A 57,671-nucleotide genomic window follows, 5' to 3' on the forward strand; every position below is an offset into this window, starting at 1 on the left:
TATTATTAGTTTCATAGTCATCATTGTTCTCCAGCATTTGCCTAATTTCTTGTATTCGCTCTTTTGAGATACCGGTTCCATTGTCAGATACCTGAACCTTTAGATAATGGTCTTCTAAGCGGATTTCTACACGGACCATGCCGCCTTCTATTCGATTCTCCAGTCCGTGGATAACACAATTCTCTACCAGAGGTTGAATAATCAAAGGAGGAATTTGAAAAGGATTCGCCTTTGGGTCCACATGAAGCTCATACGTGAGTCTGTCATCATAGCGGAATTTTTGGATGACTAGATAACAGCTTACGGTTTCAAGCTCACTTTGCAGACTGATCATCCCATTGCCAACCTCAAGGTTTTTACGCATCATTTTTCCTAGTAGTCGAACGACTTGAGAAATATCCGCTTGTCCCCTAACAAGGGCTTTCATTCGGATTGATTCCAGGGCGTTGAAGAGAAAGTGGGGATTGATCTGGCTGGCCATCATCTTGAATTTGATTTCATTTTGCTTAAGCTGAATCGCATTTTTTTGTCGATTGGATTCTTGAACCTCACTCATTAGTTCATTAATGTTCCGTACCATATGATTGAATTGTCTGGCGAGCTGACCGATTTCATCCTTACCGTCAATAACAAGCGTGGCCCCTAAATTACCTGAAGCGACCTTAGAAATATGCTTGCTAAGATGGAGTATCCTTCCAGTGAGTAGTCGCGAGACATAATAAATTAAGAGAATAGCCATAAACAATGCCGAAAGAACTACAATTGAAGCAACGAAAATAATTCGGTTGGGCTCATCGACAATGCTTGCAACTGAAAATATAGAGATGATACGCAGGCTGTTCAAGCTTCCACCTGGCTGCCAGTGATCGATCACCATTTTGAAAGGTTTACCGTCAATGGTTACATCGTGGGGACCTTGCCCTGTAGCAGATAAGGTTGTGAGGTCAATGTTCGTCAGTGATTTATCTTGTGTATCTACACGATTGGAGGCGACAATATTGTCGTTCTCATCCATAATAAGCGTTTCAAAGGATTCCTGATTAAGGATAGCATTGAGCTTATTCGTATTCACATTCACAACTAGTACCCCTGTGGTTCTCTCTTTTAAAAAATTGACCTTTCGGATTAGACTTAGATAATAACGTCCATTACGGTTGTCCCGAATATAATTCCAGCACACCAGCCCCTTTTGTGTGAGCGCAGTTTGGTACCATTGCTCCTGCGTAACATTCTCACTCGTCTGTAGAAACTCCCAGTTGTCTAGAATCGTTGGATTATCAATATACAAGCGGATGCTGGAAACTTCGTTGTACAGTCGGACAAAATCACGGAAATCAGGATAATTCCAGTAAGCTTCCACAACATCATAGACAGACTCATAACGATGATTGGCAACCTCTTCAAGTCGGCTGTCATTTGATAGGCGGTAAGCGATGTCGATCGGAACGTTAAGCATTTCGCCAGTCCGTTTCTTCACCCGATCCACGTTGGCGGTAATCTGCTCCAGCGCATTAGCCATTGCCATATTCCGTAGTTCATTAGTGAGGAACAGCCCTACAATTAAGACTGGAATCAGAACAACACAGCCAAATGACAGAAACAACTTCGTTCTGAGTTTAAGATTATTCATTAGGGTGATGATGCGAGCATACACGAATAAGGGCCACCTCCAGTAATGGAATGTTAACGCTTACATAAAAGTATATCGTTAAACGAACTTCCATTATATGTGATCATTTAGGGATTTATTGTCTTCTATTATGGAGTTTTGGGAAGGGGGGATTTTAAATAAAAATCTACTATTGAGTAAGCCTTACGCTTCGCTCATTCATAGAAGGAATTGTTCGAGATTTTGATAAGTGGAAATGGAATGAAGCGGGAAGGGGAAGAAGTTTTGTCTTTTAAGCCAAGACTCCATTTCGTAGACAATGATAAAAAGATCTAGCCAATAAGCAGCTTCCGGTACTCTACCGAAAGCTGCTTATTTATTTTCGTTTATTTCCAACTACAAAAGATCTAAACTTTTCACGATATAAGCTTTAGTTTATGCATATGAAAAAATTAAGACAATGATAGAATCTAATTGTTTCCGCTTACATTATTAAATATGGAATAAAAAAGAGGTTATTCAAACAGGTTGCACAGCATCTTAGTAAGACTAGTTGCAGTATAACCAAGAGGAGGAAAGCAAATGAAACACTTCGGAGGAAGCAGTCCCGCCGTTTATACGCTAAACAATGTCATTCATGGAACCGGAAATCAAGAGATCCAGCTCGTGGTAACAGCCGATAACGGAACATGGGATGCATACCTTGATTATCTGGAAATCCAGTGAAAATCCTCAATACGAAGAAATAGAGTCTGACCGCTTAATTTAGAGGGGAAATCAAAAAGCAACCCGCCAGCCATGACTGGTGGGTTGCTTGACTTGTTACAACCTATCTCTCAACTACAGTCTCACCTTCAATTAACATAGGCTGATAATAAGTGTTGTTGGGCAGGTCTTTTTTTCCTTGTAATTTCTTAATGACCCAATCCGCTGCATCTCGTCCCATGGTTTCTTGTGGGTGTGTTAAGGTGGTTAGTTTGATATTCGCATTTTTGGCGATATAGGAATTGTCTTGTCCAATAATCGATAATTCCTCCGGAATAGTGATATCCAGCTGCCTGCAGGCATGGACCACTTCCAATCCGACCTCGTCGTTATAACAAACAATAGCAGTGAGCGTATCTCTATTTTTATTCAGAAAATCCTTCAAATCATTTGAAAGCGTCTGTTTTGTCTCCGTGTTGAATGAAAAAATCTGCTCAGGATAAAATCGTAATTTGGATTCTCCGAGCGCTTTAATATACCCTTTCATCCGATACTTTCCTTGTAAATCATCCATTTTTGCAATAAGCCCTATTTGGGTATGCCCTTTGGTGATCAATTCTTTTGTTGCCAAATAGCTGGACTGCACGTCATCAAGACAAAGGTAAGGCAGTTCTATTTCTTCATAAAAGGCATTAATCATAATGATCGGAATATCCTGTTCCTTAAACGACAGGTAGTAAGCAATATTAGGGTTATATAGATTGCTTTTCGTCGGTTCAATAATTAAACCATCTACACCGTAGGACAACATCATTTCCAGGGCCTTTTTTTCTTGAGCAACATCGTTATTGGTACTAGCCAATAGTAGAGAGTAATTATCCTCATTTAGTCGACTCTCGATGCCACGGATAATCGAAGGAAAGATATAGTCGGAAATGTAGGTCGTGATTACACCGATCGTCTTCTTATGGGAACTCCCGCCGGCCTTCGAACGATATTGGTTGCTGACATAAGTACCAGACCCTTTTTCGCTGCGCAGGAAACCTTCGTTGGAAAGTTCTAAAATAGCTTTTCGAACAGTCTGCCGGCTAACTTCGTACATGGACTGTAAGGCAGATTCAGTAGGAATTTGTTCACCAACATTGTAATCTCCCGAAAGGATTTTGCTTTTTATATCATCTAAAATCACTTGATACTTTGGTTTCATGTAATTCCTCTTTCCATACTTGTTCGCTAAGTTATTCGTATATTCGGTAAATTTGTATGTACAAATTATAGCATGACAACGAAAAAAATAGAAAGGGGCTCTTTTTTTATAGGGTCAAACCATTATTATATCCATATTTGTATGTATATATAACTATTCAATTGACAAATGTACGTACAAAAAATTATACTATAGCTGTCAATTAAGAAAGCAAATTATTATCATGACCTTTTAAAAAAGCGCTCTCAGAGAGGTGACAAACGTGATATCGAATCGACTAAGCATCGAACAAGCGATTAATAAGGGAGAAACCTCGCTTGGTATTGAATTTGGGTCTACACGTATCAAAGTTGTACTTATTAATCATAGCTTTCAAACGATCGCTTCTGGAAGTTACGAATGGGAAAATCAGTTGAAGGACGGTTTTTGGACGTACAACTTGGAAGATATTATCAAAGGTCTGCAAGACGCCTATCGCGAGATGAAGGAAGAAGTTGCACAAAATTACGGAATCACCCTTCAAGCGGTTGGTTCCATCGGATTTTCTGCAATGATGCATGGATACATGGCTTTCGACGGGCACAATGAGCTGCTTGTTCCATTCCGGACTTGGCGTAATGCAACAACGGGTGCGGCTGCTAAAGCATTGACCGATCTGTTTGGGTTTAATATTCCAGAACGCTGGAGCATTGCTCATCTTTATCAGGCAATTTTAAATGAAGAAGAACATGTGCCACAAATTCGTTATGTTACGACGTTAGCAGGATATATTCATTGGCTATTGACTGGAAATAAAGCACTTGGTGTTGGGGATGCATCTGGTATGTTCCCAATTGATGAAACGACACGAAATTATAACGTATCCATGATACAGCAGTTTGATGAGCTTGTTACAAGCAAAGGTTATCCGTGGAAGACCAGTGATCTACTTCCTAAGGTGTATATTGCAGGAGAGCAAGCAGGTGTTTTATGCGAAGCGGGAGCTAAAATTTTGGATCCATCGCTGCATTTACAATCGGGTATACCTCTTAGTCCTCCAGAAGGGGATGCAGGAACCGGGATGGTTGCTACGAATAGCGTGAGAAAACGCACCGGGAATGTCTCCGTAGGAACCTCTGTTTTTGCCATGATTGTATTAGAAAAAGAACTTTCAAAAGTTTATCCAGAAATCGATATGGTTACTACTCCGAACGGAAGTCCGGTGGGCATGGTTCATGCGAATAACTGTTCAAGTGACCTCAACGCTTGGCTCGGCTTATTCCGCGAGTTCTATGAAGCCATGGGACACAAAGTGGATGCTAATAAATTGTACAGTGTATTGCTAAATACAGCACTGGAAGCAGATCCTGATGCCGGTGGATTACTCAGCTATGGTTATCTCTCAGGAGAGAATATTACCGGGCTTGATGAAGGACGTCCACTATTCGTCCGCTCGCCGGAGAGCAAATTCAATCTGTCTAACTTCATGCGTACGCATCTGTTCAGCGCCTTTGGTGCTTTGAAAATTGGAATGGACATTTTGACGAAGGAAGAGAATGTAGCCATTGATAGTATTTTAGGTCACGGCGGCTTATTTAAGACTCCGGTAGTGGGCCAAAAAATGATGGCAGCTTCAATGAATGTTCCTGTTTCCGTAATGTCAACTGCCGGTGAAGGCGGCGCATGGGGAATGGCTATTCTTGCCGCTTACATGATGAATAAAAATCAGGAAGAAAGTTTAGAAGACTTCCTCGATCAAAAAGTGTTCAAAGATGTTAAGGGTGAAGAAATTCATCCAGAGGCAACCGACATTAAAGGCTTTGAAACCTTTATCGAACGTTATAAAAAGGGTCTGGCGATTGAGCAGTCCGCTGTTGACAATTTATTGTGAAAATGGAGGTAGCAAGATGTTAGAACAACTTAAAGAAGATGTTTTTCAAGCCAATCTGGAATTGCCGAAACAAGGACTTATTAAGTATACATGGGGAAATGTGAGTGCGATTGATCGTGAAAGTGGGTTATTCGTAATCAAACCAAGTGGAGTAGGCTACGAGACAATGAAGGCTAGCGACATGGTTGTTGTTGATCTCGATGGCAATGTGGTTGAAGGGGATATGAGGCCATCATCTGATACACCTACTCACGCAGTGCTTTATAAGCATTACTCCGAAATCGGGGGAATCGTGCACACGCATTCCACTTGGGCGACTATCTGGGCTCAAGCAGGGCTAGATGTTCCTGTCATGGGAACGACCCATGCAGATACCTTCTATGGTTCCATTCCTTGTGCGCGTTTCTTGACGCAAGAGGAAATCGATCGTGGTTACGAAGCGGAAACGGGGAATGTCATCATCGAAACCTTTGAACAACGTGGGATCGATATTATGGCGGTTCCCGGTGTTTTGCTAAAAGGCCACGGACCCTTTACTTGGGGAAAAGATGCGAAATCGGCGGTTATGAACAGCGTAGTTTTGGATGAAGTATCCAAAATGAATTTATACGCAAGAGAGCTGAACCATTTTGCAGAGGAGTTGCCACAACGTATTTTAGATAAACATTACTTGCGCAAACATGGAAAAGACGCTTATTACGGACAAAAATAATCAAACTACAAAATCACGAAAAGAGGATGAATATGTCAACAGCAGTAGCAAAAGAATTTTGGTTTGTCGTAGGTTCACAACATCTTTATGGGGAAGAAGCTTTAGCTGATGTTAAAGCACACGCACAAATCATGACAGATGCTTTGAATAAAAGCGGAGTTTTACCTTACCCACTAGTGTTGCAGGATTTGGCTGTCAGCGCAGATAAAATCACTAACATCATGAAAGAAGTCAACTACCGTGACGAAGTTGCTGGGGTCATCACTTGGATGCATACGTTCTCACCTGCAAAAATGTGGATTCGCGGAACTAAGATGCTGCAAAAGCCATTGCTTCATCTAGCTACGCAATATAATGAAAGTATTCCTTGGGCAACAATTGATATGGACTTCATGAATCTAAACCAAGCAGCTCATGGTGACCGTGAATATGGTTTTATTAACGCCCGTTTGAACAAACAAAACAAAGTGGTTGTAGGCTATTGGGAACGCCCTGAAGTTCAAAAGCAAATTGCGGAATGGATGGACGTAGCCGTTGCATATAACGAAAGCTTCAATATCAAAGTTGCCCGCTTTGGTGATAACATGCGTAACGTTGGCGTAACCGAAGGAGATAAGGTTGAAGCCCAAATTCAATTTGGATGGACTGTGGACTACTTTGGTATTGGCGATCTAGTGCAAATCATTAATGAAGTTAAAGAAGAAGAAATCGACGCTTTGTTCGCTGAATATTCAGAGCTGTATGAATTTGATTATGGTACTAACAGCAAAGAAGCTTGGGAAGCTAGCGTAAGAGTTCAAGCAAGCTATGAAATCGCTATTAAACGTTTCCTTGATCAAGGTGGTTATAATGCCTTCACGTCAAACTTCGAAGATTTACATGGCATGAAACAACTTCCAGGACTTGCTGTTCAACGTCTGATGGCACAAGGCTATGGTTTTGCTGGTGAAGGCGATTGGAAGACTGCAGCACTTGATCGTTTGCTTAAAGTGATGAGTCATAATCAATCCACAGGCTTTATGGAAGATTACACTTATGAATTGACGGTTGGACAAGAATCGATCCTCCAATCCCACATGCTTGAAGTAGATCCTACTTTGGCAAGCAATAAACCAAAAATCATCGTATCTCCGCTAGGTATTGGTGGAAAAGACGATCCAGCACGTTTAGTATTTGATGGCAAAGCAGGAGACGGTGTAGTAGTTTCCATGGCTGACTTCGGTACTCATTACAAGCTTCTGATCAACGAAGTTACTGCATTTGAACCGACGGTTCCTGCGCCAAACCTTCCAGTAGCTCGTGTACTTTGGAATGTTAAACCAAACTTCCAAGACGGGGTTAAAGCTTGGATCGAAAATGGTGGCGGTCATCACACCGTTGTATCATTAACTCTTACAACAGACCAAATTATTGCTTACGCAAAACTTGTTAACTTGGAATATGTAGTTATAAAGTAATAGCAAAGAAAATTTTATTTACTAATTTATACATCTAAAGGTAAGTTGTAGCTACGGAGAATATTTGGACTTCCGGCCGCTGTTGTCTCCAGATTTCTTGAATTGTACCGCTGTTAGCGGTTGAAATCCGGAGACAAAGGCGGTCGCTTTCGCTCCTACAGTTCCAAATTTCCCCTTCGCTACATACCTCTGATATTTTTTAAGTTCAAGTTATACAAGTCTCTTCTGTGGTTTATGAACGCTTCATTACGATTAATAGGACTCCATTCCTCGAAAAGGTCGAGGAATGGAGTCCTATTTTTTTGTTCGATTTCCTTCAATAAATGCGATAATTCCCACTCAGGGCCAGTAAACTAAAGAAGTACAGACAGTTATCATAATAACGACGTTGTCCAGTACGCAAAGGTGTATCCCAAAACAAACGGATAAAATGCTCTGCCTCCGGCCCATCAGAAGCAAGGGAAGCCATGGCATTGGTCGCCAACAGACCTATCGGATGCAGCGCCGGTTCGTTGAAGGGCTGTCCCTCAATGGTATACCGCCGGTAATCGGAAACTTCGATATTTCTAAAAAAAGCCTGAATCCGGTTACATTGATCGACCTGCCAGCTGTCCTTTTGGAACCATGCCCAGTCCAGACCGATATTAGCCGCAACCCTGTAAGCATCACTGAAAAAATGGCTGAAATCACCATGAGGCTGGGGTTCTGCCGGGGTTCCATTAAAATTAGCATATTCGGGAGCAAGACCAGTTATAGGATGGCATGTAGTGTGTAGATATGTGCGGCTGGCTTCCGCCGCTTCTCGCCAAAACATATGATCACCTTCATCAGCCCACAAAGCGAACAAATCATAGAAATGGGGGAGATGGTAAGAGGGATCACTGAAGGTGGATTCCGGTACGAATTTAATCAGTTTCGTTTCCGCGTCCCACATTGAGTCACCAGCGCCTGTTTCAGTTTTATGTACACAAGCACGCAATATTGTTCGAGCCTGCTCAGAATAATTATAAGGCTCCGATCCGTTCCCCCAGCGTTTTGAGGCGAAAAACAGGGCCATGGCGAAAAACTCTTCCCCGTCCGGTGCGGGTCCCTGAGAAATCCTTGTACCGTCAGGCTTGCAGTGCCAAGCAAAGTAATTGGCATAACGACCTTCTTTATGCTGCATAAACGTCTTTGAGAAGTTCCATAAACGATCAAACTCTTCTTTTTTATTCATTTGAACGGCCATCATCATTCCGTAGGACATTCCTTCTGACCGTACGTCTAGATTACCTGTATCCAGAATATAGCTTTTATCCTCGTCCTGCGGATAGTAGATTCGTACGTTCGGATCTCCATAAAATAAATCATTCCAAGTTTCATTGAGTTTAGCGTTGATCTCATCTTCAGAAAAGCCAAGCTCCTTAAATAAATTGCGATATTCCCCCGTATAAAAAGCACCTTGTTGTGTCATTGACATCAGAATCCCCCTCCAGTAAACTACAGCATGCAGCCTATTTCGATAAAAAACTAAGGATGGATGGTTTGAATAGTGCCGTCATCGTTGTATTTCAGCTCCGTATATTTTACTGAACGCTTATTGTCAGCTCCACCCGACAAAGAACTGTCATGATAAAATAAATACCATTTCTCTTTAAACTGAACAATTGAATGGTGTGTTGTCCAGCCTAGCACAGGTGAAAGTATTTTTCCTTGATATACAAAAGGTCCAAGCGGATCTTTACTGATAGCGTATACAATATTGTGGGTAGTACCCGTGGAATAAGAAAGATAATAATACCCGTTGTATTTATGTACCCATGGACCTTCAAAATATCTTCTCTCTTCATCTCCAGCAAGAATCGGATTTCCGCTCGTATCAATGATGGATATTTCTCTAGGTCCACCGTCAAAGCTCAGCATATCCTCGCTCAACTCCGCTACGATAGGTCCAAGAGCTGGTGACGTTTCAGACGGTCCCTCGGCATCCGGAACAAATGAGCCGGTTTGCCATTTTTCAAGTTGACCGCCCCAAAGACCCCCAAAGTATATATACGATTTACCATCATCATCAACGAAAACGGCGGGATCAATGCTATAACTGCCGGGAATGTAGCTTGGTTCAGGTGTAAATGGTCCGGAAGGTGAAGAAGAGGTGGCGACCCCGATTCGGAAAATATCGTCATGGTCTCTAGCTGGGAAAAACAAATAGTAGGTATTGTTTTTGTATGCTGCATCCGGAGCCCACATTTGCTGCTTAGCCCATGGAACATCCTTCACATGAAGCACTTCACCGTGGTCAACACAAGGGGAGCCATCTCCATCAATAGAAAGAACATGGTAATCCTCCATATTATATTGGTCACCGTTGTCATTAGAGATCATTTCGTGATCCAGGTCATGTGAGGGATAAATATATATTTTGCCTTCAAATACATGAGCGGAAGGATCCGCAGTATAAATATGAGTTACGAGAGGTTCATTGGGTTGCACAGGCTTTGTCAAGTCATTTCCTCCTATAAAGTTAATCGCTTACAAAGCTAATGGTATAAGAACTTTAGGACTCTGTATATATAGTAACTATAGTTTATACCCCACAAAGTTTAGATGTTTCTTTCTCGACCGATTTATTTAATTAATTAAGATAATAAAAGGAATTAGGACATAAAAAAGAACCTTTATTCAAAGGTTCTTTTTATTTTACTACTGTCTTTTTCCATGGAATTGTCGATGAAGTTCCCGTACTTGTTCTGCTAGCTCCGGTACAGGGCCATCTAAGACCGCATTATGGATAACTTCCTGAATGGTCAAAGTACGGACGGGTGATGCTGCAATGCCCATTTCGCTTAACCACAGTGATAATTGCTGCGAAGAGCTCGCATAAACAATTCGTCCTAATTGAACCCAACCGTGAGCTGCTGCACACATAGGACAATGCTCTCCCGAAGTATATACAGTTGCCTTATTACGTTCTGCCGGTGTCATATTCTGAGCCGCCCAGCGGGCCAAAGCAAATTCCGGGTGCTGAGTATGATCACCACCGCCTACATGGTTGCGGTCTTCGGCCAAGACTTCTCCGTTTGCTGCAACCAGGATGGAGCCGAAAGGCTCGTCTCCAGCGTCAAGAGCAATTCTGGCAAGTTCAATACAGCGCTGAAGATGTTTGATATCCGTATCGTTGATCATAATGATAGAGCCTCCTTTGTTTAAATTATCGAAAAATAGAGTCAACAAGTAGAACTGACCCTGTTTGTTCGCTGCATTCTTCTATGTTAGCATGTAAAGTATTCGATTAAAAATATGTCATGCAATTTCAAAATAGGGAGGACATCTAGAAATGAAACACCCATTTATATTAAATGCCGTATGGAACGGCGGTCGTAATAGTGATGGAACGATTGAAGCCGGACAGCTCAAGGCACAAATCTCCATTCCGAAGGAAATGGGCGGGCCCGGAGTTGGAACGAATCCAGATGAGATGCTTCTGGGCGCAGCAGCAACCTGCTATCTCATTACACTTGCAGCCATGCTGGAGCGATCTGAGCTTATAACTTCAAATCTGACCTTAACATCAGAGGCGACGGTGGATGTAACGAATAACATTTTTACATATGAAGCGATTAAACATTCACCTATAATCACTCTTTCTAAAGACGCGTCACAGGACGATATCGATAAAGCTATTCGTATTGCCCATAAAGCAGAAGGCTCTTGCATGATCTCCAGAGCTGTAGCAGGAAACGTACAAATCACTACAGAGCCAACAGTACTGACAGCAAGTATGTAAGGGTAGGTTCTAAAGGAGTAGTTATCCCTTAGATAATCAGAGAGGAGACGTTAACTTTGAACGTTGAGTTGTATAAAGATTTGATCAAGGATGAACGTGGAAATTATTACGTAGCGGTACAAAAAGAGGGCAATGAACTCACTTTGGTAAATGCAATGGTTGAGCGCTCTTACCAGGACCTAGTGGAATTTAATGAGGAGTTCAAAAAGAAATATGCGGAATACGAGCGCCAATTCATCGGCAAAGTGATTATGGATAAGCTGCGGCATGATATTGTATTCGCATCCAAAGATGACGGCCATGGACGAATGTATGACCTGGCAGCGGTAGCCGGTAATTATAAGGTTAGTTTTATCGATATGATTGAATTTTACCGAAACCCTCGAGTAGGACGTAGCCATGACAGCGACAGCCATTAAGCTTAGCGTATTGGATCTTGTCCCTGTATTTGATAAGGCAGATGCAAGTTTCGCATTGGGACAAGCGGTGGAGCTGGCTCAGACAGCTGAAAGACTGGGATATACTCGTTATTGGGTTGCGGAACATCATGATATGCCGGGCTTAGCTTGTACCTCCACAGAGGTGTTTTTGTCGCATATTGGAGCGAAAACACAGCATATCCGCATCGGGTCGGGAGCGTTATTGCTGCCACACTATAAACCACTGAAGGTGGTAGAATCTTTTCATTTGCTGGCAAGTTTATATCCGGGACGCATCGACCTTGGGCTAGGCCGGGCTCCTGGAGGTGCAGCTGAAGTAAGCTTAGCGCTGAGCGGAAATTTTCTAGAAAATGTTTGGAAAATGCCGGAGCTGCTTAAGGGAGTCACCGAATTATTGCAAGGGACCTATTCATATGAAGGACGTCAGATAACCGCCCGTCCGACACCACCCGAGTCACCAGAGCTGTGGATGCTGGGCACTAACAAGAAGAGTGCGGCATATGCTGCCGAGTTTGGCGCAGGCTATGTGTTTGGTCAATTCATGAGCGATGTAGCTGGGGAGGAGATTTTGCAAGCTTACCGAGAAGATTTTATTCCTTCTTCAATTGCACCTGTTCCGCGGGCTATCGTAGCTGTTGGTGTCATCTGCGCAGATACTGAGGAAGAAGCAGAGAAGCTCGCCTCTACGGGTATGACATTATTTCAACAAGAAGGCTCAGCTGAAGAGAAATCCAAGCTCTTGGAACGTAAGCTGCTGATAGGCACACCCCAAAGCATTAAAGAAAAGCTGGAACAGTTATCTCATTTATATGGAGTTGATGAATTCATTATCGTTACTATGATTCCAGACTATGAGAAACGGCTGCATTCGTTTGAGTTGCTTGCCCGTGCTTGCTTGAATTCTAACTAGCCCTTTCTCCATGCGTTCATGCTAAAGGAGGTCCATATAGATGCAGTCTCATCCCTCTGACTCCATTAAAATCCCTCCCGGATTTTGGTCTGGATTAGTTCAATTAGGGATAACCGCTCAAGATATAGCTAGTAAAACAAGTCTCTCCCTGAGCCTTATCACGGAGTCAGAAGTCACCACAGCCCAATATTTTGCCATCTGGCAGGCCTATTCCGACCTCGTTGGAGATACCGCTGAGGGAATCATCAAGCTGGCAACCGTCTTTGAAACCACACAATATCCGCCGACTGTCTTAGCCACTTATCATGCGAAAGATTATCGCGACGCTTTAAACCGAATGGTCCGTTACAAACGAATGTGCCCTCCAGAAAGCTTGCATATCACGGAGGAGGGAGAGCTGTGCACAATCGAATTGGATTGGCAACATCCCGAGTATTCCGGTCCACCGCTGCTACTTGGCCTTACACTGGCGTTTTTACTGGAACTGGGACGACGAGGTACAGGCATACCTGTGACAGCACAGTTTGTAGAATTTTCACAACCTATAGGGAATTTAGAGGTTCTTGAAGCTTATTTCGGCTGTCGAATCCAGATCGGCACTGAGACTAACCGCTTAACACTACGACGAAGTGATTTGGACCTGCCCTTTATCTCGTATAACGAAGAGTTGCTAGAGATTCTGACTCCTGTTCTGGATCGGACACTTGCTGAACAGCAGGGCAGTCGCTCAATTACTGAAAGGGTCAAATGGATTATGAAACGCAGCCTTAGCGGAGGGCCACCCGAAATTCAAACTGTTGCTAAAGAGCTAAGAATGAGTGCTCGTACCTTACAGCGGAGGCTTACTGAAGAAAATACGAGCTTCAAGCATTTGCTGACACAAGCTAGACATGAGCAGGCGCGAGCGTATTTAGTAGATCCTTCTCTCGATATTAAAGAGGTGGCTTTCTTGATCGGATATGAAGATCAGAACTCGTTCTACCGTGCCTTCCGACTTTGGGAAGGAGATACTCCTTCGAATTGGCGTGTTAAACAAGAAGTTTGGCGCAAGACACTAGTTACTGAATAATCCAGGTAAGATAGTATAAATACTAGCCGGTGCACAGAAAAGTTCTTGAGAAACTACTAATTAACTCGCCATGATAAAAGGAGAAATGAAGTATGGATATGGGATTAAACAATAAGACAGCTTTAATTACAGGATCTACAAAAGGTATTGGTAAAGCTATCGCCTTTGAACTTGCCAACGAAGGTGTTAATGTACTAATAAATGGACGGAACTATGAGAAGGTAGAACAAACTGTAAATGAAATTAAAGCAAAATTTCCAGAAACTTCACCACGGAATGCTGCAGCTGATATTGTAGATATGGAGCAAAGAGAAGCTTTATTTGAAAAATACCCCCATATCGATATTTTAGTTAATAATATGGGGATTTATGAACTGATGAGCTATGACGACGTTGACGATGAAATATTTGAAAAATACATCCGTACGAATGTTCTTGCTGCAAATGGTTTAACAAAATTTTATTTACCTAAAATGTTAGAAAACAATTTTGGTCGCGTGATCTTTATCGCTAGTGAAGAAGCAATAATGCCGTCAGCTCAAATGCCACAATATGCAATGACCAAATCAATGCTATTATCATTGGCAAAAAGCTTATCTAAATTAACAATTGGAACAGAAGTAACCGTCAATACTATCATGCCAGGACCAACACTCTCGGAAAATGTGCAGCAAATCATCGATGGAATGTACCCAGATGAAGCGTTGACTTTTTCAGAAAAAGAGAAAAAATTTATGACTACAAACCTACCGCAATCTGAAATACAGCGATTTATTAGACCTTATGAAATAGGCAGACTAGCAGCATTTGTGTGCAGTCCTTATGCCTCTGCATTTAAAGGTTCTCCGATCCGTATGGATGGGGGCATGGTACCAACCATTTTCTAAATGTAGTATTGATACACAAAAAGCCACTCCTTATGGAATGGCTTTTTTAATTGATATATTATTCGTTGTCCTTCGGTATAACAAAGGATACCAAAGTGCCTTCTCCTTGTTTACTTTGAATCAAAAGACCTTGACCATACAATTGCATCAGTCTTCGATGAGTATTAGCTAGTCCAATGCCGCCTTTTTCTTTCATGGTCGGTTCCAGCAACAAAGCAAGTGCTTTTGGGTCCATACCTAATCCATTATCCTCCACTTCGATCTTTACAGCCTTGTTCAGACGAGTGATACGGATATAAACGGTACCACCTTGTTGACGCTTGAGCAGACCATGCTTGATAGCATTTTCTACCAAGGGTTGAATGGATAGAGGGGGTAACAGGATATTAATGTCTGGTTCTACCTGCCAAACAACGGATATTCGTTCTGCAAATCGTGTCTGTTCAATATACAAATAAGATTCTACCAGCTCTAGCTCATGGGAGAGGTTCACTAGTTCTCCAATATTTAAAAAGTCAAAGCTAATACGCAAAAAGGATGTAAATGCAGTAATGAGCTCTTGCATCTTTTTAGTATCCAGATCACTGAGCGCCGAAATAGAGTTCAACGTGTTGAACAAAAAATGGGGTTGGATCTGTGCCTGTAGATAAGCTGCCTCAATACGCACCCGTTCATTAAAGGATATCTTCATCGCAGTTAAGGCCCGAATTCGATATTTGAGTTCTACTGCATCCACAGGCTTGGTAACATAATCATTGGCGCCTGAGTAGAATCCAGTGTAAATATCCTCAGGTTGACTGCGAGCAGTCAGTAATAGCACTGGGAGCTCATATAACGAATAACGTGCGCGAATCTTTTGCGTTAATTCATATCCCGACATCTGCGGCATCATTACATCACTAATAAGCAAGTCCCAGCTTTTTTTATCTAACCAATCCATTGCCTCTTGAGCTGAGTTCACTGTGGTAATCAGATAAGGCTCGTTTTCGAGAATGCCCTTAAGCACATTTAGATTAACAGGATCATCATCTACCACCAAAAGATTTAACTTCGCGTCTGTAAAGAGCGGTGGGATTTTTTCAGAGTGATGATTGTGTTGTTCGGAAATCCCCCATTCAGCCATCTGCTTATAAATCTCATCTGGCGTATACGTTGCATTAGGTGCAGCCTCTCTATGTGTCTGGTGGCTATATGAATCAGCAAGGGGTAGAGCAAAGCTGAAGATCGATCCTTTACCAGGTTTAGATTGTATGCTCAAATTACCCCCATGCAGTTCAACCAACTGCCGACTGATGCTTAAACCCAGCCCAATCCCGCGTCCGTCATTTATACCGTGAGGACCTTGCTCATAAGGTAGGAATACCCGTTCCATGGTGTCTTTGGTCATGCCTACCCCAGTATCAGTCACATAGATAAAGACATGACCGTCTTTTTCCTCAGCAGAAACAGAAACAAGTCCTTGCTCGGTGTATTTTAGCGCGTTGTGCACCAGATTTAATAATACTTGTACTAGTCGTTTCTCATCCGCAAGAATAGGTGGCATAGATTCTGGTATATTCATGGATAACTGTACCGGTTTGCCTTCAATCATATATTGCAGCATGTTAATGACTCCGGGAACTACCGATTGAACTGAAACAGGCTCCTTTTGCAAAATAACGCGATGCTCCTGAAGACGTACCACATCCAGTAAATCCCCAAGCATATGGGACATACGGCGGCTGATAGTAATCAGTAACTCCATATCCTGCCGACTACTCTCGTAGAGTCTATCCTTTTCCTTCGTTATTATATTTTGCGCGATATTCATAATTCCATGAACTGGTGTTCGCAGCTCGTGAGAAGTATTGGCGAGAAACTGATCCTTGAGTTTGTCCGCTTTTTTCAGCTGCTCATTTAGCTTCATGTTCTCTTTGGCATTCTGAAAATACTTTTTAAACCAATAAGCTGAGAAGCCCACAATGGAGGCGATAATATCCACAGGATAGTAGACAATTGAATAGTGGCCGTTACTATCCCACAAATTCCATAACAAATTAGAGATGATGGCCGCTCCTGATATCAGTAGAAAAACAACATCTTTATCATCTTGCCTTTTGAACAATAAGCGGCCCAAGCTATAGATCAACCAGATGAAGGGAATATACTGAAACACTTGAATGATTCCCCAATGAATCGATGTACTGACCAGATAAGCAGGTACGATGAATATGAATAAGGTATAGAGGAAAAGACACCATGTGTAAGCGCGTAACCATTTGTTGACTTCGGCAACGGAGGTGAATTTCCTGAATACAAGCAGAATAAAAAGGTTTTGCCATAAGAAAGCGATTAAACGGATTTTTAATGACCAAGTGTAATTTATCGGCAGTAAAGCAAGAACTAAGTTATCATTTCGGGCTAACAGGATTACGGCTACAGATAATGTCATTAACCCTACAAGAAACAGGGCACGTTCTTTAGGATTAAATAAATACAGAATACAAGCATAGAGTCCATGCAGTAGCAGGATGATTGCGGTAAGCATTTGAAATCCAACGGTATAAAAATTTGTCCGGTCAACCACTTTTTGAGAGCCAAAGAAAATAGGTCCACTAATACCGCCTTTAAAGGGATGATCAAAGTTTACTACGTGAATAATGACTTCAATTTCAGTCGTATTCTTTGAAAAATAAGCTGCTGTATATGAGGTGGTTTTTGGTACATATGTATTGGCATCGAGAGTGATTGTTCCGTTATTATGAATAGGAGTACCATTAATTTCCACGCTGGAGGCGGAATAAATTTGTTTGATCCACAATGAGACAGGCTGCTGAAGCGGTTCTACCAAAATGCGCAGACGGTAACTGCCAAAACCATAGGAAGATTTCTGATCAGTTCCCATGGCGTGGTTCCAATTTCCGGGAACTTGAAGCGAATGGGTTAGCTTTGGTATAGTCGAAGTTTTGGACGACACGAATTGCGAAGGATAGAAGCTCCATTCACCATCTAGCCTGATTAAGTTAGCCTTCTCCAGATCCTGACCACGTAAATCCAGTACGCCGTTGTTAATCATAGGTACATTGTTGGAAACCTTAAATATGCTGAACCAAATGCAGCGTAAGCCAAAGAGAACGCTGATAAAAAGTAGAATGATAGCTAATTTATTTAGGATCGTATTATTTTTCATGAGAACATTATAGCAAATGCAGTATTCGAAAACTGGATTTTATTGAAATGAAAATATATGTTCCGGTATGATTGAAATAGAATGATCACAATAGGTCTTCTACTATCTAGATTCGTTTGGGAATACAACAGAGAGGTGAGTAAGATGACGGAACAAAGGAATGCACCAAAGGTAATCATTGAACTTTGGGATGAAGGAGATCTAGATTTGCTTCGCCAATTAAATTCGCCAGAGATGACCGTGCACTTTGGAGGTCCAGAAACTGAGGAGAAAATCCTATCTCGCCATAAGCGCTACTATGAAATCGCTCAAAAAGGAACAGGACGAATGTTTAAGATTCTCCTGCTTCCGAATCTTGAAGTCGTTGGCAGTGTGGGCTATTGGGATCAGACTTGGCACGGAGAATCTATTTATGAGGTAGGCTGGAGTGTTTTACCAGCATTCCAAAGCAAAGGGATAGCGACAGAAGCAACAGCGAAAGCCATAGATTCCATCCATTCTGAAATGAAACATAGATTCATTCATGCTTTTCCTAAAATCAACAATCCTGCTTCTAATGCCATTTGTCGTAAGCTCGGCTTCTCGTTTATCGGTGAATGTGATTTTGAATACCCCGTTGGCAATACCATACGATGTAATGACTGGAGGTTAACGGTCGGGGAGAATGAATAATAAATGGCTTATCCTTAACTAAGAGGATAATATTTAGGAGAATCATGAAATAGGAGGAAGATGGTGATGTTTTTTTGAAAGATAAGAAGGTCATTGTTACAGGTGCAGCATCTGGAATCGGAAAAGAGGTTGTAAAGCAGTGTTTAAATAAGGGAGCTGAAGTTATAGCGTGTGATATAGCTGAAGAGTCCCTCTTCAATTTGAAGCAATCTATGTCTGAGCCCCACAACAAGAGGCTATTTACATACAGGGTGGATGTTAGCAGTTATGAGCAAGTCTCCCGTTTTTTTGAATATCTTGAGCATGAGCATACAGATGTAAACACATTGGTTAATAATGCAGGCATTTATCTGGCAAAGAATATCATGGATTACGACACTGAGGAGATAGATCGAGTACTTAATATTAATATCAAAGGATGTGTCTACTTCTCACAGCTTTTTGGTAAAAAGTTATACAAAAATAAGCATTACGGGGCCATTGTTAACATATCTTCAGTTTGGGGCATGAAGGGAGCTCTGACGCCATTTATGGTTTATCGAAAGCAGCTATCCTAGGTCTTACCAAAAGCTGTGCAATGAACTTCTCACCCTATATTAGAGTGAACGCAGTTGCTCCGACGATGGTTAGTACACCGATGATGGAAAGTATACCAGAGTGGAGGAAGAAAGAGTATCTAAGCCACCAGCTCATTCAAACCCCTGTACTGCCAGAAGACGTTGCTGATACTGTTATCTTTTTGCTGTCTGATCAATCTAAACATTACACAGGTGCGACGTTTGATATTAACAATGGTGGATATCTGAGGTAAACCACACGTAAGAGTTATTATAGGCACCCATATTTATTTTGTCGCATTATTTTATAAAAAAAGACCGCAGAGTTGAAACCAACAAATCTGCGCTTTTTTTTGTGCGGATTACCTACATTGGAAGCTGCAAAATAAATAAAAAATCTTCTTGTTTAACTAACGGGCAGTTTTGCATAAATACATATTGGAGTCAATGATCGAACATAATTCACATGTTTATATTGACATAATATTCCTGTTATTTTATATTGTATCTAATTATATTGCATTCAAATGCGACGAAGAGGACAAGTAGATTCGGAAATGTCGATCAGGGAACTGCCGGTTGGTGCGAGGCAGCCGACAACCGAATTGAACAATCGCCTCAGAGCTGGCCCCCGAAATAACAGTAGACGGGCCCGGGATTCTGCCGTTACAAGGAAGCATCGTTGTTGGACGATGACAGAGAGGGTGTATTCATGAATACGCCAATCAGGGTGGTAACGCGGAATCAACTCCGTCCCTTAGGGGACGGAGTTTTTTGCGTTCTAATAAATAACTTTAAGGAGGAATAACTATGTTCCAAAAAATCAATGCATCCGATCGAATTCTGAGCCAGGATATGTTTATTGCTGATGAGGTTCAATACAACCTGGTTCATCGCATTTGCGAGACAAAAAATTCTACCTGCATAAAAGATTCTGATGAGTCAATGATTTATGCCCAGTCCGTTGGACACAATGCGTGGCTTTGGATTTCTAAAGAGACTGCTGTGGATAAGAAAAACTCCCTCTTCCACAAGCTTATAGAATACCTTGAAGGGACTACATTGCCAGGAGTAACTGGGGAACCAAAGGTAACAGAACGTTTTGCGCAGCTGTATTCTAAGGCAAATAAACTGCAATATGAGCCCAACATGACTATGGAATCTTATTTTTGTATAGAACCAAAGAAACCAATGAATGTAAGGGGAACAATGCATCAAGCCACTAGAAAAGATTTGGAGATCGTGGCAGCATTTTTGGCTGGATTCTCAGAAGGGGCTTACGGGATCACGGTGGATGCGGAAAGTAAAATTTCGGAAGCTAACGCAATCATTGATACGGGTGATTTGTATCTCTGGTTTGTTGATCAAAACCCTGTATCCATGGCAAACATCGCACATCGTTCCTCAAGATACTCCAGAATCAATGCGGTATACACGCCATCTTCTTGCCGAAAGAAAGGGTATGCGAGTGCACTGGTAGCAGAGTTATGTTCGCTTCTTTTATCAGAGGGCTTAATACCTATGCTATATGCTGATTTTAAGAATCCCAATTCAAATAAGGTCTACCGAACGATTGGTTTTGTGGAAAGCGGGAAGCTTGTTGACATCAAATTCAATAGTATTTCACATATTTCATAAGCTCAGCAATCCCCAAAAACTGCTTCATTAATTGACTATTCAATTTTTGCAAGGCAAGCTCGAAGGACATTTCAACTTTTTTGTAGTTTTGTGCCTCTATTTCATTCAGCAGCTGTTTCATATTCTCGATAAAATACACGGTCTTCCTTAAACTGCTGATCAATATAATCTTTCTTAATTCCGTTAAAGTATAGACTCTATAGCCGTTATCTTTGTTTCTGTTCGAAGTAATTAGTCCTTCTTGTTCCCAATGGCGAATGGCTGAAGGCTTAACGCCTGCCATTTGTGCAACTTCACCAATAGTCATTGCATTTGTTACCTCTAAACCTTTGTATTTTGATAAATCTGCATTCCGGACCATGCGTAATACTTCCTCTAACCTAAGTTTTTCCGCTTGCGTATTATGCTGCTCCTGATTGATTGTCCAAAGTGCATATTCAATTTGCCGAGCTTTAATCTTTCTCATCACATCGTACACAACTGGAATCTCATATCCTTGCAAAAGTGCCCGAATTGTACTAAAAGCTTGGTCATGGATGGCAGTGTAGCATCTGCGATTGCTAGCGGTTCTGGATACGTCGGGAACTAAGCCTTGATCTTCGTATCTTCTTAACGTTGTAGTACTTACATTTAATTTCTTAGCTATCATTGTTGGTGTATAAATATCTTTCATAATGTCCATCGCTCCAAACATTAAAGTTAAACCTTCAAGTGCTACAACAACATTAAATCTAATTTAACAAGATATATCAAGGTATAGGATGGTATAAACCGAAAGATTGCATGAATGTTATATGATAAATGTATAAGACAGTAGGGAGAGGATTATTTGAAAAAAATCATACAATTAACTAACCACTCAGCCATAGAAGTAGGATTAACCGGAGTCTCAGGTCGTCCAACGATCATGTTGCCCATTGCTAAAAAATCTGTGTACAATCAGGAGGCGGAGAATCTAAGGCTATGGGGAGTAGACCCTGAATTAGGTAAGCATTTTGTGGAAGGTCTCGCGGATACGTTTCAAGTGCTTTACTTTGATTATGAAGGTCATCTTTTTCAACATCCAGTTGAGAACCTAACTGTAGATCATATTGTGAAGGATTTCCTCCTCATTGCTGATGAGATGAATATTACTAGCTTTAGTTACTACGGTTATTCCTGGCTAGCGTTAATTGGACTACAATTGGCTATAAGAACAAATCGTCTAGAAAGCTTGATAATGGGAGGTTTTCCGCCTTATGATGGGCCCTATCAAGAGATGATGATTGTCACCCACAAAACACATACCCAAGCCTTGAATAATCAAAGTGAGGCAGCTAAAAGTCCTGTTGAAACAGAGAATCCAGATGAGATAGACTGGGACAACATAAAGGTATCAATAGATACCCGTGTAACAGCTCAATTTGTTGCCTTATACGAGAGCCTCACTACTTTTGATGATCGCAGTATTCACCATTTGCTTAGTCTCCCAAAACTAGCTTTTGCAGGAGAAAATGATACCATCGTATATGGTGAGGATTTTGGGAATGTTACCGTTGATATTGCTGGGATATTAAAAAAGAATAGAACAAAGTTGACTGATTTAGGCTGGGATGTTGAAATCCTGACGGGAACCCAAATGGATCATACAAAAGCTATGCAACCAGCCGTTGTTTTACCATTGATTAAGTCCTGGTTTATACAACAATTATGAATAAAGACAAAACTGTATTCAAGAAGAGTGCAAAACGATTCATCTATAATTTCTGTGCTCAATATATTAGCCGGTGTTGCCTACTAAGGGGGACATCGGCTTTTTATATGCACATTGTCTGTTGAAGATGACTCAGTAATCAAAAGGATAAGATCACACGTCATATTATTAGCTTTCAATGTCGAAGCTTATGAAGATATAAAATGATTTCCCGCACTAGTACATAAAAAAACTTTTTTGCAACCAAAACCCTTCTTTTCTTACTTTATAAGTGAGGCCTTAATCAAACTGAACGGAAGTGATGGAGTGGACGATAGTGAAATCATACAGCTGTACTTTGCCCGCAATGAAACAGCAATAGAAGAAACATCCAAAAAATATAGAAATTATTGTACCAAGATTGCTCATAACATTCTGTCTAATTTTGAAGATTCGGAAGAATGCGTGAACGATACCTTTCTAGGAGCGTGGGAAACGATACCGCCGAAGACTCCTGCTAAGCTCTCATCTTTTCTGGGGAGGATCACACGAAATATCGCGTTAAATAAACACGATTATTACATGGCCAAAAAACGGAATAAAAAATTCGATACGATTCTTGATGAATTAAATGATTGTTTATCCTCGCCAGACAATGTCGAAAGTCAATATGAGGAAGAACAAATCGCTGAATCCATAAGCAATTTTCTGCTTAAGATTAACGAAGATCATCGGAACATTTTTCTGAGACGTTACTGGTATTCCGATTCTTTGGCTGATATCGCAACACGATTCTCAATAAGTGAAAGTAAAACGAAATCGGTTCTTTTTAGAACAAGAAAAAAACTCCAATTATACCTTATGAAAGAGGGCTATATCCTATGAATAATAAAGATCTATTTAAGACTATTGGTTATGTAGACGGCAATCTGGTGGAAAAGGCCAACACTGCGAGGAGCACTAATAAGAGAACCTATGCGAAGTGGGGAACCATGGCTGCTTGCGCTGCACTTGTGTTAGGAGTGGCCATTTACTCTTCACCTTTGAAGCAATCTTTAACGAATTCACCACAAATCTCGCAGCAAACGCCAGTCTCAGCTCCTACCGGAGTTCGGAAAATTTTAAATTACAACGGATTTCGTTATGCGTTCGTAAGTGATGGTGCTCAGTTTAAGTTCACAGGAATGAAACCTGAAAAATCACTTGGAACCATAGATTTTGATCTTAACCAAGAGATGGGGAAGAACGACGGAGGAGAAGTTGTAGAAAAGGATTTTTCGTCTACGTTCGCTGTTGGAGGACAGTTATATGAAATTCCGACGTACCCATCCCAATTCCGCATTGCTGTTAAAGTTGAGGAGCATTATTATTTGGCAGAAATCGTGGCGAAGACTAACAATTCTACGATGACTGCTAAGGAATATCTGGACATGTCTAATCTAAAAGAGCATGCAATAGATATCCATGTTCTTAATCATGTGGGAAATGACGTGTTAAAGAAAATGACAGATCATGCTTCTGTGGAGTCTATCATTGAGGGGCTGTACAGCGCAAAAACAGCTGAATTAAGTAATAAGGAATACGAGGCTATTGCAGAGGCGCAATCCCAAGGGAAATCGTATCAGTTAAAGTTCAACCTCAAGGATGGAACCTATATGGGCATGTATATTATTCCCGAATTAAAAATCGTATCTATGGGAGATGCTTATTATCATTTGCCTGACAACTTCTTTGAACAATCCGGAGATCTTTTTTCAGGGCTAAAACAAGAAGTGTTGCCGCTTTACTGAGTAAAGGAATTCGGAGCTAGATAATTACCGGAACACAATTAACCTGGAATAAGAACGAGTAATAGGAGGGCGTTTAGTCCTCCTTTTTCGAATGCTATCGTAAATTAGAAATTGAAATCAAAATACATCAGATAGAACGTCTTCGAAAATCAAATATTCACTCCATATTTCGTTAAAAAATTAGATAATAAAATTTAAGATCATTGACACGACACCATTTGGTGTCCTATAATCAATATGACACTAAATGGTGTCCGATTGGGTACTGATGAAGTATAATCGGTTACACTACAGGTAATATTACGGAAAAGGTGGGGGTGGTTTTGAACGATAATAGTCAAGTGAGGGATGTATATGACGCTGTTGCAGATCAAACAAGGCGAAAATTACTTCAAATCCTGGCTGATGTTGATGAATTACCCCTACATGAAATCACGGTTCATTTTGATATGGGCCGTACTGCAGTTTCTAAGCACTTGTCTATTCTTAAAGAGGCTGATCTTGTAGTTGCTCGAAAGGTTGGTAGAGAAACGAGGTATCGTTTAAATGCCAATCCATTGAAAGAAATTCGGGATTGGGTATCTTTTTACGAAGGCTTTTGGAAAGAAAGAATCGATAAACTAAAACTTTTATTGGAGGAAGAATAATGAAACCAGATGTATCCTTAGATTATCAATTTACAAGCTCCATCGAGAAGGTATGGAACGCTTTGACGGATTCAGATACACTCGCGAAATGGATTTGGAGCAATGACTTTAAACCAGTCGTAGGGCATAAATTTCAATTTCGTGCAGAGCCAAATGAATGGTGGGATGGTATTGTGAATTGCGAGGTTCTCGTAGTAGACGAGCCACATACATTATCCTATACTTGGCATAGTGCTGGAGAAGGCACTACGGTTACTTGGACTTTGAGCAAAGAGGAAGATGGTAAGGTTCATCTGCATCTTGGTCAATCTGGATTTAGTGAAGAGACCAAAGCTCGCCAAGGCGCTATCGAGGGTGCTAAGTATGCTTGGGCGAATATGGGCAGTCAGCTTGAAAAAGTATTAGCAGAACTTTAAATTCAAGAATAGGGCGCTTTTCTGAAAATGGAAAGTGCCCTTTTTAATGGAATAAATGATGGCAATACTAAATGAAGAGAATGGAGATGAGATGATACCACTATGAAAATAAACCGATTAATTGCGAACAATATTAATAAGCTAGATGCAGTATTACCTGTAGATCAATCCCTGGGGATTGCTGGTTTATCCGGATCTGGTAAAACAACTTTTTGTCAAACCATCGGCGAAGAATCCAAGAAACGTCTCGTTTCTTTATTGCCAAAGGCAGAATATCAGTATTTATTCCCTAATATTATGGAAACTAATTTCAGTGCGATCCTGATGGAAGAAATGCCACTTGTTCTTTTTCTAGGGAGATCATCCATTTCATCCAATCCTCGGTCAACCATTGGCACACATACGGGTGTGTTCACAGAGATTCGTGTTGCGATTGCTGAACAATATAACCTATCGCCAGAGGTTTTTTCATTTAATAATGAATTAGGCTGGTGTCCAGATTGTAAAGGTCGCGGCACTACTAAAAATGTCGAATGCAAAAAGTGTAAGGGCAAGCGCTATAATCACGAAACTGAACAATACAAAATGGAGTTATTGGATCAAGACATGAGTATTTCCGATATCAACGACTTAAGTGTTGAAACCATTTTATCACTAGCAGAAGTTCTGAAAATTAGTGAGGGTAAACAAAACATTCTAAAAAACATAATCCATATGAATATTGGTTATTTAACCTTAAATCGCATTATGGGTACCTTGTCAGGTGGAGAGTTAACACGTCTTTACTTAGCAGAATTTATGGCAACTAGTGAGAATACAGTCATTATCATTGACGAAATCTCTGTGGGTCTGGATCACCAAACCCTTTTGAAAATATTAGAACAAATTAGACAACTAGGATTTAAAAATCAAATTTGGCTCATTGATCATTCAGATACGGTATTAGACATAACGGACGAGCAATTGTTCTTTGGACCAGGTAGTGGTAAATACGGCGGGAAAATCGTTGAAGAATCGCCACGACCTAGGCCGATCAATGGTGAAATAAATCAAGCAGCTCCCACAGAATATTATCATTTTCAAGATCTTTACTGTCGTAATATTCAAATGGCTGAACTTCAGATTCCCCGTAATAGACTTGTAACGTTTACTGGTGAATCTGGCTGTGGTAAATCCACACTGGTCAATGAGTGTATGTCCAAAGATTTTGTGAAGCGATATCCCAAGGATAAGCTGGTCATCGTAGGGCAAGATCGAAATCAATCGATTACTAGTAGATCTACGGTTGCGACTTTTCTTGATATTAAAAGAAAGCTCACAAAATATAGTGAAGAGATTGATGATATTTTCCAGCGCTCGATTGAAGATATTATTGAAGAACTGCCAAATGAAGACATCGCTCATAAACGCTTAAGTTTATTGATCAAGCTTGGGCTGGGTTATTTAACGTTGGAAAGAAAAACACAGTCTTTATCCACAGGTGAATTTCAATGTGTTCATTTAGTCTCCGAGCTATTTGCAGGTTCAAGAAACCCCAATACACTTTTCATTTTTGACGAGCCTTCCAAAGGGTTATCACAAAATATTCTAAATCAATTCATTGATAGCATTAGAGTCATTCTTCAGGATGTATCTGTCTCCATTATGATGATTGAACATAACTCCTATATGCTGGAAAACTCTGATTTTATCGTTGATTTTGGCAAAAGGCAGCTTGAACCGGTGGAGCAACTCGATGTTGTTAGCCATGAAGATTATTATCGTCAACAAAACAGTGAAGATCATGTCACCCCATTACAGATTTCTTCAACACTGCGTCAACAAAAAGGCATTAACTATTTAAAAGAAGATCATATTCCTTATTTTAAAAATGCGGAAAACGTCTATAAAGGTGGCATCTTAAAAAGCTTATCCTCTATGGCACGTTTGATTTATGGTGAATACGAATCGGATACCATTGCACCTGTCATTGCCATTGATCTGGAGCGGCACTTGTACAGCCAATATACTTTTCTCTATGAAATTGGAGGCTTGATCAACCATATTGTAACGGCGCATCCAACTAATAAAGATACCAGTAGCTTCGATTTCTATTATCAAGACAATCATTGTCCATGCTGTAAGGGACGTCGAGTCATTGAGAAATTTGATTTTGAAGTTGTTCTTCAGGACAAAAATGTACCGTTTTGGGATGGCTTATTGCATCCAGATGCGATGGATATTCTGAAGTTCTATCAATTCCCCAAAATAAAATTTATCTTTGAAGAGATTAAGAATGAACTCGGTCAAGATATCAGTAAGAGTTATAATGAGCTGACGGATGCAGAAAAGCATACTTTTTGGTATGGGTATTGGGAGAAGTCATTTTATGATAAAGCAAGCAAAGCAACGAGGACTTGGGAAGGCTTTAATTACATTATTGGGAACTACATGGTGATATCGAAAGCAATCATTAAAGAGCATATTAAACAGTCCAAAATAATGATTACCTGTCCAATCTGTGAAGGAACCGTACTAAATCATCATAAAAAGCTAAAATTTGGTGACACAGATATTCGTGAGATCATTGGACAACCTCTTGATCAAGTGATTAGTACCGTTGGCTCATTACAGGTGCTTGAAAAAATGAAAGCCATTGTCGGCGGCAATAGGGTTCTAACAGAGGATGTCTCTCTATTGCCAAGGGAAACTCAAGCTGCTCTGAAAATGCTTGAACTAGAGCTGGCAAGCTTTGCGCACTATGAAATGGTATTGCAAAATGCTCTGCCATTCTGGGACAAGATTAGTAGTAGCGTTGAATCCATAAGCATTAATAATCAAATCACGATTTGTGATTTTGAGAATATCACTGAAACCAGAGACAACATCATTGATAAGTATTTCACGAATGGAAAATACAAAAAGCTGACCTATGTCTACGAAGCGTTTGGATACAAAAAGCTGATCACTTTAATTAATAAGATAAAAGCTAGTCAGCCATGTCCATTCTGTAAAGGAAAGAAAGTCATATCAGAAGATGGACTCCATGATGGAGTTTATAAGTTAACGATTCCATGTGTAAGCTGCTATGCTAGTGGTATTAATGATGAAGGTCGTAAGGAAATCGTCGAGGGCATCGACGTACAAACTTGGCTAACAGGCAATGTAAGTGATGTTATGTCTGAAAGCTCAAATATTGAGGCTGTAGCAGATATTCCAATCTTCAATCGTATTCGGGAGTTGAATAAACAAGAAATGATGGCCGTTTATCAATACCTTGAGAATAATTAGCTAACCTAATGAAACCGCGCATAGCGCGGTTTTTTTGTTGTGACATAACTCACAATTCAGACACATCTTTTTAATAGGGATAGCTACATTGAGCTATAGGCATGTATCTTCCTTTTCTTTACAATTAGGCATATTGATCGTTCTTTGAATGGGATTGATTGATAAGAGAATGAATCGCTGACAAGGGGGTGAACAATGGTTATATCCAAACGTTTCTGCCACTCAGGCATTTTTAGAGTAATGATGTTATTCAGCTTTATATTAATAATCACGACCTACAGTGGGAGTGGGAGCGCTAGTGCAAATACAAATTCGGAAGCGGTTCCACTCCAGCCGATTATTAATGCAGCCCAAATCGGAGATTCAATTACTTTAGCTCCAGGTACTTATCTCGGCCCGGTTTATATTAACAAAAGACTGACGATAAGCGGGGAAGGTAGGGCGACACTATTAAATTCATCTCCCGATGCTGAGGATGCAGTTATGATTCAGGCGGATGGGGTAAAGCTTCAAGGACTTAATATACAGCAGGATAACGGGGGAGAAGCAGCAGCGATTCGGGTGGAAGCCGATCAGGTGACTTTGAAAGATTTAGTCATACATACATTTGGCTTTGGCATTATGCTACGTGAGGCTGATAGTGGAGTTGTAGTAAACAATAAGATCCGTTGGTTTATACCTAAAGGTGCTGCTCCGGGAAAAAGAGGTAATGGCATCGATCTCTATAACTCTCATGGTTCAGATATCAGAGAGAATGAAATCTCTTATCTCCGAGATGGCATTTATTTAGAGAAGAGTCGCAATACAAAGGTTGATCACAATCGGCTCTATCATTTGCGATACGGTGTTCACTGTATGTATATCAATGGATCATCTGTAACGAACAATATTGGAGAATACAACATCACTGGCGCGATGGTGATGGGAGTGAGCGACGTTATGGTATCAGGAAACTCTTTTCGTAAACAAAATCAGAATGTTCATTCTCAAGGAATCCTGCTCTTTGACGTTCGTACCTCTCAGATTGTAAATAACGTCGTGGAAGGAAATCGGGTAGGAATCTATATGCAACAATCCTCCGATAACACTCTCCAGAATAATATGGTGCTCCGAAATTATATTGGGATTCAATTTGAGGGCTCTGAAGGTAACCGCTTTCAGAAGAATTCTTTTATTGCAAATGTGATTGAAGCACAGGCAACGGATTCCAAGAATAATAAGATGACGAGAAATTTTTGGGATTCATTCGAAGGTCTGGATGTATCGGGTGATGGCGTAAGTGATCTGCCATATGCTATTAATCCATTTTATCAGCAATTAGTTACAGAAAATGCTGCTTATCAGCTCTTTTTTCAATCACCAGGCATGACGTTTTTAAGCGATCTGTATACAAATGATAAAGAACAATGGTCCACTGATCCAGAGCCACTTATGCAATTGGATTCAGTTCATGCAAATGTTGGACAAGTGAGTGAGGGGCAAGGGTCAGTAATGGTGGTGGGTTGGCTGCTTTTGTTTTTCTCTGTGATCACAATACTATATATGGGGGTATTAAGGTTATGAAAAAATGGAGTTTAGTACTGATGATGATGATGGGTTTGTTAATTCTGGCGGCTTGTGGCCCCAAAAAGTTTGAACCGTTAGCGATTAATGAAAAAGTTGATATTTGCGCGATTTGCAATATGCAGATTAAGGACGATGCTTTTGCTACACAACTAACAACAAAAGACGGGAAGAATTATAAGTTTGATGATATTGGTTGTATGAATGAATGGAAGAACAAGAATGGAACCAAAAACATCGGAATGGACTATGTCCGTGACTATAATGACAAAGAATGGGTAGAATTCAGTAAGGCCAGCTTTGTCTATGATGAGACACTACGCACACCTATGGCTTATGGAGTTATCAGCTTCAAAGACACTGCTTCAGCCGAAGCTTTTGTGAAGGAACAAGGTGTTGGCAGCGTTCTGTCAGCAAATGATCTGTCCAAGCATGAATGGAAACAAAATACGGATATGATGCAAATGGATATGTGATAATGGTTGATATCCTGCAAGTCGCACGCAGAGAGATTAAAATGGGTTTTCGGAATCCATGGGCTTATTCTTTTTTGGCATTATTTTGTGCGTTTAGTCTAGGCTTACTGCTGATTAATGCACAAAATGAGATTCAAGGGTATACCGCAGTTACAGGTTCTATGCTAAGTCTGATTTTGTATCTGCTGCCGCTTATGACCTTATTTCTAGGCTCTTTTTCACTGACTTCAGAGAAGGAAGAGGGTAGCTGGCAGCTTTTATCTACTTATCCAATAGGAACGTTCTCATTTATTCTTGGCAAGTATGTGGGTCTAGCTGTCGTACTACTTACGGTTGTGGCTTTCGGCTATGGTTTAATGGGAATGATGAGTGGATTCATGGGCATGGCCTATGATTCTACTACTTACTTTCTTTTTTTGTTTTTTTCCGCAGGACTTGTTTTATTATTCTTGACCATTGCTTTGTTTATCGGTTCATTATCACGTAACCGCTGGCAGGCGCTGACTGTTTCTGTTGCTGTGTGGTTTTTCACAGTAATAGGTTGGCCGACCTTTTTAATCGCCTTCTTAGGTTTAATGCCTTATCTCTGGATTAAGCCCTTGCTGGTCGCATTCACAATACTCAACCCAGCAGAGCTTGTTCGGTTATTCGTTGTAATTAAGCTGGGCGGAGGTTCAGTGCTGGGACCTGAATATTACCAATGGGTAGAATGGATAAATGGTTCGAAGGGTAGCTTGTTGATTATGGGAGTCTGTCTAGTCTGGATGTTGAGCTCGATCCTGTTTGTATATTGGATATGGGAAAGGGGGCGCTCTCGTGGATAACCCCTTAGTGAATGTAAAAGGAATCTCAAAGGTTATTAAAAAGCAAACAATAGTTGAAGAGATTAGCTTTCAAATCCCCAGTGGGAGCATACTTGCACTATGTGGCGGTAACGGGGCTGGCAAAAGTACCGTTTTGCGAATGGTTGCGGGTATTCTACAGCCTTCGATGGGCGAAATCTCAGTGGGTGGCTTATACTGGCACAAATCACGCAAACAATTCTCGAAACAAATTGGATATATGCCGGATGATTATCAATTCAATCAGGGGCTGTCGGCAGAGGAAGCTCTAACTTTTTGGGCAGCTCTCCGTAGGGTACCCAATCGCAAAGCGAGAGTCAACGAAGTCCTTGCCTTAGTTGGTCTAGAAGATAAACGAAATCGTCTGGTCAACACCTTTTCAAAGGGAATGCGTCAGCGTATCTTATTTGCACAGGCCTTGCTCGCCAAACCTTCGTTGCTAATTATGGACGAACCCACAAACGGTCTTGACCCTTTCTGGATGAATGAATTCGTAGACCTACTCCAAAGAATCAAGGAAGAAGGGCATAGCGTTATTTTCTCCACACACCAGTTAGAAATCGCTGATAAGATCGCAGATCAGATTGTCTTTCTAAGTCATGGAAGAAATGTTGGTTCAGGTCCTACCAAAGAATTTCATGCGAAATTTGGTTCTCTGTATACAGCCTTTAATCATAGTCTGGGTCTGAAATGAGCATGCGTCGAATCATTGCCTTACTAGTGATTATCGCAGCTGTCACGACTGTTGTATGGGTATTTAGCCATAATGAAACAAGAGATTCATCGGAGAGGATTGCAGTGGGCTCTATCGCTCCCGAATTTGAAGCTACAACTATAGAAGGCAAAAAGGTTCGTCTAAGCGATTTCCAGGGACAGATTGTGGTGCTTAACTTTTGGGCTTCCTGGTGCACGTCATGTGTGCGAGAAATGCCCCTTCTGAATGACATTCACAAATCCACTAGTTCTCAAATTGAAACCTTGTTTATTAATGTTGGTGAGTCTAAAGGGACTGTATCAGAATATCTTAAGGATCATAGTTTTTCTTTTCCAGTTGTCATCGATGTTACCGGAAAAATCTCTACTGCATACGGAGTTAGTGCGCTTCCTGCCACGTTTATTATAAACGGAGAGGGAAAGATCAAAGAGGCTATATTAGGCGAAATCACAGATTTCCCCTTAATGCAGCAGTGGCTGGAGGATGCCAGAAATCCTAACTAATCAACTCATATACATATTCCGGTATACAGCTGGAGTGAGATTCTCGAACCGTTTGAATGTTTTAATAAAATAGCCGGTATCACAAAATCCTAAATCATCACTCACTTGATGAATAGGTGCGTCGGTGGACTCCAGCAGCTGCTTGGCCCATTCAATCTTAAGCCTGGCAACAAAGAGGGAGAAATTTTCACCTGTTTCTTTTGTAAATATGCGACTGAAATAACTAGAACTGATATGACAAAGCTTGGCCATTTCTTTTAGGCTGAAATTTTCATTCTTATGCGCATAGATGTAATCAAACGCAGGCTGAAGCACTGAATTTATAGAGAGGAACTTTTGAGCCCCATTCTTCAATTTGGTCTCAATTAGCGCCCCTGACAATTCTTGCTGAATGGATTGGATGTTGCGATACGCTTGATCTGTCTCGTCGAAAGTCTCTGCTGAAGCAGGTGTGTCAATATTTGAGGACAGCACTCTTTTGTACAGATCGATTGTTGTACGTTTCTGAATGGCTTCTTCTACGATATAAGTGCTTAATTGTAATAATAGCTCAACACATTTCGTTACTTCATCGAAGGATAACACAGGAAGTGCCTCATAATCCTCTTTGAGTGCTTTAAACTTCATATTCGCCTCAACATTAGGTGGCCTGGATACAATCTGCTCCAAATGTGATACGTCAGGTTCACGAAGCTTAAGCTGTCCGGCCATAATTGCACCCAGATATTGGTTATCAATAATAATTGGAATGGCAATATCAATAATGTTGAAATGGCATAAATAAATATAAGGCTTGTTCTGGCGAACAGCTTCAATACCCGCACGAGCATCACATTTTTGACAGTACTCTGAGAGGATAGAATCCTGGCGCACGCCTTGACAAAAAGGTTGACAGAAGCTGTGCTTTGTCACGGGAACGCCTTTATAATCAACGGTAAGGATGGCCATTTTAGTAACAAGCGATAAAGAGTCCTGCAACTTCTCCCATTTCTTCAAATCAATAATTTCTTCTAAATTAAATCGAGATTTGGGCATCACAATATTCTCCTAGGAAAGTTATAGAAACATAATGATTATTATAGCGAATTTTTCTACAAAAGGACAAGATAATACAATTTCTTAAAGAGAAGACAAAAAAACTCGATGAGAAAACGCTTTATTTAGACCTTATTGTTTCATGCATACTGAAATTGAGCAATCTATAATAATAACTATATACAACCTAGGAGGAATGAAAATGAGAAGAGCGTTTATCAGTCCGACGAAATATGTGCAAGGTGAGAATGAACTTTTGAATTTAGGTTATTTTGTAAAAACCTTCGGTGATTCCGCACTGCTCATTGCACATCCAGATGATGTTACACGTGTGAAAGATAAATTGGAGTCAACTAAACAGAAATTTAATATAACGCTAGTTGAAAGCGGCTTCCATGGGGAATGTTCAAGAGAAGAAGTAGCAAGATTGCAGGCTCTGGCTAAGGAGCATCAATGTGCATGTACGATCGGTTTGGGTGGAGGTAAGGCGATCGATACGGCAAAATGCGTAGCAGAAGGAGAAGCGCTGATTATCGTTCCAACCATAGCTGCCACTGATGCACCAACAAGCCACTCCGCGGTCCTCTATACCCCAGAAGGCGAATTCGATGATTATGCTTATTTCAAGCAAAGCCCGAGTGTAGTCATGATCGATACAACAGTCATTGCCAAAGCGCCAACAAGATTTCTTGTTGCAGGAATGGGAGATGCACTCTCCACTTATTTCGAAGCAAGAGCTACAGCAAATTCTTATTCCAATGTGAATGCAGGTTTACCTTGCGGGGTTCGTGAAGGTGTTTGTGGGGAAGCTAAGGGAACAATAACAGCACTTGGTCTTGCCAAACTGTGTTATGACACCTTACTTGAGAATGGGTTCAAGGCGAAGCAGGCCTGCGATCTGAATATCGTAACGCCAGCTTTGGAGAATATCATTGAAACGAATATTTTGCTATCGGGACTAGGCTTTGAAAGTGGAGGATTGGCAGCGATTCATGCGATCCATAATGGTTTAACAGCTTTAGAGGGCACGCATCATTATTATCATGGTGAGAAGGTAGCTTTTAGTACGATTGCACAATTGGTACTCGAAAATGCTGACCGTACCGAATTAAGAGAAGTGTTGGACTTCTGCCTGTCTATTGGTCTTCCAGTATGCTTAGCGGATATCGGAGTGGAGCAAGTAACTTACGAAGAACTTCTTGAGGTTGCCAAAAAAGCATGTATTGCCGAGGAATCAATTCATTCGATGCCGTTCCCAATTACGGAAGAAGCGGTAGCATCGGCGATTATGGCTGCCGATCAATTAGGTCGTCAATACAAATTAAGTAAGGAGCTTTAAGATGAAGAAAATTATGAATAAGCCGGAAACGCTAGTCCGGGAAATGTGTAATGGACTTGTCTTAGCGCATCCGGAGCTGGATTTTAACGATAAATTTAAAGTAATTTCTAAAAAAGAGATCAACTCCGATAAAGTTACACTTATTAGCGGTGGTGGAAGTGGGCATGAACCGGCCCATGCCGGGTTCGTAGGTAGCGGTATGCTGGATGCAGCCGTGTGTGGCGATGTGTTTGCTTCTCCATCTCAGATTCAAGTTTATCAAGCGATCCGCCGATCTGCGAGTCAAAAGGGAACACTGCTTATTATTAAGAACTACAGCGGCGACATCATGAACTTTAAAAATGCGGCCCATCTCGCAAGCGAAGACGGCATACAAGTGGAATATGTCAAGGTGGACGATGACATTGCCGTCGAGGACAGTCTCTATACGGTAGGGAAACGAGGGGTTGCCGGAACGGTTCTTGTTCATAAGGTAGCCGGGGCTGCAGCAGAAGCTGGACTGTCCCTGACAGAAGTGAAAGAAGCGGCGCAGCATGCGATTGACCATGTTCGCACCATCGGCTTCGCCTTTACTTCTTGCACCGTTCCTGCCAAAGGAACCCCGACGTTTCATATCGAAGAGGAAGAGATGGAATACGGTGTCGGTATTCACGGTGAACCTGGAATACGCAGAGAAAAAGCCGTGTCAGCAGATGAACTGGCGCAGCGGATGGTTACATCTTTACTGAGTAACTTGCAAATGAATGATGAGACGCAGCAAGAAGTTGCTGTTCTAGTCAACGGATTTGGTGGAACACCACTGCAAGAGCTTTATTTGTTGAATAATTCTGTGATCCGTGAATTAACGGCCAAGAATAAGAAAGTGTTTAAAGTATTTGTGGGCAACTATATGACCAGCATCGATATGGCTGGCGCATCAGTGTCGATTATGAAGCTGGATGAGACGCTAAAGAAATGGTTGTCTGCTCCGTGCGATACACCAGCATTGTCGGTAAAAGGTTCATTTGAGCCTGTGAACTATACGGAAGTCATCAAGGAAGAGAAAGCAGACAGCACGGTATCCTTTAAGAATAATACGGATGCTGAAGCAGCGGTAATTAAGAACAACCAGTTTTCCTTGCAAAATATCGTATATTTGATCGATCAAATGAGTGAGGTCATTATCGAGAATGAAGTACCGTTTTGCGAGCTGGACGCCCACGCCGGAGATGGTGATTTTGGGATGAGTGTAGCCAAGGGCTTTAAGCAGTTGAAAGTAGAATGGGAAGATATTCTAGCTAATCATCTCAGCAATATCGGTGACTTCCTTGATGCTTGTTCATTGATCATTATGGAGCATTGTGGAGGAGCTTCTGGACCGATCTGGGGATCGGGCTTCCGCGCAGCGAGTAAGACTGCACAGCAGAAGCAGGAGTTATCCATTCAGGAATTTGCCGATATGATGCAAGCCGTCGTCAAAGGAATTCAAGATACGGGCGAAAGATCTTTCGGGAGAGGTGCTGTCGTTGGAGACAAGACTTTAATTGATGCGCTTGTACCCTTTGCAGATGCCTGGACACAAAGCGCCGATCAAAGCGAAGAATTTAAGCTGGCAGCTATCAAAGCTGCTGAGGCGGCAGTTCTCGGTGCCCGGAAGACTTCGGATATCGTTGCCCGTATGGGAAGAGCAGGCACGGTAGGTGAACGCAGCATTGGTTATCCGGATGCGGGAGCTTACGCGCTTGGGGTTATTTTCACAGAGCTAGCTAAAGCGATGAGATAAGAGATAAAATAAGCTGAATCCGGATTAACAGAAAACGACAACCCCTTATCCTTTAGGATGAGGGGTTATTTGTATTTGATACTATACGCTAACGCTCCTCATAAACTGTCCGTTGCAGTTTAGCTAATATCTCGAATATAATGATCTAAATGATAATCGTTATCATTTAATACAAGGATAAAGGTGATTTCCTCATGATAAAACACTACATTGGGACTACAGCGTACTGCAGCTCTGCTGAGGGTATAACTTAATGACAAGAAAATCAATTCATAACATCTATAACGGGTATTTCAATGCATTGTTTGAGACACCGGCTATAAGGGACACCACAGAGCGAATGCATTTTTCACAACCTAGTGACCATGGATACGTCGATAGGGTTATCACACCTTCCGGGATCGAAATTGTAGATAGTGAATACCGTTTCACTGAGGATCGTTTAGTCCGTGTTCAATCCGAAGCAGCTATGATTGAGCTGAGCTTTTGTCTACAGGGCAGTGGAGAAGTTCATGTAACAGACAACAGTCACGAGTTAGTGCCCGACAGTTGTTCGTTGCAGCTCATGCGAGATTTCCAAGCCGAATTTCACTACCGTAGTGCTGAACCCATCCGTTTACTATCCATAGGTGTACCAGTAACACTGTTCGATTCGTGGATGGTAGAGCAAGGATCTCCACGTACATGCAGTTTATCCGGGCTGTTAGATACACAATCTTTTCGTATGTTCCGTATGCCTATTCTTCCAGAAACCTCTCGACTATTGGTACAATTGAGAGATTGCCCATATCATATCTCGATGCGTAGGTTATCCGCAGAGGGTAAGGCATTAGAACTCCTTTCCGCATATTTCGGCGCTTTTCTTTTTGAACAGAAGCATACAAAACGTAGCTTGCATTTATCTCGCACTGACCGTGAAAGCGTTAGGAGAGCCAGAGATATCATACTCGAGCAAATGGCAAACCCTCCATCACTCATTGAGCTGTCCAAGCTGGCGGGTATTAACGAATACAAATTAAAAGTTGGTTTTAAGGAAGAGTACGGTACGACTGTATTTGCCTATTTACGGAACAAACGTTTAGAAAAAGCATGGGAAATCATGCGTTCCGGGGACAGTAGTGTTAGTCAAACCGCGACGATGGTAGGTTACAACAACTTTAGCCATTTTGCGGAGGCGTTTCGGAAGCAGTACGGAATAAATCCTTCTGAAATAATAAAAAAACGTTAGACAACAAATAAATATCCGCCAAACCGTTATTCAATCCCTCTGTCGGTAGTTCAGCCCTATCAGCAGAGTGTATGATCGGACTTGCTAGTAGTGAGAATGATTATCAATAGATTGGAGAGGGTTGGAAAAAATGTTCAGTTTAAAACGTATCTCTTTTGTCGGAATCGCCTTATTCATGATGGTGATGTTGTACGGATGTGGGAATTCAGGGCAGGAGGCTCAAGGAGAAAGCTCCCAAAGTGCGCTGAAATCTGAATCCGTCGCTACGAATTCCTTCGAAACACGTACCATCAAGGACGCCAAGGGAGATGTTGAAATACCGGTAAACCCGGTTAGAATTGCCGATATCTCTGGCTCAACCGAAGAACTTTTGGTGCTAGGATATAAACCTGTGATTACCGGGAATACAGACATGGCTAATTCACTGGAAATCACGCCTATTCTAAAAAAAGAACTGCCAGATGTAACGCCTGTTGGATGGTTTCAAACGGAAGTTAACTTGGAAGCGATCAGTGCAGCAAGTCCTGACTTAATACTGGCAGGGCCTACGCAAGAGAAAATCTATGATCAACTAAATATGATTGCTCCAACAGTAAGGGTTCCTTATGGCTTTAATGCTTTTAGAGAGCGATTTGCCTTTGTTGCAGAGGTACTTGATAAAAAAACAGAAAAGGATGAGTGGCTGAAGGCCTATGATCAACGTGCTCAAGAGCTGCATGATCAAATCACAAAGATAACTAATGAAGAAACGTTTGCGGTAATCGAAGCAACTGAGAAAGAAATTCGGATTTATTCCCGCACAGGCATTGCAGATATGATTTTTAATGATCTTGGATTACTCATCGCGCCAGGTACACCGGAACCAGACCCATGGGGAGGCAAAGTAACAAGTCTAGAAGCACTGTCTACCTTTAATCCAGACCATATCATTTTATTATCTGATAATGACCAGAATGTTCTCGACCAAAGTAAGGTCTGGAGTAGCTTAAAAGCTGTAAAATCGAATAATATATATCGCATGACAAGCAGACAAAATTACAATGAAGCATTCTTTGCATTAGGGAAAGAGGCGTTGCTGGAGCAAATCGCTGAACAAATCAAGGAACATATCAACAAGTAAAGCTATTCTTTTTAAAAATAAGTAGCTATAAGACGCTGATCCTAACGGGGTCAGTGTTTTTTTGTTTTGAGAATGACAGAAACTATAAAGGTTTTTCATGAAATTCAAAGAATTTGTATATGCTGCATTGTTCGCCGGAAGTTAGAACTTAAAAGCTGATTGTCATCCATTTGATTTTTGGTGTAATGTTGATTAATCTGAAAGGTGCCCCTACCATAGCGTTGATTAAAAATAGCACCAAGTAAACAACAATAAATTATTGAAAAGAAGAGGGAAGCTTTATGCAAAGGATTCAACATTCTAAAATGTACTTTATATTTATTCACATATTTTTGTTGATCTTATTATGTACCTCAATGTATGCCTATTCTCCATGGATTCGTACGAAAGTGAAGGAAATTCTAGAGCCTGCGGACAAAGTCTATACCATTGCTCACCGTGGCGCTTCGGGATATGCTCCTGAGAATACTATACCTGCATTCGAACTAGCCATTAATATGAAGACCGATTATATCGAGTTAGACATTCAGTTAACTAAGGATCGTGTTCCTGTTGTTATTCACGATGAGACTATTAATCGCACGACAAATGGGATGGGTTATGTTAAGAATTTCACCTTAGAGGAGCTGTCGAAATTAGACGCTGGCACATGGTTTAACGAACAGTATCCCATGTTTGCTAGGGATCAATATGCTGGATTACGTATTCCGACTTTAGAAGAGGTATTTGAAAGGTTTGGAAAAGACGTGGACTATATGATTGAGATTAAAGATCCCGCTTTGAATCCGAATATCGAAACCATATTAAACGAACAAATTGAAAAATATAATCTGTCTGATCATGTTTCCATACATTCATTTAGTGAGTCGAGTTTACGTAAGCTTCATTCGATTAACCCAGAGATCCCGCTTTATCAAATTGTTTGGTATAATATTCCGGTTTATAAAGTTCCAGAATCTTTTATCAATCGGGTAAAAACTTACGCGGTTGGTATTAGTCCTAACTTTCAAAGAATAAATTCGTCCTATGTTGCACAGGTGAAAAATTCTGGTCTAAAGGTATTTCCGTACACAGTAAATTATCAAGTCAATATGGACAAAGCCGTGGTTTGGGGTGTAGACGGGGTACATACCAATTTTCCTGACCGTTTTAATGAAGTGATTAAGAATAATAAAAAGTGAGGAAATAGGGAAACAAGACTATCGGAAATTTATATGCCAAATACATCGATTTCAGAGACAGGATACCAAGTTTTTGAAGCTACATCTTTAAAATACACTTGAATAGTATAGGTACCCTTTGTATTAAAGGAATAAGTAAACTCGTTGGTTTTGAACCAAAAGTTTTCTTCACTTTTCTTGATTTGTTGATTATCTATAGTTTCTGTTTTATCCGCAGGATCGGTGATCGTAAGTTTTATGTCTGAGATTTCTGTTTTTAAATGATCCACTTGTAATAAGGTAGAAAAGGCAAAACGGGCAGGGCTTTTTACCTTACCGAAAATCTCTCCATTGTTATCAAGCAATACCATGTTCACATTGGGCTTGTAGATTCGAACCGATTTACTTGTCTCGTCCAAAGCGATTAAAGCAAATAAACTTTTAGAGAGCTGTTCAGCAGGCAAAAGAATATCCCCCTCGGACAATATTGCTGCTTGTTTTTGTGCTAGATTATTGAAATATAATGAAACTTCTGATTGATTCGATGCGGCATAAATCATTGTTCCCGGTAGAATCATTATGCAAAGTACTAATATAGTCAGTTTAATTATTTTTCTCAATGAAATCTCCTCCTATATATATGTTATGTTAATTATACCCATAAGATGGAAGATAGTTTCTTTTATGCAATTAATAAAATAACCCCTAACTAAAACCCTCTCACACTGCTAGGGGTTACTTTTCTATGTTTTTTGAAAGTCCGGCTGAAATAGTAGATATCGCTGAAGCCAGTAGTGGTAGCGATTTCAGATATCGTTAGCTGGGTATGCCTTAGCAAATAATCTGCACGGTCTAAACGGACAGCATTTATATATTCCGATATCGTATGCCCAGTTAATTCCTTGAAGAGACGACTGAAATGGAAACGGCTTAGTCCTGTTAGTGCCGCAAGTTCGTCAACTTGAATCGGTTCCTGGTAATGGGTATCGATATAACGTAAAACAGGCGCGAAGCGTTCAACGGTCTGAATACGTCTTTCTTGATCAGCCTGTGAGAGTACGGTGACGATATGTCTGCGGAGTAGCAGCGTTAGCAGGCGGTATAGCTCGGACTTGACGGCCAGCTCATATCCAAATTCGCGAAGTTCCAGTTCCCTAATAATCGCCAGTGCACAGTCTGTAATGTGCTGATCACCTCGGATATGATTACGCAACAGCAGCTGGTTCTGCTGAATCGGGGCGATGAACTTGGTCTCGGCAGCGTCGCTTACTGCACTATGCAGTAAAGAAGTATCTACAATAATCGCATAATACAATAAATCAGAAGAAGCGCTCACCCCATAATGCAGCTCGTTGCTGTTTACTGCAACTAAATCACCAGCCCTTACGTTGATCGGTGTTCGTCCGCATTCAAAAACAGCCTCACCGCTTTCAATAAACAGAAACTCAAGATGCTCATGCCAATGATGTGGGAACAACATAACTCCCTCTTGGTTGAAGCGCTGGGTATGTACTTTAATCGGAAACTCGGGATTTGGCATGTCCATGGGTTCCTGTAGATGTTTATCATAGTCCAACATTTATAGACTGCACCTCCTATAGCACAATTGTACAAATGAAACCGCAAGGCTCTGCATGGTGTTTAGGGTTGAAATCATTATAATACGAATCATAACCTATGCAAAATAAAGGAGAGAGAATTGATGGATATGATCAAAATTGGCGTAATAGGTACGGGCTCTATCTCCGGCATGCACTTAAGTGCTTATCGGAATAATCCGCAGACCACCATATATGCGGTATGTGACCTGAATGAAGAGCGTGTACGCGCTGTTGCTACTGAGTACAACGTCGAAAAAGTATACACGGATTATCGTGAATTGCTGGCTAATCCCGAAATAGCTGCAGTCAGCATCTGCACATGGAACAACTCTCATGCTGAGATCAGCATCGCGGCACTTGAGGCAGGCAAGCATGTACTTGTGGAAAAGCCGCTTTGCCGCACGGTTGAAGAAGCGCTTCAGGTTCAGCAGGCAGTTGAAAAGAGCGGTAAGATTTTGCAAGTAGGCTTTGTAAGACGTTATGACTCCAATGCTCAGCTACTTCAGACATTGGTGGAGCAAGGAGAATTCGGCGAAATCTACTATGCGAAGGCAACGACGTTCCGGAGACTTGGCAATCCCGGGGGCTGGTTCAGTGATATTGAACGTTCCGGCGGCGGACCACTGATTGATATCGGCGTACATGTGATCGATCTATGCTGGTATTTGATGGGCCGTCCGAATCCAGTATCAGTAAGTGCCAATACCTACCGGAAGCTCGGCAATCGTTCTAATATCAAGAATCTTTCTTTCTATAAAGCCGCTGATTACGACGCAGCGAACAATACGGTGGAAGATTTAGCAAATGCACTAATTCGCTTTGAGAATGGAGCTTCGCTGATGGTCGATGTTAGCTTTACACTGCATGCCAAGGAAGACGAGCGCTCGGTGCGCCTGTACGGTGACAAGGGTGGTTTTGAAATTGATCCTGAGATAGTCATCGTTAAAGAACAGTCGGATACGATCGTCAATACCTATCCGCAGACCGATCATAAGGGGTTTGAGTTTAACAGTGCATTCCAGAATGAGATTAATCATTTTGCGAACAACATCAGCAACGGCTCTACACCGATTAGTCCTGTGCAGGACGGCGTTACAATCATGAAGATTCTCGGCGCGATCTATGAATCCGCTGCCAAAGGCGAAGAGGTGAAACTATGAAGCTAGGAATCAGTACCTACAGTTTGCATTCAGCTTTTTCAACGGGTGAGCTCACGCTTGAAGGAGTCATTGAGACGATCGCCGATCTGGGCGCGGAGCATGCGGAGATTGTACCCTTGGGCATCAATTTGGTTGAGAATCCTGAGCTAATTGATCAGATTGTACGAACGGCAGCGGGTCGTGGACTAGAGTTGTCCAATTATGCCATCGGGGCAAACTTTTCTGGGCTGGAGACAGCGGAAAGACAGCGGGAAGTCGAGCGGGTAAAGCGGGAAGTAGACGTCTGTGCGGCATTAGGTATTCAGCGTATGCGGCATGATGTAGCCTCGTCAAATGATCTATCAATCACGCATTTTTTGGAAGAGCTTCCACGTTTGGCTGAAGCCTGCCGAGAAATTGCCGATTATGCCGCAGGTCTGGGCATTACGACCAGCGTGGAGAATCATGGATACTTTATTCAGCACAGCGATCGTGTACAGGCGTTGGTTCACGCTGTAGGAAGAGATAACTTCCGTACAACACTCGACATTGGGAACTTCCTGTGCGCAGATGAGAATCCACTTATTGCTGTGACTAACAATATTAAGCTTGCTTCGATGGTACATTTTAAAGATTTCTATATTCGTCCGCAGGATCGCCAGCCTGGCGAAGGTTGGTTCCAGTCCACTGGTGGGAACTGGTTGAGGGGTGCCATCGTTGGTCAAGGAGACATCGACATGCCGAGTGTAATTCGAATCGTTAAGGAAAGCGGTTACGACGGATATATCTCTGTAGAATTTGAGGGAATGGAAGAGTGCCGTAAGGGGACAAGACTCGGGCTCCAATACATCAAGCGGGTTTGGAACCAAATTTAATTCATTATAAAGGAGGATTATTGCCATGGTTAAACCAATTATTACTAACAAAATCGGCGTTATCGTAGACAGTTTTCAGGTCGGAGTGAAAGAGGGATTGCGCAAGGCAAAAGAAGCAGGGGCTGATGGAGTTCAGATTTATGCGGTGCAAGGTGAATTTGATCCCGCAAACCTTTCTCCGTCTGCCCGCCGTGAATGGAAGGAATACATCGCTTCACTGGGTCTCGAAATCTCTGCCCTCGTTGGAGATTTAGGAGGACATGGCTTTCAGGACCCTGCACAGAACCGTGCCAAAATCGAAAAGTCCAAACGCATTATGGAGCTGGCCAAGGAGCTAGGTACAGATATAGTAACTACACATATCGGTATTGTTCCCTCTGACCCGGCCAGTAAAATTTATGAAACTATGCACATCGCCTGTGAGGAACTTAGCAGATACGCGCATGAGATGAATTCTTACTTTGCGATTGAGACTGGTCCAGAACCCGCTGCGCGTCTGAAGACGTTCCTCGACGGTTTGGGTTCCAAAGGGGTTTCTGTTAATTTCGATCCGGCCAATATGGTGATGGTGACTGGTGATGATCCCGTGCAAGGTGTTCATACACTAAAAGACTATATTGTACACACCCATGCTAAAGATGGTCTCAAACTTGCCGATATCGATCCGCGCGATGTGTACGGTCAATATGGTTATGAAGCACCAGCATTAGACCATGAGAAGATCGCTGAAATGGCCGAGACAGGCTCAGCATTTCGTGAAGTTCCGCTCGGAGCGGGTTCTGTTGATTGGAACAACTATCTGCAAGCGTTGAACGACATCGGTTATACAGGATTCCTGACCATAGAACGGGAAGTTGGTACTAATCCAGAGGAAGATATCCGCCAGGCTGTGAATTTCTTAAAGGCTTTTCGGGTCTGAACATGGTAGTGATAATGATTAAATAGTTCATCCAACCTTTGGGATAAAAGAGAAGCTGCCGTACAGGAGAACAGGCCTGTACGGTGGCTTTTTTTATTGCTACAAACACTTTAACTTAGTTCAGGACAATAATCTGATCCAATTGCTACAGGCTAGGTTTGATCTAATTAATTCTTTTTTATAGGTACTAAATCTCATTTTTTGCAACTTTATCCTCTATTTGGCGTTAAAGAAGAGAGAATACGAAGGGGGAGCCTATATGAAAAAGATAAATCTACTAGCCCTTTTAGTAGTCATTTCAGTAATCATTGTTGGATGTATCAATACAGGGAATAAGGATAAAGCGAATCAACCACTAATCGAACTGAGTTCTGTTAATTCCATTAAAGTCCAGAATGCTAGCGGTGAATCGATAACCATAACGGACAGCAATTTAATAGAACAATTCAATGAAGCTATACATACTGCTGAGTATGACAGCGCAAAGCTTGATATTACAGCATCTGATTATGAAGCTACTGTTGAATTAAAGAATAAAGAAAACGAAAAGTTCTCATTCTGGATTATGGGCGAGAGTAATGGTCTTTTCACCAAATCAGGACAAAATGGACATTACAAGCTGCCGGAAACAAAAAAAGCAGTTTTACTTGACTTATTTCAACCCAATGAGCAACAAGTAGAAGCCGATAATCTAAAAATTGACGAGGAAATCAAGCGAATCACAGTAGCGAAATCTCTAGCACATGGTTCAGTAAATGCTAACATAAAGGCTGAATACATAGATCATGAAAGCATAGAAACTTTCGTCCGAGCCATCCGTACCGCTGTAGAAATACCAGGGAATTTAAATACCGCAACGCCTAACTATGATATTGTTCTAATTTCAAATAATAATAAATATGCCTTTCATCTATGGATTAACGAAACAAGCGAGCAAGGCATGTTAATGAATGTGAACGTAACAAGCACAGGCTACACACTTACTAAGGAATCAACTGTCGAGTTAAAAAAGCTTATATTCTTGGAAGCAAACTTTAAGGGTCTGGAGTTTAATGCAGTACGGAGCTCAAATGGAGAACTGGTGGCTAAACCAATTGGTATAACCGAAAATAACTATCTATTAAACGGTGGGGCAGTGGTTGAATTACAAGGAATCTTATATCACACCATTCATTTTTTCTATGGCGACCATAATGCAGTTAACGCTTTACTAGCCCATGATCCTGCTACGGATGAGGTGATGGTGAAATGGAGCGATGAACTGATCGATACCGATAACCGTTGGAACAATGCATTTATGAACAACTATAATATGCTAATCCCGCTAGACGAGGATCATCTATTATTTCTGGAATCGGATCTGACGAAAGAAGCCGGGCAATATCATTTGTCCTCATTTAATGTTGTTACAGGAAAAATCGAACGACTTCGGGAAGACTTTTGGCCGCTTTCTGATAATTCTGACTACATCTATAAATTTCAGTGGAATGCTGATGAACAAAAATTATTTATGCAAAGTTACCTCGGCAATGTATGGTTCTTTGATCTGAAGGATGGAAAGGACGATGTCCATCTTCTAAAATATCCGGTAATCCCTCACTCGACGACTGGTGCGCCATCCCTGTTTCTTTCACCAACCTTTAAGAGATTTGTACATGATGATGAGAGCGGTCAATTAACCTTTTACGATAAAAAAGGAGTTTCACTTCATACTGTACCGCTACCACAAGAGCGATATGTACCTTCTGAGAAAATAAAGTGGAACCCAGCAGGCACGATTGCTTGGATGGATACAGCAAAGATCAACCAAAACCGAATCCTTGACATCGATATCGATTATTTGAAAATCGCTCCACAAAAAATTAATTTTTATAATCAGGATGGTCTTTACATCGGGTCCATTAAGACTGAAAGTGACCGTGAAGATGCGGCAGTTGAAGTTGTGGGATGGATGGATGCTAATATAGCCGTGATGAAATCGTATACTGTAGAACTTTTGTACAAGGATTCTATAGGACTGAAGGTTAAGAATGTTTCTTATTATCTTTATGATGTAATAAAGAAGCAGAAGGGGGCTAGCTTTTCGTCCATCCCTTCCAGTGCAACCGTTACGTCAGATCAACGAATGGGCGATGCCGATAATGAGGGGAATATCACTGTAAGCTTTAAAGAAATTACCTATAAAAAAGAGAAATAAATGAGCCTCGGGAGTTCGCCGTAATGATCACATAAGATCATTGGGCAAGCTTCCCGAGGCTTCTTTTTTATATTTTCAAGACAAATGTTTAATCTTCGCCACGCAATGAGTTAGCCTGTTCTCGGAGTTTTTATTGTCCTGCAATAGTACTGAGCGAGGAAAGTAGATCAAGTCGGAAGCCTTGTACCAGAGTTTCGCCGTTCATAAGATCGGTCTCATATGCGCGTTTGAAGCCCAAGCGCTGGTACAGTTTAATGGCTGAAGCCATCATTTCTGAGGTGTGCAGATTTAAAGTGGTGGCACCCAAATCGCGAGATCTTCTTGCAGCTTCATGAATTAGCTGGGTTGCAACGCCGAGACCCCGAGCGGACGGAGATACGGCAAGTAGACGTAGGATAGGGGAGTGAATGCCTAGCTCTGGTTTACCGTATGCCGTTTCCGAGGAGCTGAACAAGAGTGCGCTACCAATGATTTTCTTGTCAATTTCAGCGATGATCCGCACGATCGGGGCATCACCATGGACGGATTCAAGAAGTGATTTCCGGTACTCAAGCCACAACGGCTCAGGCATGACCTCGGAATATTGATGGTATGCGTCCAACATTACTTCTGCGATGGCATCACGGTCATTGTTCTCGGCTTCACGAATAATAATCTTTTGTGACATATTCTCGCGATCCCCTTTCAGTCAAATGTATAGTCATACGATTGAAGTTATTATAAATGATAATTCCGATTGATATAAGGGGTATTTTATAATTTTGATAATTGAATAGAAAAGCTCTATATGAAAATTAGTGAGCGTTTATAGAAATCCGATTATTTTACATGGAATTTAAGTTGACAAAAAAAGGGGGCGTGAATAAGATATAAACAAAATCTATAGGAAAGTAACGCCGTATTTCATTGTTTTTTCATCGGAATAGTAAAATTAAAATTAGTTTAGGGGGATTAGGGATGAACATTGAAAATATTGAGGCCTTTGTCTACATCAACCATTATGGAAGCTTCAATAAAGCGGCCGAAGTCCTATATATCTCACAGCCGACAGTTACAGCCCGGATTCAATCGCTAGAAAGGGAACTGGATTGCAGAGTGTTTGATCGGTTGGGTAAGCAGATTAGCCTAACGGAGAAAGGTAAGCAGTTTCTTCCTTATGCCCAGCAGATTCTCCAGATCTATCAGAACGGTAAATATCAGGTTCAGGCGAAGGGGCATATTCCGAATGAATTGAGAATCGGCAGTACCGTCTCGGTGTCCAATTATTTAATGCCGCATCTGATGCTTCATTTGAAGCGCAGGTATCCGCATATCACGATCAAGCTGACGACAGCTTCTACGGAAGTATTGATTGATAAGCTGAAATCGAAAGAGCTAGATCTGGCTTTTATCCGTAAGGTCGTAAATCCAGCCATTCAAGCCTTTCCTTTCTGCGAAGACCCCATTTCGCTGTATGTAGAGAAGGGGCATCGCTTAGCTAAGGCACAACGCACATCGCTGGAAGATATTCGCCAGGAGACGTTAGTCTTTTTTGAATGCGGGTCTTTGGATTGGATGCGACTGCATCGTGTATTTGAGAGCATGGAACAGCCGCCGAAGATTGAATATCAGGTGGATAACCTGGAAACGGCCAAAAAGCTTGTGTTGAAAAAAGCAGGTATCTGTTTCCTTCCGGCACTTAGTGTGCAAGAGGAAGTAGCAGCTGGGATGTTAGTACGGGTGGATATTGCGGAGACGGAAGGCATCTCCTTACGTACCAGCCTGATTTCACTAAATGGGGAGAACGCTGAATTCATAGAAACTCTACTTGAACTCGGGATTGGTAAAACGGGAGATCGACTAATTGTATAGATGTATTAAAAAACTCTATTAGCGCATGGACACATGCAGTGATAAAGTTAATTGCATATAATGACGACTATTTCGATAGGAATTATAAATTTAATTTCGGAAGGATGGAGGGCTTGCGATGAGTGAGACATACAGACTGGCAGAACTGAAAGATGCGGAGATTTTGCTTGAGGTTACATATCGTGCGTATGAGCTGATTCGTGAGCTCGGGCTGCATTGGCCAGCGGCTACAGCTGACTTGGCACTTATTGAAGACAATATTGCTACGAATGAGTGTTATGTGCTTGAAGTTGATGGAACGATCGTTGCGACGATAACCCTCTCAAAAGAAGAAGATATTAAGAAGATTAGTCCATTGCCTTTTATTAAATGGTTCGCTGCACATCCGGTTTACAGTAACAGAGGTTATGGTGGAAAGCTTCTAGATTGGGTGGAAGAGCACATTATTGCTGGACAATTGGGTTCGGCTGCGGTCACGCTGGCAACGGCGAAGAAGCACCCATGGTTAGTTCAAATGTATGAACGCCGGGGGTATGAACGGTTTCTGGAGCTGGATCAGCAGAATGGTGATGGCATTATGTATCTGATGAAAAAAACACTAACAAACAAACCACAATTCATCCAAAGGGGATAGAAAAATGAAAAAGTCCATTTCACTAGTAATTGCATCGTTATTGACACTGGCGATTGCCGGTTGCGGAAATAACAGCAACAGCGCGAGCAGCAGTAAGAATGGTAATGCTGCTGAGGCCGCAACACCCGCCAATGCTTCGACAAAGGTAACTAAGATTATCGTAGGCACGGGTACTGCTTTTCCGAAGGTCTGCTTCATAGATGAGAACGGCAAGCTTACAGGCTTCGATGTGGAACTGCTCAAAGAAATTGATAAGCAGCTGCCGGAATATGAATTTGAGTTTCAAACCATGGATTTCAGCAATTTGCTACTGAGTCTGGAAACTAAAAAAATCGATCTGGTCGCCCATGTCATGGAGAAGAATCCGGAGCGGGAGCTGAAATATTCTTTTAATAAAGAAGCCTATGCCCACTGGAGAAACCGCATCGTAGTGGCGAAGGATAATGATTCGATCCAATCACTGGATGATCTTAAAGGGAAAAAGGTGCTAGTCGGTGCGACAAGTGCACAAGCGCAAATTCTAGAGAACTACAATAAAGAGAATGACAATGCAATTAATATCGTGTATCAGAACGGTGCAGCGAATGACACCGTGGCACAGATTAGTTCTGGACGTGTGGACGCTACACTAGCTGCAGATTTTGTCCTGCCGATCATTGATCCGCAGAGTCAGCTAAAGGCTACAGGCGACGAGCTGTCCTCCGCGGACATTCTCTATGTTTTCCGTAAGGATGATGCCGATTCACAGAAGCTGTCAGATGCAATTGACGGTGCGATTAAAGAGCTGAAGACGGACGGAACACTGGGTAAGCTGAGCACGGAATGGCTGGGTGCGGACGTTACAGCAGATTCAGTTAAATGATTGAACCAATGAGTACGGGAAGGGAGGGAATTTATGGGCGCACAGTTTGATATCAGCTTTGTATTTTCGTTTTTGCCTAAGTTACTTGGGACTTTAAGCACCACGCTTCTGATTGTCGCCGGTTCTCTCCTGACAGGGATTATTGTCGGCTTTCTCGTAGCTCTGCCAAGACTTTATAAAATACCGGTATTGAAGATTTTCTCAGAAATCTATATCTCCTTTTTTCGAGGAACGCCGATTCTTATCCAGCTCTTCCTGTTTTATTACGGTCTGCCTGAAATCATGAAGCTGGTCCATGTGGATATGACCCGAACTCCTGTACTTGTCTTTGTGATTCTTACCTACGGTCTGCATACAGGGGCATATATGTCTGAAATGATCAGGGCTTCTGTGATGGCGGTGGATAAGGGGCAGGTGGAGGCGGCTTATGCTACGGGGATGACGGGGTTCCAAGCTTTTACACGAATCGTGCTGCCGCAAGCGCTTGGAATCGCAGTTCCGGTATTCTCCAATCTAGTAATTGCACTCCTGAAAGATACGTCATTAGCTTTTACCCTCGGGGTGATGGAAATGTCAGGAAAAGCGCAGACGCTTGGCAGTTTAACCCAGCATTTTATTGAAACATATATTGCGCTCGCGCTGATCTATCTGGTCATCAGCTTTACGATTGAGAAGCTGCTGCTAGTAGCTGAACACCACCTGCTGCGGCATGAAAAGAGGAATACGCCGGAGAAAAAATCGTTTAAGATCAACAAAAACTGGTCCTACCGCCGCATTATTGCAGAATTAGGACCGGGCAAAGGAGGCACCGGATTATGAAGCTGGACCCATCGTTTATATGGACTGCTCTGGTGCAAATTCTGAGTGCAATTCCAACGACATTATATATTACCGTTGTCTCTGTATTGATTGGTTTTGTGATTGGAGTGGCTGTTGCCTTGATCCGGCTCTACAGAGTTCCACTGCTGTATCCGCTGGCCGTCGGTTATGTAACGTTTATCCGGGGGACACCGATGCTGACGCATCTGCTGCTTATTTATTTTGGACTTCCCGTGCTGATTGATGGTCTGGCGGCACATTTCGGCTGGAGCTTCAGATCGGTGTCGATTCCAATGATCGGTTTTGCCTATATTTCGTTCTCGATTACTGCGGGAGCTTATATGTCCGAAGTTGTCCGTTCCGGCTTGCTCGCTGTGGATCGTGGTCAGCTAGAAGCGGCCCATTCTATCGGAATGACTACACCCCAAGCACTGAAGCGGATTGTTTTTCCTCAGGCGTTGGCGGCAAGTCTACCTAATCTTTCGAATTCGGTAATCGGTATGCTGCACGGATCTACCCTTGCTTTTACCGTTTCGGTGGTGGATATCAATGCCAAGGCGCAGATTGTGGCTTCAACGAACTGGAAGTTTTTTGAGGCTTATCTAGCGGCGGCGTTGATCTTCTGGGCACTTACGTTTCTGATCGAACGCGTAACCTCAGTAATTGAAAAAAGGATTAATCTGTACAATCGAGGTGGAGTAGCATGATCAAGCTTGCGCAAATTTCGAAGTCATTCGGACGGAATCAGGTATTGAACAATATAGATTTAACAGTGACGAAGGGTGAGGTTGTCGTCATTCTCGGTCCCAGTGGCTCAGGCAAAACAACACTCTTACGCTGTGTGAATTATCTGGAGAGGCCAAGCAGCGGAGAGATCGCCATCGGCGATTTCAAAGTGAACTGCAAACATGCCCGCATAAAGGAGATTCATCAGCTCAGACAAAAAACGGCAATGGTATTTCAGCAGTACAATTTGTTCCGTCATAAAACCGCGCTGGAGAACGTGATGGAAGGGCTGCTAATTGTCAAAAAGCTTCCGAAGGATGAAGCGAGAAAGCGGAGCATTGCGCTACTTGAAAAGGTTGGTCTTGCCAGCAAGCTGGACGCCTATCCGAGTCAGCTGTCTGGAGGTCAACAGCAGCGGGTAGGGATTGCCCGTGCCTTGGCTCTCGAGCCAGAGGTTATCTTATTCGACGAACCAACATCGGCGCTGGACCCAGAGCTAGTGGGTGAAGTGCTGGCTGTTATCCGCAAAATTGCCAAGGAAGGCATCACAATGATTGTGGTGACCCATGAAATGGGCTTTGCTCGCGATGTGGCGAATCATGTGGTTTTTATGGACGGAGGCGTCATTGTTGAAGAAGGAACTCCGACAGAGCTGTTTAACCATCCGCGTGAAGAAAGAACGAAGCAGTTCCTGAAGCGGATCACACCTGAATTTAACTATTCGATATAGGAGGCAACATTATGGCTATTACAATCAGCGTACTCGATCAAAGTCCGATCTATCCGGGAGAAACGCCAGAGGAAGCATTCCAGCATACGATTAAGCTGGCACAACTGTCTGAGGAGCTTGGATTTCATCGATTTTGGGTTTCGGAGCATCATGACTCTGAGCAGGTAGCCGGTTCTTCCCCGGAAGTACTCATCTCACATCTGCTGGCCAAAACGGAGCGTATCCGCATTGGCTCCGGTGGAATCATGCTCCAGCATTACAGCCCGTATAAGGTGGCGGAGAATTTCAATGTGCTGGCTACGCTGGCTCCTGGCCGAGTGGATCTCGGTGTGGGACGCGCTCCCGGCGGTCTTCCACGCAGTACACAAGCGCTTCAGCAGGGAAGAGAAGAATCCCCTAGCTTAACGGACAAAATCATAGAGCTGGAGAAGTATGTACATAACCGGCTCGAAGAAAACCATCCGCTGGCAGGGCTGAAGGCAGGTCCCCTCCCTGGACTTCCGCCCGAGCTGTATGTGCTTGGCGCGAGTGTAGGCAGTGCAGAGATTGCCGCTGAACTTGGGTTACCTTATGTGTTCTCCCTGTTTATTAACAGCGATAAGGCAGTAGCGCTAGATGCCATTCGTGCTTACCGCAGCAGTTTTGTTTCTACACAGGGCAGACAACCGCAAGCGATTATCGCTTTAGCGCTAGTGGTGGCTGAGACCGAGGAGGAAGCGAAAGAACTGGCGGGCGCGCATAAGTTGATTCGGATACAACTAGCAAGCGGGAAGAAGCTAACCGTTGGGACCCTGGAACAGGCGGAGGAATTTGCCCGCCAGAGCAATGAAGCCTACACAATTGAAGAGCTGGAACCAGAGATTACCAAAGGAACGAAAGCATCTGTGCGTGAACAGCTGTTGGCACTTTCAGAGGCTTCCGGTGTTGATGAATTCATCATAACAACGAATGTGCAGCCATTTGATAAACGGCTCCGCTCTTTTGAACTGCTGAGCGAAGTAATTGCTGAAGTGCCGGCAGAGGCATAAGGCAGGTGAGATCAGTTTCACACAGGAAATCGTGTAAAGGAGGTTGACTGCATATGGCAAGTAACGCTACAGAGCTAAGCGCGGAAGCGCTTGGAGAAGAATTAATCGGGATACGCCGTCATCTGCACCGGCACCCGGAACTGTCCAATGAGGAGCATGGTACAACAGAATATATTATTTCCCTGCTGGAGCGGGCAGGAGTCAGGGTCGTAGATTACGGTCTGTCTACCGGAGTGATTGCAGAGATTGGGGGCAAGCAGCCGGGTCCGGTCATCGCGCTGCGCGCAGATATCGACGCCTTGCCGATTCAGGAGGAAACCGGAGTAGCCTATGCTTCGTTATTTCCCGGTAAAATGCATGCCTGCGGACATGATTTCCATACGGCTGCCTTAATCGGAGCAGCCTATCAATTGAAGCAGCGAGAGCAGCAATTACAGGGAACGGTGCGCCTGTTGTTCCAACCGGCTGAGGAGAAGGCGCAGGGGGCACAGCGGATCATTGCTAGCGGGGCGCTAGAAGAAGTCCGGGCAGTGATCGGGCTGCATAACAAGCCGGATTTGCCGGTCGGAACGATCGGTATTACGGCGGGTCCTTTAATGGCAGCGGCTGACGGCTTTGTGATTGAAGTGCAGGGTGGCAGTTCTCATGCTGCCGTTCCAGAAGCTGGGATAGACCCGATTGTAGCTGCTTCGCATATCGTGACCGCATTCCAATCCATTGTAAGTCGCAATGTCAGTCCACTGCAAAGTGCGGTGGTCAGTGTGACGCAGATTCACAGCGGGAATTCATGGAACATTATCCCCGAAAAAGCCGTGCTTGAGGGGACGATCCGCACCTTTGATGAAACGGTGCGAAGCAAAGTGCTGGACCGCTTTCAGGAAGTGGCGACCGGTGTAGCGGCTGCTCTTGGAGCAGAAGCCACTGTTCGCTGGATAGAAGGACCGCCTCCGGTTATCAATGATTCTGCCTTAGCGGTGTTAGGGGTAGAGTCGGCCGAAGCTCTTGGGTACCGAGCGGTCAAGCCAGAGCTTTCTCTGGCCGGAGAGGATTTTGCCTTCTATCAGCGCGTGGTACCGGGACTGTTCGTCTTTGTAGGTACTGAAGGAAGCCAAGAATGGCATCATCCAGCCTTCAATCTAGATGAACGGGCGCTCCCTGTGGCGGCACGTTTCCTAGCGGATGTGGCTGTACGTTCCCTTGAGTACTACAATTCCGGTGGAGGTGCAGAATTATAGCTGAACATAAAAGTTACGATGTAATTATTGTAGGCGCAGGTTCGATGGGCATAAGCGCTGGTTATGACCTTGCGAGGCGCGGAGTGAAGACGTTGCTGATTGATGCCTTTGATCCACCACATACACAGGGGAGCCATCACGGGGAATCCCGGCTGATCCGGCATGCTTACAGCGGTGATCCCACCTACATTGATTTGGCTCTGCGGGCAGATACGCTATGGAAAGAAGTGGAGCTGTTGAGTGGAAGCGAATTGCTTATCCGCTCAGGTGTGCTGAATCTTGCGGATAGCGCAGTGTATTCCTTCAGCGACCGTCTCGAGGTAGCGAAGAAACGGAAGGTGCGGGTAGAGCATCTGGATGCCGAAGAGATCCGGCGGCGCTGGCCAGCATTGAACATTCCGGAAGCATTCGCGGCGATGTATGAACCAGATGCCGGGTATTTGTACAGCGAGCGATGTATTTCCGCCTACCGCCAGCTTGCGCTTGGACATGGTGCGGAAGTGTTGACGAACACTCCATTAGTGAACATCACCGCACGCGAAGGCAGCGTTACGGTTCATACGATAAATGGCGATTATCACGGAGCGGCAGCTATCCTTAGTGCCGGAGCCTGGTTTGACGCGTTGGCGCCTTTTGTACATTTGCCGATCAAGGCGATCCGTAAAGTTGTCGGCTGGTTTGAGAGTTCTCCTGCTTTTGCTGCCGGTAGCTTCCCCGGTTTCACGCTGGGAGCAGAGGAAGGTGGCTATTATGGCTTTCCCAGCATTAATGGAGCTGGTCTGAAGATCGGCCGTCACGATACGGGGCTGGAATGGAAGCCGGGTACACAGCTTGCTCCGTTCGGCAGTGAAGCCAGCGATGAGGGTGACCTCCGTAAGGTACTGGAGTCTTACATGCCCGGTGCAGCTGGCCGATTGCTAAAAGGTTCTGCATGCAAATATGAGCATTCGCCTGATGAAGATTTCATTATAGACCGCCATCCGCTCCACTCTAATGTGTTGATAGCTGGAGGGTTTTCGGGGCATGGTTTTAAATTTTCTAGTGTTGTGGGTGAAATACTGGCCGACTTAGCGATCAGCGGAGTTACCAATCATAACATCGAGCCTTTTTCGTTATCTCGTTTTGCACCACCGGATCATTCGCTAACAAGTCTTATATTGGAGGGGATTTAATGAGCAGAGTTCAAATCAGTGATTATCTCAGTACGTACCATCAACTGGTGCAGAAGACCGCCGGGTTAACAGAGGAACAACTAAAATGGAAGGCGGAACCCGCCAGTTGGAGTGTGACTGAGGTACTGACTCATCTGGCTGATCACAGCATCGTAGTTTCATTCCGCATTCGTGATATTCTCGCAGCTACGACATCGCAGCTTCCAGTCTTCAATCAGGATGCTTGGGTCAGCGGTCAGTACGCCAACAGCGGCAATGCTTCCGACAATCTGGAGCTGTTCCGCAGCCTGCTTTACTATAACAGCCTTTTGTTTGAACGACTTAGCGAAGAGGATTGGGAGAAAAGCGGAATTAATTTCAAGGGGGAGACCGTGAAAATTTCAGATATCGTGCGCGGCTTCACTGCACATGTGGAGAGACATCTTGGCCAGATCGAGCGAATCAAACAGGGCGCAGCTAATGCATCGTTTGTGCAATGATTGCTTCCGAAGTCAGTTTTTCATGAAGTGAAATCTAGGAAGCGTATGCTCACAAAACTTTTAGGAGGAATGAACATGACCAAACCAAGACAACTGAAGCTGGGTGCACTGCTGCATGGGGTAGGAGGCAGCACGTCGATGTGGCGCCATCCAGATGCCAAACCAGATGCCAGTGTAAACTTTGAATTATACAAAGGGTGGGTACAGAAGGCAGAAGAAGGCAAGCTGGACCTGATCTTCATCGCAGACGGTCTCTACATTAATGAAAAGTCCATTCCTCATTTCCTTAACCGGTTTGAGCCGCTGACCATCCTTAGCGCACTCGCAGCCGTCAGCACTAATATCGGGTTGGTTGGTACCTTGTCTACCTCCTACAGTGAACCGTTTACTGTAGCGCGTCAATTCGGATCACTGGATGTAATCAGCGGAGGCCGAGCCGGCTGGAATGTGGTGACTTCACCGCTGGAAGGCTCTGCCTCGAATTACAGCAAAAAAGAGCATCCTGACCATGGCAAGCGTTACCGCATTGCCACCGAATATTTGCAGGTCACGCGCGGATTATGGGACTCTTGGGAGGATGATGCGTTTGTCCGAGACAAGGAATCAGGTGTATTCTTTGATCCGCAAAAAATGCATACCCTGGACCATCAAGGAGAGTTCTTCTCCGTGAAGGGACCGCTGAATATTGCTCGTTCGAAGCAGGGGCAGCCAGTCGTGTTTCAAGCAGGCTCCTCGGAAGTCGGTAAGAATTACGCCTCCAAGGAAGCGGATGCTATCTTCACTGGACACGAAACGCTAGAAGACGCCCAGACATTCTACAGCGATGTTAAGACACGGGTAGCATCGTTTGACCGGAATCCGGATGAGGTGCTGATCTTTCCTGGAATTGCTCCAATCATCGGTGACACGCCGGAGGAGGCAGAGCGCAAATATCAGGAGGTTGCTGGCCTTGTAACGATTGAGAATGCTCTGAACTACTTAGGTAGATTCTTCGAACACCATGATTTCTCGCAATATCCGCTGGATGAACCGTTCCCTGAGCTTGGCGAGTTGGGGCGCAATAGCTTTCAGAGCGGTACAGATAAAATCAAAAAGGATGCGAAGGAGAAAGGCTTGACGCTTCGACAGGTCGCATTGCAATCGGCTACCCCGCGCAGCAGCTTCATTGGCACACCGGAGCAAGTAGCTGATCAGATTC

The 57,671-nt window shown here is 42.7% G+C and carries 52 protein-coding genes, 2 pseudogenes and 1 other annotated feature (2 of these 55 cut by a window edge); of the genes and pseudogenes, 43 read left to right on the forward strand and 11 right to left on the reverse strand.

Features of this window, described 5'->3' with window-relative positions; all coding sequences use genetic code 11:
- Positions 1-1,654, reverse strand: the 5' portion of a protein-coding gene (locus tag QNH28_RS14610) for a cache domain-containing sensor histidine kinase (protein ID WP_283911990.1). Its footprint begins 134 nt before the window's first position; the window shows 1,654 of its 1,788 coding nt (coding positions 1-1,654); it begins with the start codon at positions 1,652-1,654; its stop codon lies off the left edge, out of view.
- Positions 1,655-2,197: 543 nt separating this feature from the next.
- On the opposite strand from QNH28_RS14610, the pseudogene QNH28_RS14615 reads away from it, so the two are divergent.
- Positions 2,198-2,335 (forward strand): annotated as a pseudogene (locus QNH28_RS14615) (carbohydrate-binding protein); the annotation flags it as partial.
- Positions 2,336-2,438: 103 nt separating this feature from the next.
- Here the strand turns inward: QNH28_RS14615 and QNH28_RS14620 are convergent.
- Entirely contained in the window at positions 2,439-3,521 is a 1,083-nt protein-coding gene (locus tag QNH28_RS14620) for a GntR family transcriptional regulator (RefSeq protein WP_283911991.1), read from the reverse strand.
- 262 nt (positions 3,522-3,783) lie between these two features.
- Between QNH28_RS14620 and QNH28_RS14625 the strand changes: the two genes are divergently transcribed.
- From QNH28_RS14625 to araA, 3 genes are read left to right on the forward strand one after another with little or no spacing between them, the layout of a single operon-like run.
- Positions 3,784-5,391, forward strand: a complete 1,608-nt coding sequence (locus tag QNH28_RS14625; RefSeq protein ID WP_283911992.1) for a xylulokinase — start codon at positions 3,784-3,786, stop codon at positions 5,389-5,391.
- Positions 5,392-5,407: 16 nt separating this feature from the next.
- Positions 5,408-6,103 (forward strand): L-ribulose-5-phosphate 4-epimerase, encoded by a 696-nt coding sequence (locus QNH28_RS14630; RefSeq protein ID WP_283907332.1) that lies wholly within the window; start codon positions 5,408-5,410, stop codon positions 6,101-6,103.
- Between the two features lie 32 nt (positions 6,104-6,135).
- Entirely contained in the window at positions 6,136-7,560 is a 1,425-nt protein-coding gene (araA, locus tag QNH28_RS14635; protein WP_283907333.1) for an L-arabinose isomerase, read from the forward strand.
- A gap of 316 nt (positions 7,561-7,876) precedes the next feature.
- On the opposite strand, the gene QNH28_RS14640 is transcribed toward araA, so the two are convergent.
- The 3 genes from QNH28_RS14640 to QNH28_RS14650 form a co-directional block, all read right to left on the reverse strand.
- A complete protein-coding gene (locus QNH28_RS14640) occupies positions 7,877-9,019 on the reverse strand; it encodes a family 8 glycosyl hydrolase (protein ID WP_283907334.1) in 1,143 nt (380 codons plus the stop codon).
- Between the two features lie 50 nt (positions 9,020-9,069).
- A complete protein-coding gene (locus QNH28_RS14645; protein WP_283907335.1) occupies positions 9,070-10,044 on the reverse strand; it encodes a glycoside hydrolase family 43 protein in 975 nt (324 codons plus the stop codon).
- A 198-nt stretch (positions 10,045-10,242) separates the two neighbouring features.
- Positions 10,243-10,725 carry a nucleoside deaminase gene (locus tag QNH28_RS14650; protein WP_283907336.1) on the reverse strand — a complete coding sequence of 161 codons (483 nt, stop codon included), beginning with the start codon at positions 10,723-10,725 and terminating at the stop codon, positions 10,243-10,245.
- A 151-nt stretch (positions 10,726-10,876) separates the two neighbouring features.
- Here QNH28_RS14650 and QNH28_RS14655 point away from each other — a divergent pair, with 151 nt between their 5' ends.
- The 5 genes from QNH28_RS14655 (at position 10,877) to QNH28_RS14675 (ending at position 14,632) form a co-directional block, all read left to right on the forward strand.
- A complete protein-coding gene (locus QNH28_RS14655) occupies positions 10,877-11,326 on the forward strand; it encodes an OsmC family protein (RefSeq protein ID WP_283907337.1) in 450 nt (149 codons plus the stop codon).
- A gap of 56 nt (positions 11,327-11,382) precedes the next feature.
- Complete coding sequence (locus QNH28_RS14660) at positions 11,383-11,745, forward strand: hypothetical protein (protein ID WP_283907338.1); 363 nt, start codon at positions 11,383-11,385, stop codon at positions 11,743-11,745.
- The gene (locus QNH28_RS14665; protein ID WP_283907339.1) at positions 11,726-12,676 is read left to right on the forward strand and encodes an LLM class flavin-dependent oxidoreductase; all 951 of its coding nucleotides are present in this window, start codon (positions 11,726-11,728) and stop codon (positions 12,674-12,676) included. Before QNH28_RS14660 ends, QNH28_RS14665 begins: the two co-directional genes overlap by 20 nt.
- Positions 12,677-12,716: 40 nt before the next feature.
- Positions 12,717-13,745, forward strand: a complete 1,029-nt coding sequence (locus QNH28_RS14670) for an AraC family transcriptional regulator (RefSeq protein WP_283907340.1) — start codon at positions 12,717-12,719, stop codon at positions 13,743-13,745.
- A 92-nt stretch (positions 13,746-13,837) separates the two neighbouring features.
- Positions 13,838-14,632: an SDR family NAD(P)-dependent oxidoreductase gene (locus QNH28_RS14675; protein WP_283907341.1), complete on the forward strand. Its 795-nt coding sequence runs from the start codon at positions 13,838-13,840 to the stop codon at positions 14,630-14,632.
- 58 nt (positions 14,633-14,690) lie between these two features.
- Here the strand turns inward: QNH28_RS14675 and QNH28_RS14680 are convergent, their stop codons facing one another.
- A complete protein-coding gene (locus tag QNH28_RS14680; protein ID WP_283907342.1) occupies positions 14,691-17,687 on the reverse strand; it encodes a hybrid sensor histidine kinase/response regulator in 2,997 nt (998 codons plus the stop codon).
- Positions 17,688-17,945: 258 nt separating this feature from the next.
- On the opposite strand from QNH28_RS14680, the gene QNH28_RS14685 reads away from it, so the two are divergent.
- The 3 genes and pseudogenes from QNH28_RS14685 to QNH28_RS14695 all read left to right on the forward strand — a co-directional run bounded on the left by QNH28_RS14685 (position 17,946) and on the right by QNH28_RS14695 (position 20,668).
- Complete coding sequence (locus QNH28_RS14685) at positions 17,946-18,473, forward strand: GNAT family N-acetyltransferase (RefSeq protein ID WP_283907343.1); 528 nt, start codon at positions 17,946-17,948, stop codon at positions 18,471-18,473.
- A 74-nt stretch (positions 18,474-18,547) separates the two neighbouring features.
- Positions 18,548-19,284: pseudogene (locus tag QNH28_RS14690) on the forward strand (SDR family NAD(P)-dependent oxidoreductase).
- A gap of 269 nt (positions 19,285-19,553) precedes the next feature.
- Positions 19,554-19,791: a binding site (T-box leader), on the forward strand.
- Between the two features lie 49 nt (positions 19,792-19,840).
- Positions 19,841-20,668: a GNAT family N-acetyltransferase gene (locus QNH28_RS14695; protein WP_283907344.1), complete on the forward strand. Its 828-nt coding sequence runs from the start codon at positions 19,841-19,843 to the stop codon at positions 20,666-20,668.
- Here QNH28_RS14695 and QNH28_RS14700 read toward each other — a convergent pair.
- A complete protein-coding gene (locus QNH28_RS14700) occupies positions 20,643-21,341 on the reverse strand; it encodes a MerR family DNA-binding transcriptional regulator (protein WP_283907345.1) in 699 nt (232 codons plus the stop codon). The two genes, QNH28_RS14695 and QNH28_RS14700, sit on opposite strands and share 26 nt — an antisense overlap.
- Positions 21,342-21,497: 156 nt before the next feature.
- Here QNH28_RS14700 and QNH28_RS14705 point away from each other — a divergent pair, with 156 nt between their 5' ends.
- The 11 genes from QNH28_RS14705 to QNH28_RS14755 all read left to right on the forward strand — a co-directional run bounded on the left by QNH28_RS14705 (position 21,498) and on the right by QNH28_RS14755 (position 32,562).
- Positions 21,498-22,361 (forward strand): alpha/beta fold hydrolase, encoded by an 864-nt coding sequence (locus tag QNH28_RS14705; protein ID WP_283907346.1) that lies wholly within the window; start codon positions 21,498-21,500, stop codon positions 22,359-22,361.
- A gap of 306 nt (positions 22,362-22,667) precedes the next feature.
- Positions 22,668-23,225, forward strand: a complete 558-nt coding sequence (locus QNH28_RS14710) for an RNA polymerase sigma factor (RefSeq protein WP_283907347.1) — start codon at positions 22,668-22,670, stop codon at positions 23,223-23,225.
- Complete coding sequence (locus QNH28_RS14715; protein WP_283907348.1) at positions 23,222-24,130, forward strand: hypothetical protein; 909 nt, start codon at positions 23,222-23,224, stop codon at positions 24,128-24,130. Before QNH28_RS14710 ends, QNH28_RS14715 begins: the two co-directional genes overlap by 4 nt.
- 317 nt (positions 24,131-24,447) lie before the next feature.
- Positions 24,448-24,777, forward strand: coding sequence for an ArsR/SmtB family transcription factor (locus QNH28_RS14720; RefSeq protein ID WP_481858317.1), 330 nt, complete (start codon positions 24,448-24,450; stop codon positions 24,775-24,777).
- Positions 24,777-25,193 (forward strand): SRPBCC family protein, encoded by a 417-nt coding sequence (locus tag QNH28_RS14725; RefSeq protein WP_283907350.1) that lies wholly within the window; start codon positions 24,777-24,779, stop codon positions 25,191-25,193. Before QNH28_RS14720 ends, QNH28_RS14725 begins: the two co-directional genes overlap by 1 nt.
- Before the next feature lie 102 nt (positions 25,194-25,295).
- Complete coding sequence (locus QNH28_RS14730) at positions 25,296-28,463, forward strand: ATP-binding cassette domain-containing protein (RefSeq protein WP_283907351.1); 3,168 nt, start codon at positions 25,296-25,298, stop codon at positions 28,461-28,463.
- A gap of 195 nt (positions 28,464-28,658) precedes the next feature.
- The gene (locus QNH28_RS14735) at positions 28,659-30,026 is read left to right on the forward strand and encodes a right-handed parallel beta-helix repeat-containing protein (protein WP_283907352.1); all 1,368 of its coding nucleotides are present in this window, start codon (positions 28,659-28,661) and stop codon (positions 30,024-30,026) included.
- Complete coding sequence (locus tag QNH28_RS14740; RefSeq protein ID WP_283907353.1) at positions 30,023-30,502, forward strand: nitrous oxide reductase accessory protein NosL; 480 nt, start codon at positions 30,023-30,025, stop codon at positions 30,500-30,502. Before QNH28_RS14735 ends, QNH28_RS14740 begins: the two co-directional genes overlap by 4 nt.
- Positions 30,503-30,504: 2 nt before the next feature.
- Positions 30,505-31,326 carry an ABC transporter permease gene (locus QNH28_RS14745; RefSeq protein ID WP_283912156.1) on the forward strand — a complete coding sequence of 274 codons (822 nt, stop codon included), beginning with the start codon at positions 30,505-30,507 and terminating at the stop codon, positions 31,324-31,326.
- Complete coding sequence (locus QNH28_RS14750; RefSeq protein WP_283907354.1) at positions 31,319-32,038, forward strand: ABC transporter ATP-binding protein; 720 nt, start codon at positions 31,319-31,321, stop codon at positions 32,036-32,038. The genes QNH28_RS14745 and QNH28_RS14750 overlap by 8 nt, the downstream gene beginning before the upstream one ends.
- Positions 32,035-32,562, forward strand: a complete 528-nt coding sequence (locus QNH28_RS14755) for a redoxin domain-containing protein (protein ID WP_283907355.1) — start codon at positions 32,035-32,037, stop codon at positions 32,560-32,562. The genes QNH28_RS14750 and QNH28_RS14755 overlap by 4 nt, the downstream gene beginning before the upstream one ends.
- Here QNH28_RS14755 and QNH28_RS14760 read toward each other — a convergent pair whose 3' ends face one another.
- Positions 32,563-33,597 carry a PocR ligand-binding domain-containing protein gene (locus QNH28_RS14760; RefSeq protein WP_283907356.1) on the reverse strand — a complete coding sequence of 345 codons (1,035 nt, stop codon included), beginning with the start codon at positions 33,595-33,597 and terminating at the stop codon, positions 32,563-32,565.
- A gap of 202 nt (positions 33,598-33,799) precedes the next feature.
- Here QNH28_RS14760 and QNH28_RS14765 point away from each other — a divergent pair, with 202 nt between their 5' ends.
- From QNH28_RS14765 to QNH28_RS14785, 5 genes are all read left to right on the forward strand, one after another.
- Positions 33,800-34,936, forward strand: coding sequence for a glycerol dehydrogenase (locus QNH28_RS14765; protein WP_283907357.1), 1,137 nt, complete (start codon positions 33,800-33,802; stop codon positions 34,934-34,936).
- A 1-nt stretch (position 34,937) separates the two neighbouring features.
- The gene (dhaK, locus tag QNH28_RS14770) at positions 34,938-36,698 is read left to right on the forward strand and encodes a dihydroxyacetone kinase subunit DhaK (RefSeq protein WP_283907358.1); all 1,761 of its coding nucleotides are present in this window, start codon (positions 34,938-34,940) and stop codon (positions 36,696-36,698) included.
- Positions 36,699-36,951: 253 nt separating this feature from the next.
- Positions 36,952-37,926, forward strand: coding sequence for a helix-turn-helix transcriptional regulator (locus tag QNH28_RS14775; RefSeq protein ID WP_283907359.1), 975 nt, complete (start codon positions 36,952-36,954; stop codon positions 37,924-37,926).
- A 130-nt stretch (positions 37,927-38,056) separates the two neighbouring features.
- Positions 38,057-39,046: an ABC transporter substrate-binding protein gene (locus QNH28_RS14780; protein WP_283907360.1), complete on the forward strand. Its 990-nt coding sequence runs from the start codon at positions 38,057-38,059 to the stop codon at positions 39,044-39,046.
- A gap of 281 nt (positions 39,047-39,327) precedes the next feature.
- A complete protein-coding gene (locus tag QNH28_RS14785) occupies positions 39,328-40,227 on the forward strand; it encodes a glycerophosphodiester phosphodiesterase (RefSeq protein ID WP_283907361.1) in 900 nt (299 codons plus the stop codon).
- Positions 40,228-40,256: 29 nt separating this feature from the next.
- Here the strand turns inward: QNH28_RS14785 and QNH28_RS14790 are convergent, their stop codons facing one another.
- Positions 40,257-40,826 carry a hypothetical protein gene (locus QNH28_RS14790; RefSeq protein WP_283907362.1) on the reverse strand — a complete coding sequence of 190 codons (570 nt, stop codon included), beginning with the start codon at positions 40,824-40,826 and terminating at the stop codon, positions 40,257-40,259.
- A gap of 89 nt (positions 40,827-40,915) precedes the next feature.
- Complete coding sequence (locus tag QNH28_RS14795; RefSeq protein WP_283907363.1) at positions 40,916-41,785, reverse strand: helix-turn-helix domain-containing protein; 870 nt, start codon at positions 41,783-41,785, stop codon at positions 40,916-40,918.
- Between the two features lie 123 nt (positions 41,786-41,908).
- Here QNH28_RS14795 and QNH28_RS14800 point away from each other — a divergent pair, with 123 nt between their 5' ends.
- The 4 genes from QNH28_RS14800 (at position 41,909) to QNH28_RS14815 (ending at position 46,937) form a co-directional block, all read left to right on the forward strand.
- Positions 41,909-42,967, forward strand: coding sequence for a Gfo/Idh/MocA family protein (locus QNH28_RS14800; RefSeq protein ID WP_283907364.1), 1,059 nt, complete (start codon positions 41,909-41,911; stop codon positions 42,965-42,967).
- A complete protein-coding gene (locus tag QNH28_RS14805; protein ID WP_283907365.1) occupies positions 42,964-43,821 on the forward strand; it encodes a sugar phosphate isomerase/epimerase family protein in 858 nt (285 codons plus the stop codon). Before QNH28_RS14800 ends, QNH28_RS14805 begins: the two co-directional genes overlap by 4 nt.
- A 25-nt stretch (positions 43,822-43,846) precedes the next feature.
- On the forward strand, positions 43,847-44,740 hold the full coding sequence (locus QNH28_RS14810) for a sugar phosphate isomerase/epimerase family protein (protein ID WP_283907366.1): 894 nt from the start codon (positions 43,847-43,849) through the stop codon (positions 44,738-44,740).
- A gap of 259 nt (positions 44,741-44,999) precedes the next feature.
- Entirely contained in the window at positions 45,000-46,937 is a 1,938-nt protein-coding gene (locus QNH28_RS14815; RefSeq protein ID WP_283907367.1) for a YhfM domain-containing protein, read from the forward strand.
- Positions 46,938-47,067: 130 nt separating this feature from the next.
- On the opposite strand, the gene QNH28_RS14820 is transcribed toward QNH28_RS14815, so the two are convergent.
- Positions 47,068-47,604, reverse strand: a complete 537-nt coding sequence (locus QNH28_RS14820; protein WP_283907368.1) for a GNAT family N-acetyltransferase — start codon at positions 47,602-47,604, stop codon at positions 47,068-47,070.
- 290 nt (positions 47,605-47,894) lie between these two features.
- Here QNH28_RS14820 and QNH28_RS14825 point away from each other — a divergent pair, with 290 nt between their 5' ends.
- From QNH28_RS14825 to QNH28_RS14875, 11 genes are all read left to right on the forward strand, one after another.
- On the forward strand, positions 47,895-48,788 hold the full coding sequence (locus tag QNH28_RS14825) for a LysR family transcriptional regulator (protein WP_283907369.1): 894 nt from the start codon (positions 47,895-47,897) through the stop codon (positions 48,786-48,788).
- 118 nt (positions 48,789-48,906) lie between these two features.
- Positions 48,907-49,422, forward strand: a complete 516-nt coding sequence (locus tag QNH28_RS14830) for a GNAT family N-acetyltransferase (protein WP_283907370.1) — start codon at positions 48,907-48,909, stop codon at positions 49,420-49,422.
- 4 nt (positions 49,423-49,426) lie between these two features.
- Entirely contained in the window at positions 49,427-50,284 is an 858-nt protein-coding gene (locus QNH28_RS14835; RefSeq protein WP_283907371.1) for a transporter substrate-binding domain-containing protein, read from the forward strand.
- 33 nt (positions 50,285-50,317) lie between these two features.
- Positions 50,318-51,103 carry an amino acid ABC transporter permease gene (locus tag QNH28_RS14840; RefSeq protein ID WP_283907372.1) on the forward strand — a complete coding sequence of 262 codons (786 nt, stop codon included), beginning with the start codon at positions 50,318-50,320 and terminating at the stop codon, positions 51,101-51,103.
- Positions 51,100-51,810, forward strand: coding sequence for an amino acid ABC transporter permease (locus QNH28_RS14845; protein WP_283907373.1), 711 nt, complete (start codon positions 51,100-51,102; stop codon positions 51,808-51,810). The genes QNH28_RS14840 and QNH28_RS14845 overlap by 4 nt, the downstream gene beginning before the upstream one ends.
- Entirely contained in the window at positions 51,807-52,559 is a 753-nt protein-coding gene (locus tag QNH28_RS14850; protein ID WP_283907374.1) for an amino acid ABC transporter ATP-binding protein, read from the forward strand. Before QNH28_RS14845 ends, QNH28_RS14850 begins: the two co-directional genes overlap by 4 nt.
- A gap of 11 nt (positions 52,560-52,570) precedes the next feature.
- Positions 52,571-53,587, forward strand: a complete 1,017-nt coding sequence (locus QNH28_RS14855; protein ID WP_283907375.1) for an LLM class flavin-dependent oxidoreductase — start codon at positions 52,571-52,573, stop codon at positions 53,585-53,587.
- Between the two features lie 53 nt (positions 53,588-53,640).
- Positions 53,641-54,822: an amidohydrolase gene (locus QNH28_RS14860; protein WP_283907376.1), complete on the forward strand. Its 1,182-nt coding sequence runs from the start codon at positions 53,641-53,643 to the stop codon at positions 54,820-54,822.
- A complete protein-coding gene (solA, locus tag QNH28_RS14865; protein ID WP_349655065.1) occupies positions 54,819-55,994 on the forward strand; it encodes an N-methyl-L-tryptophan oxidase in 1,176 nt (391 codons plus the stop codon). The genes QNH28_RS14860 and solA overlap by 4 nt, the downstream gene beginning before the upstream one ends.
- On the forward strand, positions 55,994-56,473 hold the full coding sequence (locus QNH28_RS14870; RefSeq protein ID WP_283907378.1) for a DinB family protein: 480 nt from the start codon (positions 55,994-55,996) through the stop codon (positions 56,471-56,473). Before solA ends, QNH28_RS14870 begins: the two co-directional genes overlap by 1 nt.
- A gap of 75 nt (positions 56,474-56,548) precedes the next feature.
- Positions 56,549-57,671, forward strand: partial view of an LLM class flavin-dependent oxidoreductase gene (locus tag QNH28_RS14875; RefSeq protein WP_283907379.1) — the 5' portion only. Its footprint extends 215 nt past the window's final position; the window shows 1,123 of its 1,338 coding nt (coding positions 1-1,123); it begins with the start codon at positions 56,549-56,551; its stop codon lies beyond the right edge, outside the window.

Origin of the sequence: Paenibacillus sp. G2S3, from assembly GCF_030123105.1 — a bacterium.
GTDB lineage: Bacteria > Bacillota > Bacilli > Paenibacillales > Paenibacillaceae > Paenibacillus_AQ.

Coding starts and splice junctions, on each gene's coding strand:
- QNH28_RS14655 (WP_283907337.1), top strand. CDS start 10,877: ATGAAACACCCATTTATATTAAATGCCGTATGGAACGGCGGTCGTAAT.
- QNH28_RS14805 (WP_283907365.1), top strand. CDS start 42,964: ATGAAGCTAGGAATCAGTACCTACAGTTTGCATTCAGCTTTTTCAACG.
- QNH28_RS14735 (WP_283907352.1), top strand. CDS start 28,659: ATGGTTATATCCAAACGTTTCTGCCACTCAGGCATTTTTAGAGTAATG.
- QNH28_RS14815 (WP_283907367.1), top strand. CDS start 45,000: ATGAAAAAGATAAATCTACTAGCCCTTTTAGTAGTCATTTCAGTAATC.
- QNH28_RS14825 (WP_283907369.1), top strand. CDS start 47,895: ATGAACATTGAAAATATTGAGGCCTTTGTCTACATCAACCATTATGGA.
- QNH28_RS14765 (WP_283907357.1), top strand. CDS start 33,800: ATGAGAAGAGCGTTTATCAGTCCGACGAAATATGTGCAAGGTGAGAAT.
- QNH28_RS14835 (WP_283907371.1), top strand. CDS start 49,427: ATGAAAAAGTCCATTTCACTAGTAATTGCATCGTTATTGACACTGGCG.
- QNH28_RS14725 (WP_283907350.1), top strand. CDS start 24,777: ATGAAACCAGATGTATCCTTAGATTATCAATTTACAAGCTCCATCGAG.
- QNH28_RS14675 (WP_283907341.1), top strand. CDS start 13,838: ATGGATATGGGATTAAACAATAAGACAGCTTTAATTACAGGATCTACA.
- dhaK (WP_283907358.1), top strand. CDS start 34,938: ATGAAGAAAATTATGAATAAGCCGGAAACGCTAGTCCGGGAAATGTGT.
- QNH28_RS14665 (WP_283907339.1), top strand. CDS start 11,726: ATGACAGCGACAGCCATTAAGCTTAGCGTATTGGATCTTGTCCCTGTA.
- QNH28_RS14810 (WP_283907366.1), top strand. CDS start 43,847: ATGGTTAAACCAATTATTACTAACAAAATCGGCGTTATCGTAGACAGT.
- QNH28_RS14740 (WP_283907353.1), top strand. CDS start 30,023: ATGAAAAAATGGAGTTTAGTACTGATGATGATGATGGGTTTGTTAATT.
- QNH28_RS14620 (WP_283911991.1), bottom strand. CDS start 3,521: ATGAAACCAAAGTATCAAGTGATTTTAGATGATATAAAAAGCAAAATC.
- QNH28_RS14820 (WP_283907368.1), bottom strand. CDS start 47,604: ATGTCACAAAAGATTATTATTCGTGAAGCCGAGAACAATGACCGTGAT.
- QNH28_RS14785 (WP_283907361.1), top strand. CDS start 39,328: ATGCAAAGGATTCAACATTCTAAAATGTACTTTATATTTATTCACATA.
- QNH28_RS14855 (WP_283907375.1), top strand. CDS start 52,571: ATGGCTATTACAATCAGCGTACTCGATCAAAGTCCGATCTATCCGGGA.
- QNH28_RS14670 (WP_283907340.1), top strand. CDS start 12,717: ATGCAGTCTCATCCCTCTGACTCCATTAAAATCCCTCCCGGATTTTGG.
- QNH28_RS14650 (WP_283907336.1), bottom strand. CDS start 10,725: ATGATCAACGATACGGATATCAAACATCTTCAGCGCTGTATTGAACTT.
- QNH28_RS14640 (WP_283907334.1), bottom strand. CDS start 9,019: ATGTCAATGACACAACAAGGTGCTTTTTATACGGGGGAATATCGCAAT.
- QNH28_RS14830 (WP_283907370.1), top strand. CDS start 48,907: ATGAGTGAGACATACAGACTGGCAGAACTGAAAGATGCGGAGATTTTG.
- QNH28_RS14695 (WP_283907344.1), top strand. CDS start 19,841: ATGTTCCAAAAAATCAATGCATCCGATCGAATTCTGAGCCAGGATATG.
- QNH28_RS14800 (WP_283907364.1), top strand. CDS start 41,909: ATGGATATGATCAAAATTGGCGTAATAGGTACGGGCTCTATCTCCGGC.
- araA (WP_283907333.1), top strand. CDS start 6,136: ATGTCAACAGCAGTAGCAAAAGAATTTTGGTTTGTCGTAGGTTCACAA.
- QNH28_RS14700 (WP_283907345.1), bottom strand. CDS start 21,341: ATGAAAGATATTTATACACCAACAATGATAGCTAAGAAATTAAATGTA.
- QNH28_RS14775 (WP_283907359.1), top strand. CDS start 36,952: ATGACAAGAAAATCAATTCATAACATCTATAACGGGTATTTCAATGCA.
- QNH28_RS14845 (WP_283907373.1), top strand. CDS start 51,100: ATGAAGCTGGACCCATCGTTTATATGGACTGCTCTGGTGCAAATTCTG.
- QNH28_RS14870 (WP_283907378.1), top strand. CDS start 55,994: ATGAGCAGAGTTCAAATCAGTGATTATCTCAGTACGTACCATCAACTG.
- QNH28_RS14715 (WP_283907348.1), top strand. CDS start 23,222: ATGAATAATAAAGATCTATTTAAGACTATTGGTTATGTAGACGGCAAT.
- QNH28_RS14755 (WP_283907355.1), top strand. CDS start 32,035: ATGAGCATGCGTCGAATCATTGCCTTACTAGTGATTATCGCAGCTGTC.
- QNH28_RS14840 (WP_283907372.1), top strand. CDS start 50,318: ATGGGCGCACAGTTTGATATCAGCTTTGTATTTTCGTTTTTGCCTAAG.
- QNH28_RS14680 (WP_283907342.1), bottom strand. CDS start 17,687: ATGATTAACAACGGCGTACTGGATTTACGTGGTCAGGATCTGGAGAAG.
- QNH28_RS14780 (WP_283907360.1), top strand. CDS start 38,057: ATGTTCAGTTTAAAACGTATCTCTTTTGTCGGAATCGCCTTATTCATG.
- QNH28_RS14730 (WP_283907351.1), top strand. CDS start 25,296: ATGAAAATAAACCGATTAATTGCGAACAATATTAATAAGCTAGATGCA.
- QNH28_RS14795 (WP_283907363.1), bottom strand. CDS start 41,785: ATGTTGGACTATGATAAACATCTACAGGAACCCATGGACATGCCAAAT.
- QNH28_RS14860 (WP_283907376.1), top strand. CDS start 53,641: ATGGCAAGTAACGCTACAGAGCTAAGCGCGGAAGCGCTTGGAGAAGAA.
- QNH28_RS14630 (WP_283907332.1), top strand. CDS start 5,408: ATGTTAGAACAACTTAAAGAAGATGTTTTTCAAGCCAATCTGGAATTG.
- QNH28_RS14760 (WP_283907356.1), bottom strand. CDS start 33,597: ATGCCCAAATCTCGATTTAATTTAGAAGAAATTATTGATTTGAAGAAA.
- QNH28_RS14685 (WP_283907343.1), top strand. CDS start 17,946: ATGACGGAACAAAGGAATGCACCAAAGGTAATCATTGAACTTTGGGAT.
- QNH28_RS14850 (WP_283907374.1), top strand. CDS start 51,807: ATGATCAAGCTTGCGCAAATTTCGAAGTCATTCGGACGGAATCAGGTA.
- QNH28_RS14745 (WP_283912156.1), top strand. CDS start 30,505: ATGGTTGATATCCTGCAAGTCGCACGCAGAGAGATTAAAATGGGTTTT.